The sequence below is a fragment of the Mycobacteroides sp. LB1 genome, from assembly GCF_013449725.1.
In the GTDB taxonomy this organism is placed as follows: Bacteria; Actinomycetota; Actinomycetes; order Mycobacteriales; family Mycobacteriaceae; genus Mycobacterium.
Genome location: NZ_JACCFF010000006.1, coordinates 230,686 through 287,347, shown reverse-complemented (window position 1 = coordinate 287,347; position 56,662 = coordinate 230,686). Strand labels below are relative to the sequence as shown.

General features: G+C 64.9%; 56 protein-coding genes, 1 tRNA gene and 1 pseudogene (1 of these 58 cut by a window edge). 9 read left to right on the top strand and 49 right to left on the bottom strand.

The annotated features are described in order from the left end of the window. The 3 genes from MLB1_RS21445 to MLB1_RS21435 all read right to left on the bottom strand — a co-directional run. A protein-coding gene (locus MLB1_RS21445) for an energy-coupling factor transporter transmembrane protein EcfT (RefSeq protein ID WP_180751847.1) crosses the window boundary here: on the bottom strand, positions 1–793 show its 5' portion. 11 nt of this gene lie to the left of the window's left edge; the window shows 793 of its 804 coding nt (coding positions 1–793); it begins with the start codon at positions 791–793; its stop codon lies off the left edge, out of view. Next, a complete protein-coding gene (locus MLB1_RS21440) occupies positions 790–2,790 on the bottom strand; it encodes an ATP-binding cassette domain-containing protein (RefSeq protein WP_180751933.1) in 2,001 nt (666 codons plus the stop codon). The genes MLB1_RS21445 and MLB1_RS21440 overlap by 4 nt, the downstream gene beginning before the upstream one ends. Positions 2,791–2,874: 84 nt before the next feature. Continuing rightward, positions 2,875–3,606, bottom strand: coding sequence for a VIT1/CCC1 transporter family protein (locus tag MLB1_RS21435; protein ID WP_180751846.1), 732 nt, complete (start codon positions 3,604–3,606; stop codon positions 2,875–2,877). A 59-nt stretch (positions 3,607–3,665) separates the two neighbouring features. Between MLB1_RS21435 and MLB1_RS21430 the strand changes: the two genes are divergently transcribed. The 4 genes from MLB1_RS21430 to MLB1_RS21415 all read left to right on the top strand — a co-directional run bounded on the left by MLB1_RS21430 (position 3,666) and on the right by MLB1_RS21415 (position 6,713). Then, complete coding sequence (locus tag MLB1_RS21430; RefSeq protein ID WP_180751845.1) at positions 3,666–4,385, top strand: DUF5642 family protein; 720 nt, start codon at positions 3,666–3,668, stop codon at positions 4,383–4,385. Between the two features lie 330 nt (positions 4,386–4,715). Beyond that, positions 4,716–5,144, top strand: coding sequence for an HIT family protein (locus MLB1_RS21425; protein ID WP_180751932.1), 429 nt, complete (start codon positions 4,716–4,718; stop codon positions 5,142–5,144). Between the two features lie 397 nt (positions 5,145–5,541). Then, a complete protein-coding gene (locus MLB1_RS21420; protein WP_255486068.1) occupies positions 5,542–5,934 on the top strand; it encodes a hypothetical protein in 393 nt (130 codons plus the stop codon). A 56-nt stretch (positions 5,935–5,990) separates the two neighbouring features. After that, on the top strand, positions 5,991–6,713 hold the full coding sequence (locus MLB1_RS21415; protein WP_180751844.1) for an SMI1/KNR4 family protein: 723 nt from the start codon (positions 5,991–5,993) through the stop codon (positions 6,711–6,713). 132 nt (positions 6,714–6,845) lie between these two features. On the opposite strand, the pseudogene MLB1_RS21410 reads toward MLB1_RS21415, so the two are convergent. From MLB1_RS21410 to MLB1_RS21375, 8 genes and pseudogenes are all read right to left on the bottom strand, one after another. Beyond that, positions 6,846–7,207, bottom strand: a pseudogene (locus MLB1_RS21410) (hypothetical protein). A 110-nt stretch (positions 7,208–7,317) separates the two neighbouring features. Then, positions 7,318–8,103: a hypothetical protein gene (locus MLB1_RS21405; RefSeq protein ID WP_180751843.1), complete on the bottom strand. Its 786-nt coding sequence runs from the start codon at positions 8,101–8,103 to the stop codon at positions 7,318–7,320. Next, a complete protein-coding gene (locus MLB1_RS21400; protein ID WP_180751842.1) occupies positions 8,091–9,299 on the bottom strand; it encodes a hypothetical protein in 1,209 nt (402 codons plus the stop codon). The genes MLB1_RS21405 and MLB1_RS21400 overlap by 13 nt, the downstream gene beginning before the upstream one ends. Before the next feature lie 128 nt (positions 9,300–9,427). After that, complete coding sequence (locus MLB1_RS21395) at positions 9,428–9,739, bottom strand: hypothetical protein (RefSeq protein WP_255486067.1); 312 nt, start codon at positions 9,737–9,739, stop codon at positions 9,428–9,430. A gap of 58 nt (positions 9,740–9,797) precedes the next feature. Further along, positions 9,798–11,006, bottom strand: coding sequence for a hypothetical protein (locus MLB1_RS21390; RefSeq protein WP_180751841.1), 1,209 nt, complete (start codon positions 11,004–11,006; stop codon positions 9,798–9,800). 15 nt (positions 11,007–11,021) lie between these two features. After that, positions 11,022–11,627 carry a DUF3558 domain-containing protein gene (locus tag MLB1_RS21385; protein ID WP_255486081.1) on the bottom strand — a complete coding sequence of 202 codons (606 nt, stop codon included), beginning with the start codon at positions 11,625–11,627 and terminating at the stop codon, positions 11,022–11,024. An 8-nt stretch (positions 11,628–11,635) separates the two neighbouring features. Then, entirely contained in the window at positions 11,636–12,031 is a 396-nt protein-coding gene (locus MLB1_RS21380) for a hypothetical protein (protein WP_180751839.1), read from the bottom strand. A 271-nt stretch (positions 12,032–12,302) separates the two neighbouring features. After that, a tRNA-Asn gene (locus MLB1_RS21375) sits at positions 12,303–12,378 on the bottom strand. A 180-nt stretch (positions 12,379–12,558) separates the two neighbouring features. Here MLB1_RS21375 and MLB1_RS21370 point away from each other — a divergent pair. Next, positions 12,559–12,807 (top strand): hypothetical protein, encoded by a 249-nt coding sequence (locus tag MLB1_RS21370; RefSeq protein WP_180751838.1) that lies wholly within the window; start codon positions 12,559–12,561, stop codon positions 12,805–12,807. Between the two features lie 10 nt (positions 12,808–12,817). Here the strand turns inward: MLB1_RS21370 and dnaG are convergent, their stop codons facing one another. Together dnaG and MLB1_RS21360 are read right to left on the bottom strand one after the other, a co-directional pair. Then, complete coding sequence (gene dnaG, locus MLB1_RS21365; protein ID WP_180751837.1) at positions 12,818–14,719, bottom strand: DNA primase; 1,902 nt, start codon at positions 14,717–14,719, stop codon at positions 12,818–12,820. 25 nt (positions 14,720–14,744) lie between these two features. Beyond that, positions 14,745–16,034, bottom strand: coding sequence for a deoxyguanosinetriphosphate triphosphohydrolase (locus MLB1_RS21360; protein WP_180751929.1), 1,290 nt, complete (start codon positions 16,032–16,034; stop codon positions 14,745–14,747). Between the two features lie 56 nt (positions 16,035–16,090). On the opposite strand from MLB1_RS21360, the gene MLB1_RS21355 reads away from it, so the two are divergent. Beyond that, entirely contained in the window at positions 16,091–18,133 is a 2,043-nt protein-coding gene (locus MLB1_RS21355; protein ID WP_180751836.1) for a TPM domain-containing protein, read from the top strand. Here the strand turns inward: MLB1_RS21355 and MLB1_RS21350 are convergent. The 24 genes from MLB1_RS21350 to MLB1_RS21235 all read right to left on the bottom strand — a co-directional run bounded on the left by MLB1_RS21350 (position 18,130) and on the right by MLB1_RS21235 (position 43,473). Beyond that, positions 18,130–19,512, bottom strand: coding sequence for an aspartate aminotransferase family protein (locus MLB1_RS21350; protein WP_180751835.1), 1,383 nt, complete (start codon positions 19,510–19,512; stop codon positions 18,130–18,132). The two genes, MLB1_RS21355 and MLB1_RS21350, sit on opposite strands and share 4 nt — an antisense overlap. A gap of 14 nt (positions 19,513–19,526) precedes the next feature. Continuing rightward, a complete protein-coding gene (locus MLB1_RS21345) occupies positions 19,527–20,933 on the bottom strand; it encodes a glycine--tRNA ligase (RefSeq protein WP_180751834.1) in 1,407 nt (468 codons plus the stop codon). Between the two features lie 102 nt (positions 20,934–21,035). Further along, complete coding sequence (locus tag MLB1_RS21340) at positions 21,036–21,932, bottom strand: metal-dependent hydrolase (RefSeq protein WP_180751833.1); 897 nt, start codon at positions 21,930–21,932, stop codon at positions 21,036–21,038. A 3-nt stretch (positions 21,933–21,935) separates the two neighbouring features. Next, a complete protein-coding gene (locus MLB1_RS21335) occupies positions 21,936–23,135 on the bottom strand; it encodes an MlaD family protein (RefSeq protein ID WP_180751832.1) in 1,200 nt (399 codons plus the stop codon). Continuing rightward, positions 23,132–24,256: an MCE family protein gene (locus MLB1_RS21330; RefSeq protein ID WP_255486066.1), complete on the bottom strand. Its 1,125-nt coding sequence runs from the start codon at positions 24,254–24,256 to the stop codon at positions 23,132–23,134. Before MLB1_RS21330 ends, MLB1_RS21335 begins: the two co-directional genes overlap by 4 nt. Next, positions 24,253–25,347, bottom strand: coding sequence for an MCE family protein (locus MLB1_RS21325; RefSeq protein WP_180751927.1), 1,095 nt, complete (start codon positions 25,345–25,347; stop codon positions 24,253–24,255). The genes MLB1_RS21330 and MLB1_RS21325 overlap by 4 nt, the downstream gene beginning before the upstream one ends. A 14-nt stretch (positions 25,348–25,361) precedes the next feature. Further along, positions 25,362–26,417: an MCE family protein gene (locus tag MLB1_RS21320; protein ID WP_180751831.1), complete on the bottom strand. Its 1,056-nt coding sequence runs from the start codon at positions 26,415–26,417 to the stop codon at positions 25,362–25,364. After that, the gene (locus MLB1_RS21315; protein WP_180751830.1) at positions 26,407–27,474 is read right to left on the bottom strand and encodes an MCE family protein; all 1,068 of its coding nucleotides are present in this window, start codon (positions 27,472–27,474) and stop codon (positions 26,407–26,409) included. Before MLB1_RS21315 ends, MLB1_RS21320 begins: the two co-directional genes overlap by 11 nt. Then, complete coding sequence (locus tag MLB1_RS21310) at positions 27,471–28,913, bottom strand: MCE family protein (protein ID WP_255486080.1); 1,443 nt, start codon at positions 28,911–28,913, stop codon at positions 27,471–27,473. The genes MLB1_RS21315 and MLB1_RS21310 overlap by 4 nt, the downstream gene beginning before the upstream one ends. Positions 28,914–28,980: 67 nt before the next feature. Then, entirely contained in the window at positions 28,981–29,799 is an 819-nt protein-coding gene (locus MLB1_RS21305; RefSeq protein WP_180751828.1) for an ABC transporter permease, read from the bottom strand. A 38-nt stretch (positions 29,800–29,837) separates the two neighbouring features. After that, positions 29,838–30,566: an ABC transporter permease gene (locus MLB1_RS21300; RefSeq protein WP_180751926.1), complete on the bottom strand. Its 729-nt coding sequence runs from the start codon at positions 30,564–30,566 to the stop codon at positions 29,838–29,840. A gap of 137 nt (positions 30,567–30,703) precedes the next feature. Next, a complete protein-coding gene (locus MLB1_RS21295) occupies positions 30,704–32,389 on the bottom strand; it encodes a fatty acyl-AMP ligase (protein ID WP_180751827.1) in 1,686 nt (561 codons plus the stop codon). Then, on the bottom strand, positions 32,386–32,628 hold the full coding sequence (locus MLB1_RS21290; protein ID WP_030095215.1) for an acyl carrier protein: 243 nt from the start codon (positions 32,626–32,628) through the stop codon (positions 32,386–32,388). The genes MLB1_RS21295 and MLB1_RS21290 overlap by 4 nt, the downstream gene beginning before the upstream one ends. A gap of 16 nt (positions 32,629–32,644) precedes the next feature. Next, complete coding sequence (locus MLB1_RS21285) at positions 32,645–33,415, bottom strand: ABC transporter permease (RefSeq protein ID WP_180751826.1); 771 nt, start codon at positions 33,413–33,415, stop codon at positions 32,645–32,647. Continuing rightward, positions 33,412–34,350, bottom strand: a complete 939-nt coding sequence (locus MLB1_RS21280) for an ABC transporter ATP-binding protein (protein ID WP_180751825.1) — start codon at positions 34,348–34,350, stop codon at positions 33,412–33,414. The genes MLB1_RS21285 and MLB1_RS21280 overlap by 4 nt, the downstream gene beginning before the upstream one ends. Positions 34,351–34,353: 3 nt before the next feature. Next, complete coding sequence (locus MLB1_RS21275) at positions 34,354–35,106, bottom strand: hypothetical protein (RefSeq protein WP_180751824.1); 753 nt, start codon at positions 35,104–35,106, stop codon at positions 34,354–34,356. After that, complete coding sequence (locus tag MLB1_RS21270; RefSeq protein WP_180751823.1) at positions 35,103–35,621, bottom strand: hypothetical protein; 519 nt, start codon at positions 35,619–35,621, stop codon at positions 35,103–35,105. The genes MLB1_RS21275 and MLB1_RS21270 overlap by 4 nt, the downstream gene beginning before the upstream one ends. Beyond that, positions 35,618–36,334, bottom strand: a complete 717-nt coding sequence (locus MLB1_RS21265) for a hypothetical protein (RefSeq protein ID WP_180751822.1) — start codon at positions 36,332–36,334, stop codon at positions 35,618–35,620. The genes MLB1_RS21270 and MLB1_RS21265 overlap by 4 nt, the downstream gene beginning before the upstream one ends. Continuing rightward, positions 36,331–37,839, bottom strand: coding sequence for an aspartate aminotransferase family protein (locus MLB1_RS21260; protein ID WP_371750676.1), 1,509 nt, complete (start codon positions 37,837–37,839; stop codon positions 36,331–36,333). The genes MLB1_RS21265 and MLB1_RS21260 overlap by 4 nt, the downstream gene beginning before the upstream one ends. Next, positions 37,836–39,191: an aminotransferase class III-fold pyridoxal phosphate-dependent enzyme gene (locus MLB1_RS21255; protein ID WP_180751821.1), complete on the bottom strand. Its 1,356-nt coding sequence runs from the start codon at positions 39,189–39,191 to the stop codon at positions 37,836–37,838. Before MLB1_RS21255 ends, MLB1_RS21260 begins: the two co-directional genes overlap by 4 nt. Next, positions 39,188–40,246, bottom strand: coding sequence for a fatty acid desaturase (locus MLB1_RS21250; RefSeq protein ID WP_180751820.1), 1,059 nt, complete (start codon positions 40,244–40,246; stop codon positions 39,188–39,190). The genes MLB1_RS21255 and MLB1_RS21250 overlap by 4 nt, the downstream gene beginning before the upstream one ends. Then, on the bottom strand, positions 40,243–41,223 hold the full coding sequence (locus MLB1_RS21245; RefSeq protein WP_180751819.1) for an SDR family NAD(P)-dependent oxidoreductase: 981 nt from the start codon (positions 41,221–41,223) through the stop codon (positions 40,243–40,245). The genes MLB1_RS21250 and MLB1_RS21245 overlap by 4 nt, the downstream gene beginning before the upstream one ends. Continuing rightward, positions 41,223–42,419, bottom strand: a complete 1,197-nt coding sequence (locus tag MLB1_RS21240; protein WP_180751818.1) for an N-acetyltransferase — start codon at positions 42,417–42,419, stop codon at positions 41,223–41,225. Before MLB1_RS21240 ends, MLB1_RS21245 begins: the two co-directional genes overlap by 1 nt. After that, the gene (locus tag MLB1_RS21235; RefSeq protein WP_180751817.1) at positions 42,391–43,473 is read right to left on the bottom strand and encodes a hypothetical protein; all 1,083 of its coding nucleotides are present in this window, start codon (positions 43,471–43,473) and stop codon (positions 42,391–42,393) included. The genes MLB1_RS21240 and MLB1_RS21235 overlap by 29 nt, the downstream gene beginning before the upstream one ends. Before the next feature lie 491 nt (positions 43,474–43,964). Between MLB1_RS21235 and MLB1_RS21230 the strand changes: the two genes are divergently transcribed. Continuing rightward, complete coding sequence (locus tag MLB1_RS21230) at positions 43,965–44,324, top strand: metalloregulator ArsR/SmtB family transcription factor (protein WP_005060366.1); 360 nt, start codon at positions 43,965–43,967, stop codon at positions 44,322–44,324. Between the two features lie 38 nt (positions 44,325–44,362). After that, a complete protein-coding gene (locus MLB1_RS21225) occupies positions 44,363–44,755 on the top strand; it encodes a Fur family transcriptional regulator (RefSeq protein ID WP_358146691.1) in 393 nt (130 codons plus the stop codon). A 12-nt stretch (positions 44,756–44,767) separates the two neighbouring features. Here MLB1_RS21225 and MLB1_RS21220 read toward each other — a convergent pair whose 3' ends face one another. Genes MLB1_RS21220 through recO form a run of 3 tightly spaced genes read right to left on the bottom strand, consistent with a single transcriptional unit; the run spans position 44,768 to position 46,834 of the window. Then, the gene (locus MLB1_RS21220) at positions 44,768–45,178 is read right to left on the bottom strand and encodes a hypothetical protein (protein ID WP_180751815.1); all 411 of its coding nucleotides are present in this window, start codon (positions 45,176–45,178) and stop codon (positions 44,768–44,770) included. Next, complete coding sequence (locus tag MLB1_RS21215; RefSeq protein WP_180751814.1) at positions 45,178–46,086, bottom strand: isoprenyl transferase; 909 nt, start codon at positions 46,084–46,086, stop codon at positions 45,178–45,180. The genes MLB1_RS21220 and MLB1_RS21215 overlap by 1 nt, the downstream gene beginning before the upstream one ends. Next, entirely contained in the window at positions 46,049–46,834 is a 786-nt protein-coding gene (recO, locus tag MLB1_RS21210) for a DNA repair protein RecO (RefSeq protein ID WP_180751813.1), read from the bottom strand. Before recO ends, MLB1_RS21215 begins: the two co-directional genes overlap by 38 nt. Before the next feature lie 73 nt (positions 46,835–46,907). Between recO and MLB1_RS21205 the strand changes: the two genes are divergently transcribed. Continuing rightward, entirely contained in the window at positions 46,908–48,308 is a 1,401-nt protein-coding gene (locus tag MLB1_RS21205; protein ID WP_180751812.1) for an amidase, read from the top strand. Positions 48,309–48,428: 120 nt separating this feature from the next. Here MLB1_RS21205 and MLB1_RS21200 read toward each other — a convergent pair whose 3' ends face one another. From MLB1_RS21200 to hrcA, 9 genes are all read right to left on the bottom strand, one after another. Further along, on the bottom strand, positions 48,429–49,277 hold the full coding sequence (locus MLB1_RS21200) for a DUF559 domain-containing protein (RefSeq protein ID WP_180751811.1): 849 nt from the start codon (positions 49,275–49,277) through the stop codon (positions 48,429–48,431). Positions 49,278–49,406: 129 nt separating this feature from the next. After that, positions 49,407–50,327 carry a GTPase Era gene (gene era, locus MLB1_RS21195; RefSeq protein ID WP_180751810.1) on the bottom strand — a complete coding sequence of 307 codons (921 nt, stop codon included), beginning with the start codon at positions 50,325–50,327 and terminating at the stop codon, positions 49,407–49,409. Then, entirely contained in the window at positions 50,324–50,650 is a 327-nt protein-coding gene (locus MLB1_RS21190; RefSeq protein ID WP_180751809.1) for a cytidine deaminase, read from the bottom strand. The genes era and MLB1_RS21190 overlap by 4 nt, the downstream gene beginning before the upstream one ends. Then, on the bottom strand, positions 50,643–51,959 hold the full coding sequence (locus tag MLB1_RS21185; protein WP_180751808.1) for a hemolysin family protein: 1,317 nt from the start codon (positions 51,957–51,959) through the stop codon (positions 50,643–50,645). The genes MLB1_RS21190 and MLB1_RS21185 overlap by 8 nt, the downstream gene beginning before the upstream one ends. A gap of 34 nt (positions 51,960–51,993) precedes the next feature. After that, entirely contained in the window at positions 51,994–52,506 is a 513-nt protein-coding gene (gene ybeY / locus MLB1_RS21180) for an rRNA maturation RNase YbeY (protein WP_180751807.1), read from the bottom strand. After that, positions 52,503–53,549, bottom strand: a complete 1,047-nt coding sequence (locus MLB1_RS21175) for a PhoH family protein (protein WP_180751806.1) — start codon at positions 53,547–53,549, stop codon at positions 52,503–52,505. The genes ybeY and MLB1_RS21175 overlap by 4 nt, the downstream gene beginning before the upstream one ends. A gap of 46 nt (positions 53,550–53,595) precedes the next feature. Beyond that, a complete protein-coding gene (locus MLB1_RS21170) occupies positions 53,596–54,399 on the bottom strand; it encodes a 16S rRNA (uracil(1498)-N(3))-methyltransferase (RefSeq protein ID WP_180751805.1) in 804 nt (267 codons plus the stop codon). A 3-nt stretch (positions 54,400–54,402) separates the two neighbouring features. Further along, a complete protein-coding gene (gene dnaJ / locus MLB1_RS21165) occupies positions 54,403–55,554 on the bottom strand; it encodes a molecular chaperone DnaJ (protein ID WP_180751804.1) in 1,152 nt (383 codons plus the stop codon). A gap of 33 nt (positions 55,555–55,587) precedes the next feature. Then, on the bottom strand, positions 55,588–56,613 hold the full coding sequence (gene hrcA, locus MLB1_RS21160; protein WP_180751803.1) for a heat-inducible transcriptional repressor HrcA: 1,026 nt from the start codon (positions 56,611–56,613) through the stop codon (positions 55,588–55,590). Positions 56,614–56,662 lie beyond the last annotated feature (49 nt).

Below are 56,662 nucleotides of genomic sequence, written 5' to 3'. Positions count from 1 at the left end.
CGAAAAATACGACCGCGGTCCCGATCGCAATGACTACCAACAAGGCGACCGCATCCCGCAGACCGGGCCGCGCCGGATGTGCCGCGATCTGTCCGGTGCCACCGCGTGCCGTGATGGCATCCCCCATCTCCGAGGCACGCCGCAAGGCGACGGTGATTGCCGCAGTGATCAAGTCGACAACCTCGGCCACCCAGCTCAGCCCGCGTCGACCCTCGCGCACCTGAGGAGGACGCAATCTACGGGCTGCGATCAGCACCCGGAACTCGTCGAAAAGCATGGGGAATGATCGCAGCGACAATGCCAGCGTGGCTGCACGCTCGTCGACCGGAATCCCGAAGACCTTCAACGGTCGCCCCAGCACCGCGACGGCGGGTGCGATTTCGGAGACATTCGTCGTCCACGACACCATCGCTCCCGCACCGAGCAGCACCATCGCGACCGCGGTCGTCCGGGCCACCGCGAGCACACCGTGGAATCCGATGGTCAGCCCGCCGATATGCCAGAAGGGCGGCCCTCCGCTGAAGAACACCGTGAGGCTGCCACCGATCACCAAGGCCACCATCCAGAGCGGAATGGTGGGCACCGCTCCGCGAGGGATACGCGCCAACCACGCGGTAAGGACCACTATCCCGGCCACCGCGCCGATCGCCGTCCAGGTGGGGAACAACGTCAACAGCACCGAAATAAGGAATACCGCAATAAGTTTGGTACCCGCCCACAGCTCATGGATCGTCGAAGTACCGGGGACCGGGCGCAGCAATACCACCGGACGGCGCGGAGCACGCGTTGTCATGACCGATCCCCTGACGCCACTGACTCCGGCAATAGCACACCGGATTGCAGATGCACCGTCCGCGGACACAGGTCCTGCATGCCATCGAAGTCATGCGAGATCACCACGATGGTGAGCCTTTCACGCTCTCGCACCTCAATCAGCAGCCGCAGCAGGCCCGCCTGCGACTCGGCGTCCAGACCCGCCAGCGGCTCATCGAGAATCAGGGCACGCGGGGAACGGGCCAGCAGCCCGGCCAGCACCACCCGGCGCATCTGGCCACCGCTGAGCTGGTCGATGGGACGCTTGACGAGGTCGGCATCGAGTCCGACGCGGGCCAGAGCCTGCACGACGCGGTCGGTGTCACGGGCTGAAAACCCTGCCGCCGAAGCAATTTCATAATCGACGCGGCTGCGCAGCAGCTGCAACCGGGCGGCCTGAAAACAGATGGCCACCGACCCCACCTGATCCGATACCGGCTTGCCATCCAACAGGCACTGCCCCGACGTCGGTTTGGTGAGACCCGCTGCGATCCAGGCGAGCGTCGACTTTCCTGAACCGTTACCACCATGGATGAGCACACCGTCGCCCTCGTGCACGGTCAACGACACCTCGTGCAATGCCGTTTTCGTCCAGGGGGTTCCACTGGCGTACTGGTGACCGACGGCGTCGAACTCGAGAACGACAGGCGCTTCGACGTCGAGTCTCGCAGGCGTGGTGGTGGGCACCGGCACGGTCTGAATCGCGCTGATCGCCGTTTTTCCGTTAACCGCGCGCAGGGCGATCTCGCGGTCCGCGGCGGCGGCCTCGGACTGAAAATGCGTGATGTGCACCAGGGACATTCGGTGCTGATCGGTGAGCCGCGATAGCACTCCCAGCAGATCCTGGCGCCCCTGTGGATCGACCATGCTGGTGATCTCATCGGCCACCAGCAGTGCAGGGTCGCGCGCCAACGCCGACGCCACCGCCAGGCGTTGCAGCTCCCCACCCGAGAGGGATGAGGTGCTGTGTTGACCCATCCCCTCCAGGCCGACCTCGCGCAGCAGACCGTCGATATCGACCTCATGATCGGCGGGCAGACCCCACACCACATCGTCGGCAACCTTCGTGCCCAACACCTGACTTTCCGGGTGCTGCATGACGATTGCGGTGCCGCCAATGGCGCCGAGCCCCACCGATCCCGGCCGCTCGATCTCGCCGGAGGTGGGTTCACGCCCAGCCAGGATGCGCATCAAGGTGCTCTTACCCGAACCGTTGGGGCCGGTGATCGCGACATGCTCACCGACGTCGATGTTCATCGAGAGCGGCGCCAGCGCATCGGATTCACCGCGCGGATAGCGGAAACTCACCTCCCGCAGGCGGGCGGGCACCGGCCCCACCTCGCCGGTCAATACCGGCGGATCGAGTTGGTGCACATCGGGAATCACCGACAGTCGCCGAATCACCCGGGAGAGCACCCACCAGCCGAACATCGTCGACAAGAACGTGAACGCGAAGATGATGCCGCCGATGAACCACACCCAGTTGCGTATTGCGTAGTCGATGGCGCTCGTCGCGTGCACACCAACGGTTTCCAGATGCGGCAGGTGGCCGATCATCTTGAACAGGCCCTCCAGCGAGGCGCGCAGGGCATCGAAGATCAAGTTCCGCATCCGGTTCAGCAAGGCCAGCGCACCGACCGCCAGACCCGCGATGATCGCGCTGCAAATGACCCCGAGCACCGTCAGCACGGGCATCCCGTGACCACGACGGCGCACCACGCCGGTCAGGCCACCGATGTAGACGCAATTGCCCATGGCGATCAATCCGCCGAGCCCGGCGAGCAGAAACGCGATGACGCCACCGGCCACCGCCGCGGCCAACAGCACGCGGATGCGGTAGCGATAACCCAGCAGACCCATGGGAATGGCGCCGAGCAGTTGCAGTGCGCCGAAGATCGGCAGGGTGATCCCGACGATGACCATGGCAGCGGTGAGCGCGGCCATGACGGCCGCCTGAGCCAATTCATCGGGTTTCAGGGGCACCCTGGCGAAATTCACTTCACAATTCTGCCAGCCGACCAGCCCGTACTCAGCACATTCTCAGGTTCGCGGGGTGGCGCGCTAATTCACCGCGACGCCGATCAGATGCCCTATCACGTAGGTGGCCCCGATTGCGATGGCACCAAAAGCCAACTGCCGCAACGCACTCAGCCACGGAGATCGCGCCGTGAAACGCCCGGCGACCCATCCGGCGATCAACAGACCCACCCCTCCGCAGGCCAAACCGGCCAATAGTGACGCGAATCCCAACAGGAACGGGATCAGCGGCACCACCGCACCCACCGAGAACGTCAGGAACGAGGAAATTGCGGCCACCCATGGCGACGGGGTGTCGTTGGGGTTGATCCCGAGCTCTCGGGTGAGGTGAATCGTCACCGCCGTGTTCTCGTCCTGATGGATCTCGTCGACGGCCGCGGCGGCCGTCTGTGGCGAGAGCCCGATATCGCCGAGCATGGCCATCAGCTCCTGCTTCTCGGCCTCGGGATGCAGCTGGATGGCGCGACGTTCCACGCTCACCTCATGCTCGATCTGCGAATTGGACGTCGACACCGATGTGAACTCACCCAGCGCCATCGAGAACGCACCCGCCACCAGGCTGGCGGCACCGGTCAGCACGATCGCGTGGGTATCGAGCCCGCTGGCACCCACACCGGCGACCAGCGCCGTGTTGGTAACCAGACCGTCCATGGCGCCGAAGGTGGCCGCGCGCAACCATCCCCCGGACACATCCGGGTGCGTATGGTCAAATTCATGCGGTAGTTCGGCAGATCCCGTAGAGCCGTCGAGTGCCACGATGTTTGAATCTACGTCCAGGCTCCTGAATTCGCACTGCTCAGAGGGGAATTACCAACATGAATCGCTCACTCGCCGCTATCGGCACCGTCGTGCTGACCGGCGGACTGCTGCTGGCGTGTTCGAACAACGACAAGAAGGACGAGTCCGCGGGCTCCTCGGCAAGCAGCGCCACCAGCACCGCGGCGGCCGCTAGCGGCATCGATATCGCCAAGATCGACACCATCAAGGACCAGTTCCCCGCCGGGTACACCGCGACGGTGCAGCCCAAGACCACGGTGACCCAGCAGATGCTCGATCAGATGAAGGGCGTCTTCGAGCAGGCCACGTTCACGCCCCAGGCGTGCGCCGACAAGATGCTAGGCGCGATGCCGAAGGTCACCGGGACCTCGATGCAAGGCGTCACCGGCACCAAGGGCGGCGACCCCGCGAACCCGATGTCGAAGAACATGATCATCGCGGCGGCGATCGAGACGGTCAACGCGATTCCCGAAGACACCAGCGGCGGAGAGTGCGACAAGTTCACGCTGTCGCTCGCCGGCATGGCTGAGGGCACCGGCGAGAAGATCGAGGCGCCCGCCATCGACGGCGTAAAGACGACCGGTACCGCCACCTCCATCAAGGTCAGCGCTCCCGGTATGGAGCAATCGATGGAGCAGACGACCTACTCGGCGCAGCTCGACGACCACCACGCCGTGACGGTGTCGGGCATGGGTGACATCGACCGCAACGACCTGTCCGATGTGTTCGTGAAGGCCGTAAACGCCGTCAAGGGATAGGACGGATCGGGATGCCCGCCCCGGCCAGGGGCGGGTAGCCCGGCGCTCCCCAGTACGCACCGGGCGGGTAGTACCCATAGCCATACCCAGCCGAACTCGGTACGCCCTCGCATCTGGTGGTGAATCCGGCGGAGGCACAGACAGTCGCCTGGGCCGTGTCAGTTCCCCGATCGGGGAACACAAATGGCGCTGAAGCCAGAGCCCCGGCGATAAACACGGAGCAGAGAATTCGCGCCACATTTCGTGGTCGCTTCATGACTCCAGGATAGCGCCGCATTCGCCGGTTTCCGTGATCATGATCGGCTTCACACTGGTTAGGGTGAGGCCGTGATTGGCGATCAATGCGTGTTCTGCAGCATCCTCTCCGGCGGCCTCCCCAGCGTGAAGGTCGCCGAGGATGCGACGACCTACGCGTTCATGGATATCAACCCCGCCACCGAGGGGCATCTGCTCGTTATTCCCAAGCGGCACAGTAAGGATCTGCTCGAGATACCCGGTGACGATCTCACCGCGGTCACCCTGGCGGCACAACGGATTGCCAAGGCCGTAATCGGCGAACTGGGTGCGGACGGTGTGAACCTGCTCAACTGCTGCGGATCCGACGCATGGCAGACAGAGTTCCACTTTCATCTGCATGTGATTCCGCGGTACCGCGACAGGTCCAAGGATCGGCTCCAGCTGCCCTGGCAGCCCGGCATCCGAGGTGACGCGCACACCCTCAGCGCGCTGGGCGGACGTCTGGCCGCGGCTCTGAAGTAAGCCAGGCACACAAGTCAGCAACATGCTCTATCTCGTGAGCATGAAGAATGCGGCATCACCAAGACCACTGAGCCAGTCCTTCTGGCAGTGCTGAGCCCGTTTGTCTAGTCGGGCCGGATAGACAACGGGCCGCTGGTCGTGCGGTGAGCTGGATGGTGACGATGTCCTTCATCTTCGTGCTCATCGACGTCGGAAGATTAGAAAACGATAGATAGTGCAGATGCCTGATCAAGATCACCATGCTGTACTTAAGCAAACCTGGCGGACAGCGGGTTAAACATCACCGGGGACGGTCTTGGCCACAATGTATAGAACGACACTCGCTCTACTCATTCTCGCGACCGCAATACCTCTCGGCACCCCTGCCGCTAGTGCTGACTCCGGCTTGAAGGTATCCATGTCGCGCGAGGACTGCGACGCTTGGAAGGAGCCGCTGTTTTCAGGTAAAGCGAAGTTAGAGCTGCAAATGTCTAGCCATGACAAACGCCTACAGGCTCTCAAAGCGGCTATGGCCAGGCATAACAACACACAGATCGACACTACAAACCAGGCGGCGGTTGACGCATACAACAGAGAAGCCGATCAACTGAATGCGCAGAAGGACCAACTCAATGCCGAAGCTGATCGACTGAACGCCCGGGTAGACGAATACGAACAAGAGTTTGACCGGTTTCTCGCCCAGTGCGGGGACTATTACGAACCCTTCGCTCCACAGCAACCGGCCCGTCCGCTGAACAGTGCTGGCTTGACTGACCTCACAGCGAACCTGGTGCAGCCACCTGGTGAGTAAGACCAACGTCAGGCAAAGGAAATTCAGCGACTCGCCGGTGCCGGGGCGTTAATCAGATGACCCGAGATGAACTCGCAGCCGATGCCGCCACACGTTTTGACGGCACGGTGCTGGCCGTCTCCAACAACGGAGATGTTTCAGATGACGAAAAGCTCAAGACTCCGGCGTGGTGGCTTCAACTGATCGACTCCGAGAGTTCCGAATCGATTCAACTCGCACTCCGCGCATGGGAAGAGACACTGCCGGGAGCAATGAGGCGATTCCACGAGGTCATACAAGAACATGGCGTAGACGTCTCGCTGGTCCGGATGAGCACTGCCGAGCACGCCGGACTCGCGCTGCAGTACACCTTCGACGCACCCGAAGGACGTGAGTTCTTATTTGGCTACCCACCCGATTCCGATGCATCGCCCATTGTCGCCAGCCTGCCTACGAGCGTCCGGAATTTCTATACCGGCCTCCACAATGGCCTGCACAACGAACCTGTTTCTGAACCAGTCGGAATTTACAAGGCCGACAAGCTCATAGATTGGGAAACCTGGCTGGGCGAAGCTGAACTCCACTATCTCTCAGTGCCTCCCGAGGACCCACCGCTCGCCAAGAACCTAGTCATGTTCTACACCGACGGGGCGGGCGGATATATCGTTATCAACACCGACCCACACGGCACCGAAGCTTGGAACGTAGGAGCAGGACTTTTCGATGACCATCCGCCAGGACTGTGGGACATTGTCGACGATTGGCTAGCCCTCACACTCACAGGCGACTTCATCGAGTAGCGACAAAAGTCTTTCAGGCACTCGCCCTAGAGCGTTCACGTCGGCAGTCGGGGCTCTGCTGACATCTAATACGAAGCACCCGAGACTGCTTCGGTTCCAACAATTTTCAACTAAGTTGAGAGTTTCTGACCGTCACACCGACAGCGGCGGATAGCACCAAGAGTAAAAGGCGGCGGCCTGTTTGGCCGCATACGCTATCCCCGGTCCGAACCCTCGGGACAGAATCGCGTGCGACTCTCAAGCAGATTGCGCACAGATTGAAGCAAGCCGTAGTCCACAGTGTTGGCCCGTTCCGGGAACGGCGGGTGCCCAGGACGACTGATTGAGGCCTCGAACGCTGCGGCGGAGTTGGGCGCGATTATCTCACCCGCGAAATACGCGTCGACCATCTCAGCATCAGCGCGTGATTTCGCCGCGAACCGCCGGTACCCTTCGGCCTGCCACCGGATCAGGGCAGTGAGCACTTGAAGGCTGGCGGCACCCTGGGGTGAAATCCCTTATCCAACAACATCATCGAGAACAGCGTCAAGCTGCCAGGCCGCCATGTCGTACAGGCCCGCAGCCAGGTCCAGCCGGGGCGGGTCGAGTTGGGGCTGCGGCTTGATCATGGAACGGTGGTGTCAAATCGCTCGTCGCGCAGGCGATCAAGCGCGCGGCCGTCCGCCAGTTCGGCGCGATCCTCGGGGTGTTTCCAGTAGTGCCGAATCATCCAATACAGAGCGACTCCGCCTGGCGTGAACATACCGGTGGCGTTGAAGGACCGGGTGGTGTCATCGGCCAGGTTGAAGACGATCAGTCGACGGCCCTTGCTCTTGGGGGTACTGTCGGCGACCTTTTTGATGTCTGTCCAGCGGCTCTCGAAGGACGAATATCCGTCGTCCAGTTTGATCCCACTCACTGTCAGATGCACATAGCACATTCCTTCTCGCCGAAGAGATCTCACCAGCGGAATGAGTAACAGGACAGCAATTACACCGGCCCAGATCGGGTAGAAGGTGTAGCCCCCCTCGGAGAGGTGAAAACTCGTTTTCCTGAGTGGGACAAGGATCGCGAATAGGGCGGTGGACGTAACACCGGTCAGAAAGCTCGCGCGGTACAGGACCTGGACTTTTCTGTCGGGCAGCAACAGCGTCGCATCGTGTTCCTCTTTGATGAGGGGAGTGATCGACTGAGCAACGGCGACAAGGGCTAGGGTGCCCGCGAGCAAGACCAGAGCGGCGCCTGCGGCAAGAGCGATCGTGGCAGTTGGATAGTCAGCAGCAGTTACGGATTCGACACCTTTGATACCGCATGGCACAGCGGCACCAATGAACGCGAGGGAAACGGCGACGCTCAGCGCGGTTCGATCGCCTCGCCACGCCACGGGGCGTGGCAGTGCTACCCCCCGCATACGGCGCGACCTACCTTGTCGCCCACCCAGCCAAAAAGCTGTTCACCAGCTACAGAGCCAGCCCCCGCCACAGCGACATCAAGTGGACCTGACTCGATACCGAGCAGGCCCGTAACCGCTCCGCCGCCCCATGCTCCGGCGACGCCGAATCCTCCCGATATGCCGGCGACACACGCTTCGGTTGGATCTTGGGCGTTGGCCATGTCGTACAGTGTCATCCCGATTCCCAGTGCTGGCCCGGCGAAACGCGCTCCCACGCCAACCTTTTCGACGGCCTCCTGGCCAAGGAACGGAATTCCGGTTTCAGATGCCTTGTCGATGGCGGTGAGTGCGCCGCCGACAGATGATGCCACGGGGTGCGCCAAGAACTTGTACGGCGGGACTTCGGCGCTTTTGCCGTCCGCGGTGGTGACCCACGCGGTCTTAGTGCCGTCCTTGTACTCGCGCATGTTCACAAACGTTTGGTTAGGCCAGTCCACCTCGGTGTTCTTAGTGCCGTCCCAGTCTTTCCAGGATGTGGTCGTCGAGATGGCGCTGCCATCAGCCGCGAAATGCTGGATCTGCACCTTGTCAGCCTTCGACCTGTCGGCTTGAAACCCGAAATCGGTCTCCACTTGCTTACTTCCGTCTTGCATCGTCAACGTGATCGTTTTGGTTCCCTGAGCATCCGGCTCCGATTCCTGGCGATCCCGAACCGTGACCCCCATGTCTTCTTTGAGGATTGACTGCTGCTGGATTATCCCAAGCGGTGTAGACGGATTCGGTACCTCGTCGCTAGGTTTCGGAATAACCAGCCCTGTAAGGGGATTGGGCTCAAAGCCATGCTTTTTGGCGGCAGTTTGCATCGCATCCGCGGTCGCATCGTCGGCCTCGCCCACAGTCAAAAGGAGCTGATCAACTCTCAGCTGGTCAGCTTGCGCCTGCTGCTTGAGGGCGGCGGCTTGTTCTGCCGTCATTTGTGCGGGCTTGATCAGAACCACCCATTGGTCAGTGACATGGAACTGGCCCTGGTCGATCTCGTTCGCCTTGTCCAACAGAGCCGATCGTGCGTTTCCAATGCGAGTGCTTCCATCGCCCAGAGCGTGCCCAATATCGGTGGCGTAATCGGCCATATCAGCCGCGTAACGTCGAGTGCGACCGAACATCTCCACAGCAGCGTCATGCGATTGGCCCGCCCAAACCTTCAGATCGGGCATGTCTCCAACATCGCTTTCCAGACCGCGAGTGGCATTCTCAACCGACTCACCACCTGTGGTGATCGATGCGCCTGCTGGGGCCAGCGAAGCTGGATTCCAGCCGATCAATGTTGGTCGCGATGGGAGCATCAGCGCGGCCAGAGAGTCTTGAAAGTACCAGCCAGATCCTCGTCTTTGACCTGGAATGTGTCGCCTGTTCCCCGCACAGCAGCAGCCTCCCGCTTGAGACCATCGGCGATCTTGTCGAACGCCGTGGAGACATTCGCGCCGATCGTGCGGGCTGCCCACTGCGTGGCCGAACCGTTCAAACCGTCAGCGGCTGTAGTTACCTTCTTACCGACGTCCGCGTCATGCACCAACGACGACGCGTGATCAACACTGCCCGCGAACGCCCTGAGAATCTTGGGATCAACAAGCATTGCGCCCCCTGCCATATGCATCGGTATCAGCTTTTTGCGACATCAACGCCATCCACCTACTCGACCAAACCTGTTGCGTTCACTCGAACTTGACATCCCAGCCCATGGACTTGTAACGGCGGATCTCAGCCTCGCGCGCCTTCTTCTCGGCGGCCTCACTCTCGGTCCAGTCACCAATCACGCCGGGGGACGCCTTGATCTCCTCACCGAACAGTTCGTTGCCGTTGTCGACGTTGATCAAAAAGCTCGGGGTCTGGTGATCTTCGTCGTCTTCGCCCTTACCGCCCTTGCCATGTGCACCAGCGCCGCCCATCATGCCCATCGGCCCCATACCGCGCACACCCGTGGCACCCATAGCCGCCGGATTCACCCCGCCTGCACCACCTGCGGCACCACCGGGAAGCCCTGCGCCGCCACGCAACGCACCGAGGCCACCGCTCGCGATGCCGGAACCCGAACCTCCAACAGCGCCGGTCGCAGACGGCGAGAACCCAGCTGCAGTCGTACCACCCACCGGCAATCCCGACCCGGAATCCTTAGAGCCAGAACCAAACCCGGAACCCGCACCACCGGAGCCTGAGCCGCCACCCGATCCGGATCCTTGACCACCGCCGGAACCGCTGCCCTGCCCCTGACCTTGACCGGCACCACCCTGCTGACCATCACCGGACGCGAGTTGCGGTTTGGTGTCGCCCTTGGCCTTACCTTCGGACGGCGACGGAGTCTGCGTCCCACCACCGGAACCACCCGAATTATTGCCACCGCCGCCAGTGTTGCCGCCACCACCCTGGTCATTCGGCGTCGGCCCAAGCTGCTGCACGTCGGGGTCGGTGACCTGGGGCCGATTCGCCGACATCGGATTCGTGTACATACTCTGCGCCTCGTTGCGAATCGCGTTGAGCGCCTGCTGCTTTTCGTCCTTAGAAGCTTTCTCATCAGGGACGGGATAACTCTGCGGCACCCTGCTAGCCACAATGAGGGTTTCGGCGTCCTGGTCGGCGGCCTGGCTCAGCTTCCCCGCCTCGGCCGCCAATCCCGTATCCGGGTTCGCAATCTTCTTGTACGTGCGATCCACGCTGTCGTACGCCGAATTAGCCGCCTCGCCCGACCAAGACTCGGTATCGAGAAGCTTGCTGCGCACCTTCATCGCCGTATCCACCGATTCGGAAACGGCTCCGTAGACGGTGCTCCACCGGTCAGCTTCTGCACGCGCCGACTCCACCCCCAAACCCGACAGCTTGGAAATGATGTCCTGATGCGACATCCCCTGCCAACCATCATCAGCCATTACTGACACCCCATTTCACTTCGGAAGAGTCGGAGCCACCGCGGTGGCCACCTCGGTTGCTTTCGCGCACGGATCGGAAACACCCTTGGCCCGCTTCGGGTCGAAGATCAGGACTATGACGCCCACCGATGCGTTCTGCACGGGAAGTGACACCGTGCAGCCCGGAGCCGACGCGTTGCCGCCCTGGTAGATCACGCCATCAAGACCGGCGATCGTGATCGGCCGCGGGTTATCGAACAGCTCGGGATCGAGGTATGACGAAGCTTTCGTGTTGGCCACCGTGAGGCCAATCGACCAACCGTCTGCGGACCATCGACACCCACGAACCTGGCGATCCTCGACTCCCCGATCGTCGACCTGTGCGGGATCTACGCCCCATGACCGAATCTGCTCGGCCGTGTAAGTCAGGCATGGGTCATAGCTTGTCCCGTCGTTCCAGTGATTCGGCGGTGGATGCGGTTCGGTCAATGTGCTCGATACCTGCGGCTGCGACGTTGTCGCAGCGGACACGCTTGTCGATGCTGAGGCCGACCCGGATCCGCTGACATCTGCCGGCTTAGTGATACCCGTCGATGTCGAACAGCCGGCAGCCAACAGTGCCCCCACGCAAGCCAAGCCCATCCGCATCATCAGTAGTTCACCGTCGCCGTTCCATCCTTGTACGGATTTATCCGACCGGCGTTGCGCTCCTCGGTGTTGCGAAACAACATCTCCGTCGCGATGAAGTGATCCGCGTGAGCCTGGTAATGATCGCGAATCTTAGTCAACGCATCGAAGGCCTTCTTGCGCTGTTCGGCATAGTGCTTGGCCGCTGCGTGCCCGGACGGAAGATCCCCGAGAAGGAGATCGCGCGTGTCGGCCGCCAGCTTGAGCTGCTTGTCGATGATGTCGCGAGCCCGGAGCATGTCCCCCGCTAGCTCCACGCCATAGCCATCTTTGAAACGCAGGGTGGTGCGGGCGGCTTCCGAAGCCTCCTGCCGAGCATCAGGAGACATCCCGTTGATGTCGAACTTGTACTCCCCCATCGCCCACCTCACGTTTCGTCGTAACAACTGCCATTCATCTAGATAGGACGGCACGGGATTCGATCCGGTTCCATCAATCTTCAACAAAAATCAACCGAGTACGAAGACGCCGTCCGATGACCAAAGGATCAGCCTGGCAGCCACCCGGCGGGCTTCTTAACTGCTCGCACGCATGTGCTCGCATGTACGCCGGGCGTCTCGCATCGAAGGCACGAAAAAACCCGGGTAGCTACACCTCGCGCTACACCGGGTTTCTCAGAATATGTGCTGGTGGCTCCCCCGCTTGGACTCGAACCAAGAACCGTCCGATTAACAGTCGGAAGCTCTGCCAATTGAGCTACAGGGGACTATCTGGTTCGCATTGGTTGTGCCGCGAACCGGCATGACTTTAGCGTATGGGTGGGGGTGAAAGCCAAGTCGGTTCCCCCTCGGTGCGCCCGGTCACGTCGCCGTGTGAGTCCTGGCTCAGCCACTCACAGGTGCGTCAGGCAGGATAGGGAGAACTTCGTTCGTTGGTGGAGGGTTCCGTGATTCGGGTTTTGTTAGTGCTGGCGGCTGGCTACGTGCTGGGCGCGAAGGCCGGACGCCGCCGATACGAGCAGATCGTCAAGGGGTACGAGGCTGTCACCGGCAGCCCCGCCACCAAGAAGATGATCGAGCTCAGTCGTCGTCGGCTCGCCGACAAGCTCTCCCCCGACCCGCACATGGTGGAGCTCACATCGATCGATGAGACGACGATGATCTTGGAGCCCGAGCCTCAGCTCGACAACAAGTAGCGCGACGGCTCTACACCGACAGATCGTCCCCGCTGACCTGCTCCAGCAGGCTGCGTCGATACGCCTCCAGCGCCACCAAATCGCCGAACAAGGCGTGGTACTCGTCGGCGTGCTCCACCGGTGACATCCGCTGCAGCTTGGACTTGACCTCGGCGACCTGCCGCCCGACCCACACCTCTTGCAGCCTGGCCAGCACCGACCCGATGTACCGCGGTAGCCGCTCGTCGCTGTCCACCTGGATCGCGTCGACGGTCAGCGCATTGATCAACGTCACCTGGTTCTGGGACGACGCGCTCTGGCGCACCTTGTCGGTCCACTCCGCGCCGACGACTCCCGCGGCGGTACCCCCGGCAGCCTCGATCGCGGCGTGCACCGCCACATACCCGGGATGAGTGAAGCTCTCGGCGGGCAGTGAATCGAACACCGGTCCGGCCAAGGCGGGGAACTGCAGTGCGGCCTTGAGGGCTTCCCGCTGTGGAGACAGCGTGGGGTCCTTGGGGTCCGGCATGGTGACCTTCGGCGCCGTGGTTTCGGAGCTGCGGGCCCGACGATCGGGCGATACGGAACCGCCCTTCGCCGCCTTACCGGCCTCCTCACGCACTCGCGCCAGCAGCTGGGCCACATCGTCCCAACCGACCCATCCGGCCAGCTGCCGGGCGTACTCGTCGCGTAGCGTCGGGTCCTTGATCTTGGCCACCATCGGCACACACCGTCGCAGCGCGTCGACACGCCCCTCGGCGATCTCCAGGTCCGACTCCGCCAGCGCCGACCGGATCGCGAAGGCGAAAAGCGGGATTCGCCGCGCGACCAGATCGCTCAGCGCCCCATCCCCCGACTTCAGCCGCAGATCGCAGGGATCCATTCCGTCCGGGGCGACCGCCACAAACGACTGACCTGCCAGGTTTTGTTCTCCCTCAAAGGCTTTCAAGGCAGCTGCCTGACCGGCGGCATCCCCGTCGAACACGTAGATGAGCTCACCGCGGAAGTACGAGTCGTCCATCATCAGCCGCCGCAGCATCGACAGGTGCTCATCACCGAACGCGGTACCGCAGGACGCCACGGCAGTAGTCACTCCGGCCAGGTGCATGGCCATCACGTCGGTGTAGCCCTCGACGACCACCGCCTGGTGCCCCTTGGCGATATCGCGCTTGGCCAGATCCAAACCGAACAACACCGAAGACTTCTTGTACAGCATGGTTTCCGGGGTGTTGACGTACTTGCCCGGCATGGTGTCGTCATCGAAGATCTTGCGAGCCCCGAAGCCGATCACCTCTCCACTGCTGGCGTGAATCGGCCACAGCAGCCGCCGGTGGAACCGATCCATCGGACCGCGGCGCCCCTCCCGGGACAGGCCTGCCGCTTCGAGCTCCTTGAACTCGAACCCCTTGCGCATCAAATGCTTTGTCAGGGTGTCCCACCCAGCGGGCGCGAATCCACAGCCGTACTGCTTGGCCGCGGCGGCGTCGAAATTGCGTTCGGTCAGATACTGGCGCGCCGGTGCCGCCTCGGGCGAATCCAGTGCCGCGGCGTAGAACTCCTGTGCGGCCGCATTGGCGGCGACGAGCCGGGCCCGAGTGCCACGGTCGCGTTGCACCGCGGTGCCGCCACCCTCGTAGTTGATGGTGTAGCTGATGCGGTCGGCCAGCCGCTCGACAGCCTCCACGAAGCTGACGTGCTCGATCTTCTGAATGAAGGTGTACGCGTCGCCGCCCTCACCACAACCAAAGCAGTGAAAGTGGCCGTGATTGGGCCGCACATGAAAGGACGGCGACTTCTCGTCGTGGAACGGGCACAGCCCTTTGAGTGAGTCGGCACCCGCGCGTTTGAGCTGAACGTAGTCGCCGACGATGTCTTCGATCCGGGTGCGCTCACGGATCGCCGCGATATCGCGATCAGGAATCCGGCCGGCCATCGGGCCAGCTTAACCAACCGCGCCGTCACGCCCAGCTTGCTTGCACACCCTGGCTATCGCGGTCCACCCGCTCAAGCCGGCTTTCGGTGTACGAGGCGATCTGATCCACCACCACTCGGGTGCGGGCCGCGTCGTCTGCGGCGGCCTCGAACGCGGGCAGGAACACCGGATCCAGCGTGGCCGGAGCCCCCGCGGCCAGCCACTGCGCCACCCGGTGGATGCGCTCACGCTGACGTGCCTGCACCGCGATATGCCTGGGATCGGACATGATGAATTGCAGCGCAAGCATTTTCAGCACCGCCACCTCGGCGGCCACCACATCGGGCACGGTCAGCTCGGCCGCGAACCGGATCAGCGATCCGCCGCCGGCCACCTCCCGGGTGGCCCCGATCGCGGCCGAGGCGAACCGGCCCACCAATTCGCTGGTCAGCCGCTTGAGGTTCGTCGACGCGGTCAGGGTGCCGTCATACGGGCCGATGGCCGCGACCACCGGCATGGTGGCCAATCGTGCCGCCGCCTCTTCCAGCGGTCCCTGCTCGAGGCCGCCGAAGGACTTCACACCGAGCTCAGCCAGTATCTGCGCCTCGCCGGGTGATGCCAGTACCCGCAGATCGATGCGCCCGGAAATCACCCCGTCCTCGACGTCATGCACCGAGTAGGCGACGTCGTCGGACCAGTCCATGATCTGTGCCTCCAGGCAGCGACGCCGTGGCGGCGCCCCGGCACGCACCCAATCCAGGGCCGTCGCGTCCTGGTCATAGGCCCCGAACTTTCCGCCGCCCGGCGGGCGCAGCCACGGGTACTTCGTCGCGGCATCCAGGGACGCCCGGGTGAGATTGAGGCCTGCGCTGTTGCCTTCACCGTCAACAATTTTGGGCTCCAGCCGGGTGAGGATGCGCAGGTTCTGGGCATTGCCCTCGAACCCACCGCAGTCCACGGCCACCTCGTCGAGCGCGCGCTCGCCGTTATGCCCGTACGGCGGATGGCCGATGTCGTGCGCCAGCCCGGCCAGGTCCACCAGGTCCGGGTCGGCACCCAGCCCGGTGGCGATACCGCGCCCGATCTGCGCCACCTCCACGGAATGCGTCAGCCGGGTTCGTGGCGTGTCACCCTCGCGCGGGCCCACCACCTGCGTCTTGTCGGCGAGACGGCGGAGCGCGGCACTGTGCAGCACCCGCGCGCGGTCGCGCGCGAAATCGGTCCGGTAGTCCTGGGACTGCGCGGTGGGGATGGCTGGGTATCCAGCGACGGCCGCCGTCTTGGGTGCTTCGGTGACGACGCGTTCACGGTCGGAATCGTTATAGGTGCCCACTATCCGCCTAGTCTGCCAGGACGGGTCGGCGCGCCTCGCGAGGCACTAGATTGGCGACCATGCGTCTGCTCGGTCTCAAAGGGAGCCTGCTGGGATCTCTGATCGCGGTGTTCATGGTGTTTGCCCCGGCCCTGCTGATGGCACCGGCGGCGACCGCCGATCCACCCTTCCGGATACCCGGCTACGTCACCGACCGTGCCGGGGCGCTCAAAAGCCCGGCCAAGGTGCGAGCCGCCGTCGACCAGCTCTATGAGAAGCAGAAGGTGCGGCTCTGGGTGGTCTACGTCAAGGACTTCGGCGGCATCGATGCCGCTGACTGGGCCAACCAGACGATGAAGAAGAGCAGTTTCGGGGACCGGGACGCCTTGCTCGCGGTCGCGACCGAAGACCAGGCCTACACCTTTATGGTCCCCGCGAGTATCAGCAACGTCACTGACTCCGAAGTTGCGAACCTGCGCTCCAACACGATCGAACCCGCACTGCGCACATCAGATTGGGACGGCGCCGCCATCGGTGCTGCCAACGGCCTCGACTCCGCCGTCTCCTCGTCGTTCTCGGTTCCGTGGAAGCCAATCCTGGGCGCACTCGCCTTCGGCGCCCTCATCGTCGGGGCGTTCATGCTGTACTCCTGGTTCAGAACCCGAGCACGCCGCAAGGCGGAGCTCGAGGCGGCCAAGGGCATCGATCCCTCCGACCCCGAAGCCCTCGCAAGACAATCGGTCGATGCACTCGATGGCCTGTCCAAATCGATTGTGGTGAATGTCGACAACGCCGTGCGCACCAGCGAGGCCGAGCTCGCGTTGGCGGTCGAGGAGTTCGGCACCGAGCAGACCACGCCCTTCAATAAGGCCGTCGAAACCGCGAAAGCAACATTGGCGCAGTCACTCTCCGTACGTAAGCAGCTCGACGACGCAATCCCGGAAACACCCACCGAACAACGCCGCCTGCTCATAGACGTCATCACATCCGCCGCACGCGCGGACCGCACGCTCGATGAACAGTCCACCGCCTTCGACGCGTTGCGGAACCTGGTCATCAACGCGCCCACAAAGCTCGACGGCCTCACCCAGCAGGTGGTGTCGGTGACTGCCCGTGCACCGGAGTCGGAGCGGGTTCTCGCACAACTGCATACCGAGTTCGACGGCACGGCGCTGGCGTCCATCACCGACAACATCACGGAGGCCCGCGAGCGGGTCAGCTTCGCAGATTCACGTATTACCCACGGGCGCGAACTCGCCTCCCGCGCCATTGAAGGCCAGCAGATGGCCCTGGTCGACGCCATCCGTGGCGCGGAATCCGCACTGACACAGGCCGGCGCCCTGCTGGATGCCGTCGATAACGCCGCCACCGACATCCGCCGCGCCACCGACACGCTGCCCGCCGCGATCGCCGATACCAAATCCGGTATCGCCAAAGCTGAGGAACTTCAGAAGCAGGGCTCCGTGCCCAGCGGCGAGACCCTCGCCGAACTGACCCAAGCGCATGACGCCGCAGTGGCCGCCACCGCGGACGCCGAACGGATCGGGTCGTCGGATCCGCTCACCGCCTATACCCATCTGGCACAGGCCGATGCCGAGCTGGACAAACTGTTGGCAGCCGTGCAGGAGGAGACCGAGGCCGCCGCACGCCGGGCTCGTGCCCTCGATCAGGCGATCGCCACCGCGCGACAACGGCTGAGCTCGGCCGGTGGGTACATCGGCTTGCATCGCGGAGCCGTCGGTTCGGTCGCTCGCGGAGAGGTCGCGGAGGCGGAGCGCCAGATTGCAGCTGCCGAGTCCGCGCGCGGCTCGAATCCCTCGCAAGCCATCCTGCTCGCCAACCGCGCCGCCGAACTAGCCGCCCAGGCAGAGCGCCGCGCGATACAGGAAGCGCAGAATGCACGCTCGTATTACGGAAACGGGTACGGCAATTCCGGCGGATACAGCGTCGCAGGCGACGTGGCCGGCAATGTCGCCGGCGCGGTGATCGGCGGGATCCTTCGCGGCATGCTCAGCGGCGGATCAGGCCATCACAGCTCATGGTCGGGATCGGGGTCCTCGTCCTACGGCGGCTCGTCCCGGTCCTCCGGTATGAGCTACCGCGGCGGTAGCGGCCGCTTCTAGTCGGCGTATCCGTCGGCGACGTTCAGCGCCTCGTCGAGGATCGACAACCCACGCCGCAGATCCTCTTCGCTGATGATCAGCGGAGGCGCCACATGCGTGCGGTTGAAGTGCGTGAACGGCCACAGGCCGCTCTTCTTGCACGCCGCGGCGAAGGCATTCATCGGTCCCGCCGCCTCGCCGCTGGCATTGAACGGCACCAGCGGCTCGCGGGTTTCCTTGTTACGCACCAGCTCCACGGCCCAGAACAGGCCACGGCCGCGGATCTCGCCGACGCTCGGGTGGGTGTCCACCCAGCGCTCCAGCTCCGGGCGCACCACGCGCTCACCCAGATCGCGGACACGTTCGAGGATCTTCTCGTCCTCAAACACCTTGATGGTCTCGACGCCGACCGCGCACGCCAGCGGGTGACCGGAGTACGTGAGGCCACCCGGGTACGGGGTGTGATCGAAGCTGGTGGCGATGGCATCGGAGATCACCACGCCGCCCAGCGGCACATAACCCGAGTTGATGCCCTTGGCGAAGGTGATGAGGTCAGGGGCGACGTCAAAGGCGTTGATGGCGAACCATTCCCCGAACCGGCCGAACCCGACCATCACCTCGTCGGCGATGAACACCAGGCCGTACCGGTCGCAGATCTCCCGCACACCGGCCAGGTAACCCGGCGGCGGCACCAGCACACCATTGGTGCCGACCACCGATTCCAGGATGATCGCGGCAATGGTGGGCGGGCCCTCCAGCGCGATCACCTGCTCCAGATGCTCCAGCGCCCTTTGAGTTTCCTCCTCGGGCGTGGTGGCGTGGAACACCGAACGGTAGGCGTAGGGGCCGAAGAAGCGCACCACCGAGTTATCGCCGGGATCATTGGCCCAACGGCGCGGCTCACCGGTCAGCGACATCGAGGTGGTGGTGCCGCCGTGGTAGCTGCGGTATGCGGCAAGCACTTTGCGACGGCCGGTGTGGTGGCGTGCCATGCGCACCGCGTGCTCCACGGCCTCGGTGCCGCCGTTGGTGAAGAAAACCTTGTTGAGGGTGCCGGGGGCACGCTCGGCGACCAGCCGGGCGAGCTCACCGCGCACGTCGTTGGCGAAGGCGGGCGCGATGGTGGCCAGCCGGCCGGCCTGACGCTGGATGGCCTCGACCAGGCGCGGATGCTGGTGTCCCAGATTGAGATTGACCAACTGCGAGGCGAAGTCGAGGTATTCCTTGCCGGTGTAATCCCAGAACGTCGCACCCGACCCGCCGGCGATCGGCAGCGGGTCGATCGCTGCCTGCGCCGACCAGGAGTGGAACACGTGTCCACGATCGTTAGCGCGGACCTCGGCCTCGGCAGCGGGGTCGGCGATCGGGGCCAGGGCGGGATCGGTGGCGATATCGGTCATGTGAGTCTCCTCGGCTAACAGCCCTTGAGTGTCTTGGCGAGATGATCGGCCACGCCGCCGATCGGAATGCGTTGTTGGGTCATCTCGTCGCGGTCGCGGACGGTAACCGAGTCGTCTTCGAGCGAGTCGAAATCGACTGTGACGCAGAACGGGGTGCCGATCTCGTCCTGTCGACGATACCTCCGGCCGATGGCACCGGCATCGTCGAAGTCGACGTTCCAGTACTGGCGCAGCTCGGCGGCCAGCGCCTTGGCGCGCGGGCTCAGATCGGCATTACGCGACAGCGGCAGCACCGCGGCCTTGACCGGCGCCAGGCGCGGATCCAGACGCAGCACCGTGCGCTTATCCACGCCGCCCTTGGCGTTCGGGGCCTCATCCTCGTGATACGCATCGACCAGGAAGGCCATGAAAGAGCGGGTGAGGCCGGCCGCGGGCTCGATCACGTAAGGGGTGTAGCGGCGATCCTCGGCTTGGTCGTAGTACGACAGGTCTTCACCGGAATGCTTTGAATGCGTGGACAAGTCGAAGTCGGTACGGTTCGCCACACCTTCCAGCTCACCCCACGGGTTGCCGCTGAAACCGAACTTGTACTCGATATCGACGGTGCCGTCCGAGTAGTGCGACAGCTTCTCCTTGGGATGGTCGTACAGTCGCAGGTTCTCCGGGTCGATGCCCAGGTCGACGTACCACTGCAGCCGGGTGTCTATCCAGTACTTGTGCCACTCGGGCGCAGAAGACGGCTCGACGAAGAACTCCATCTCCATCTGCTCGAACTCGCGCGTGCGGAAGATGAAGTTGCCGGGCGTGATCTCGTTGCGGAAGCTCTTGCCGATCTGGCCGATACCGAACGGCGGCTTCTGGCGCGAGGTGGTGACGACGTTCTTGAAGTTCACGAAGATGCCCTGCGCCGTCTCGGGACGCAGGTAGTGCAGACCCTCTTCGGTCTCGATGGGGCCGAGGTACGTCTTGAGCATCATGTTGAAGTCGCGCGGCTCGGTCCACTGACCCTTGTTGCCGCAGTCGGGGCACACGATGTCGGTCATCTGCACCGACTCGGGATCGTCGATCCCCTTTTTCTCGGCGTACGCCTCCTGCAGGTGATCCTGCCGGTGACGCTTATGACAGTTCAGGCATTCGACCAGCGGGTCGTTGAACACCTCGACGTGACCGGAGGCGACCCAGACCTGGCGGGGCAGGATCACCGAGGAATCGAGGCCCACGACATCGTCGCGGCTGGTGACGATGGAACGCCACCACTGCTTCTTGATGTTCTCCTTGAGCTCCACACCGAGCGGGCCGTAATCCCATGCCGACTTGGTACCGCCGTAGATCTCGCCGCAGGGGTACACCAGTCCCCGGCGCTTGGCGAGGTTGACGACGGCCTCGATCTTCTTACCGGCGGCGTTCGGCTTGGCGGCCACGATCTGCTCAGGCTCCTCTTGAGGTCCACAAGACTGCAAGTAATTGACCTGAACAGCCTAAGGGCCGCGCAAAGCGCCTTTTACCTCGGTGGCTTCTAGCAGCTACTTCAGATGGTCCAACAGAATGCCCTCGGGGCCGAAGTACTCGTCGCGCCACTTCTCCAGCAGGGGGCCGTGGTCGATGTCGTCGGGATGGAAGCCGGAGCGCAGGTAGCACCGGATCTTGGCCCCGAGCCCGGCGAACAGCGGTGTGCGCGGCAGCGTGACGATGCTGCGCAGGGTCGCCGCGGGATGGCGCCACGCCCACGGATCGGTGAGGATCGAGGCCAGCAGGATCAGCGTTCGGCTCAGGAAAAGGGCCAGCGTAACGGCCATCGCCCCGATCCTCATGCGCTCGGTGCCCCCTACGTGGCGATACACATCGAAGGCGACGGACTTGTGTTCCATCTCCTCGATGGCATGCCAGTTGAGCATCGCGCGCACCTCGGGATCGGTCAGCTGCTGCTGTATCCACGGGATGCTGAGCACCTGCTCCCCGAGTACCGCCGTGAGGTGTTCGACCGCCGCCGTCACCGCGAGTGCGGACCGGGCCACCCGATCCGGTAGCCGGTCTCTGTTCTGCTTCATCCGCGTGACCAGCCGCGTGCCCACCCTGTCCATCAACCCGGTGGCCCAGTAGCCGCGCTGAACCAGCTGCGTGTTGAGCTCGCGGTGCTGGATCCCGTGCGTCATCTCCTGCCCGATGAATCCGGCGACCTGCTTCCTGAGCACGGGGTCGACGATCTGGCTGTCATAGCGCCGTACCGACTGGATGAAGAACTCCTCCCCCGAGGGAAAGAAGCCGGACAGCAAGGCAACCAGGTGGCTCATCGCGATATCGCCCGCGACGAAATGCCGTCGCGAAGGAGACGCCCCGTCGAAGGTGAACGCGATCCGGCGGATGTTCACCGCCTGTCCTGCAGCAGAAGGAGGACGCGAGTGTGGATTGTTCGCCGGCATCTACTACCTCGGTGGCTCGATAGGCAGCGCCGGGCCGCCGTAGGGCGTCGGGATCGTGTACCGGCCGCGGGGCGTCGGGTCGGCGGTGGCACCCAGGTCCGCACCGGCCGGTGGGCCAGCCGTGTCGTCCCCCGCCGGGCGCGGGGCGTTCTTGGCACCCCGGACTAATACGGCGGGATCGTCATCGCGGCAGTGGGTGTGCAAGAACGGCTCCGGGTAGTCGGCCGAGGAGGGTGGGTGCCGCGGGGTGCCGTAATCGCAGGCGTACCGCGGATACAAATCGGCGGTCACCCACAGCCCGTGGTCGTGCATGGTGCTGATGAACGCCTCCAGTGCCGAGCCGCGATAGTCGGGGAACAGTGCGTTCAGCGCCGGTACCCGTACATAGGACAGCCGCGCGTTGGCGGCAAGGTTCGCCAGCAGCTGCACCATGGTGTCGGAGTTATCGGTGAAGAGATTGTCCGCCGCCCCCAGCACCCGCGGGGATTGGTCAATGAGTTTCCGGTAGCCGCCGTCCATCGCATTGATGCCCGCGAGAGTGCCGCGCAGGTTACGAGAGGTGGCCGCGATACCGCCGTTGACATCGACCGCCGCCGATAGCACCGTCCGGCTGTCCCGAATTGCGCTCACCGTCTCGGGTAGCACCGAATCGAGGGTGGCGAGCAAGAACACCCCGCCGTCGACGATCGCCGTGAGCTTGCGCGGCCCCTCGGCGCTCAGGCTCAGTTCCTTCTTGATGCGTTCGATCGTGGCCGGGTCCACTTGGGCGAGAACACCGTCGGCGTGGGCCAGCAGCTGTGCCGGCGTGACCGGGATGGCGGTGCGGTCCGAAGTGATCACATCCCCGGCAGAGAGAAATGGGCCGGCATCGGATCCGGCGGAGAAATCGAGGTATTGCTCACCAGCCGGGGACAGCCCGGACACCCGCACCGAGCTGGAGGCGGGGACACGGACGCCGCCGTCAACGCTCACCGTCGCGTTCACCCCCCGGCCGGTGAAGGTGAGGGAGTCGACCGAGCCGATGCGCACCCCGTGCAGCGTCACGTCCTGATTGGGCAGCAGGCCACCGGATTCGGCGAGCTGGATGGTCACCGGGTAGGTCGATGCCAGCGGCCTGATGTGCAGCACCCCGACAAGCAAGTAGGTGACGGAGACCGCCAGCGTGAACACCAACGACAAGCCACTCACCCAGGCCCGGCTCATCGCGGGGCCTCCTGCGCCGCAGGCCCTTGACCCACCACGCGTTCCTGCAACCGCCACAGTGAGTACTTGAGGGTCCCGACGAGCTTGCCCCAGTCGTACCGCTTGGGGCCGTGGAAGCCCGGGTCGCCCCCGAAGCCCGCATCCGGTATCGCGCCCAGCACGAGGCGATCGATACCGGCACTGCCGGAGATGGCCGAACCCGCGGTGATCTTGATGAACGGCGCGTACAGATGGTTGAGCGAGAGCAGGCTGGTCTCCGGATCCAGCACCACGTCATTCCAGACCCGGGAGATGGCATTCGCGTCGGCGACAACGCTGCGACCGCTGGTATCGGCACCCGCGATGGACGGGAACCTGCTCAACTCCTGCGCCATGTCACCCAGCAGCAGAACCAGATTGGAGATTTGGCCGGCGTTATCCCGCAAAGTCGACGTCGCCGGGGCCGCCGCCTGCAGTACCTGCGCAAGCTCCTCGTTCTTTCCGTCGAGCGCCTCGGCCAGCCGGACCGTCTCGGTCATCGCGGCGTCCAGCTGCCCAGTGCGGGCATTCAGCTTGCCCAGCAGCTCATTCGATTTGCCGATGATCTGCCCGAAGGCCTCCCCGTTCGGGCCCGCGGCCCGGCCCATACCGTTAGCGACGTTGGTGAGGTTGTGCACCGCGCCGCCATTTACGAGGATCGCCGCCGAGCTGAGGACCGACTCCACCGTCGCGGCCGCCCCAGTCCGGTCAATCGTGATGGTGTCGCCGTCCGAGAGAATGCCGCCGCCGGTTTGTTCCGGCGGGGTGACGGCAATGAACACATCGCCGAGGGGTGTGGCGGTGCGCAATTGCGCGGTGCTGCCCGCCGGGAGCGTGACGCCATCCCGGATCCGCAGGGTTGTCACCGCACGGAAATCGCGGGCCGCCATGGACTCCACCTCGCCGATATCGGCACCGGCCAGTTTCACCTTGGCACGCTCGGGGAGATTGAGCGCATTCGCGAAGACGGCCGTCAACCGGTATCCCCCGGACCCCAACCCTGGGGCCGGCAGCGGCAGGTCGGCCAGGCCGCTGGTGGAACACCCTGCGCCGACCAACACCACCGCCAGGGCACACAGCACGCGGCAGGAGGCGGCCATCATTTCTGCCCCATCGCCGCGAGACCGTCGAGCATGTAGGTCAACCCGAAGTCGGGGCCGTAGTCCTGCAATGTCCCTGTGCTGCAACCAAGTTGACGCAATCCCAGCATATTGCAGATCTCCTTGGCCATCTGCCCGTCGAAGACCATGCGGTCGGCCAGGAAGTGGGCACGTATCGCGCCGTTGCGTTGGTCGATGGCGTTGTAGAGGTTATCGGCCATCAGCGGCAGCACGTCGAAGAACTCGGCGACCTCCCGCTGCCGGTCGTATACCGTCTGGATGCTCTTGTTGCCGTTGACGATACCGTTGTGGATGGCATCCCGATTGGACTCCAAGAGCTTCCCCGTCTGCTCGATCACATCGTTAAACTGTCGACCGGTGCTACCCGAGCCGAAGTTCTCGCGCGCCAGGATGTCGCTGAGCTGGCGCACCGTGGTTCCGAACTGCCGCAGACCGGCATCGTTGCGGGCCGCCGCATCCAGCAGGCCGCTGACATTCTTGACGATCGCGGTCATCTGCTCGCGGGTATGAGCCCCGCCGTCGGCGCCGAGCCGCAATGCCCGGGACAGCTCGTCCAGCGCCGTCTTGATCCGGTCACCGTTCCCGGCCGCGACACCGTCACCGGCGTTGAGCACCGCGGCGATGGGCCCGTCGCCCGCACCATCACCGTGCAGTGAACCGGAGAGTTTGTCGAGCATGCCGAGCACCCTGTCGAATTCGACCGGGGTCTTGGTCCGGTTCAGGCCGATGGTGTCGTTGTCGCGCAGCACCGGCCCGCCGCGGTATGGCGGCGACAGCTCGATCTGACGATCGGTCAGGATGGATGTCGAGAGCGTGACTGCCTGGACATCGGCGGGGATCTTGACCTGCCTGTCGACGGTGAACTCCACTTCTGCGTACCCGCCCCGGGCGGTGATCTTGGCGACCTGCCCCACGGGCATGCCGAGAACCGCCACCACATTGCCCGGGTACAGTCCGGCGGCGCTGTCGAATTGGGCTGTGACAGTGATGGTTCCATCGACTCGCGCGACGGACCACGCCGCACACACGGTCGTCGCGGTGACGGCGAGCAGCCCCAGCCCGAGCAGCAGCATTGTGCGAATCTTGGTCACTGGCAGTCCTTGAAGTACTCGATCATCCCGAATTGCTTGGCTCGGCCGCTGATCGCACACATCCACGAGTCGATGAGAGCGCCCCCCGGCGGGTTGGCCTCGATCGAGTTGCCGAATCCGGTGGCGTTGGCAATCTCCCTGATGGGCACGGGAGCGATCTGGAGCATGTTGCGCAACAAGGCATCCTGCTCGGCGAGCTTGCCGCTGAGCTCTTCCATGGTGCGGATGACACCGTCGAGCGCACGGTGGTCGCCCACCACGATGCTGCGCAGTGAGCCCACGATGCTCTGCAGCGAGCGCATCATCGCGTGGAAGGCGGCCGCGCGTGCCACGAACTCCCCCACCAACTCCTGCCCCTGGCGGATGAAGGTGCCGATATCGGACTGCTGGCGACGCAGCATGCTGGTGACGTGCTCGGTGCTGGTCAGCAGCGTGCCCAGCTGTTCGCGCCGCTGTGCGATGACCGAGGACAGGGCGCGCACGTTCTCCATGGCCTGCGGGACCACGTGCGGCAGGCCATCGAGCTGGGTGCCCAATACGTTCAGCGAGGAAGCGATGCGGTCGGCATCCACCTGTTCGAAGGTGCGGGTGGAATCGGCGAGTGCCGCCTGGAGATCGTAGGGAACCTCGGTGTGCTGCAGGTTGATCCGTCGACCCACCGGCATACCCGTACCCGCGGGCCGCAGATCGACATACCGGGAACCGAATAACGTGGTGATCTTGATGGCCGCCCGTGCCTCGTCGCCCACCGGGATGTGGTCGCGGACCCGCAGAGTGGCCTCCACACGGTCACCGGCCAGCCGCACGCCGGTCACCGAACCGACCTGCACACCCGCGATGGTGACGATGTTCCCCGGCCGCAGCGCGGCGGCCTGGAGGAATTCGGCGGTGAACTGCTTGTACCCGATTCCCAGTTCCTTCACCAGCAGCAGCGCACCGATGAGCACCACAATGACGGTCACTGCGCCGACGCCGAGCCAGGTCTTGCTGTAGGAGTCCAGCGGCCTACGAATAGAGGAGAGCCAGCGTGGCCTAATCATCTCAGCCGCCATCGCCGGCGTTCCTACAGCGTGCCGTGTGCTTCGCCTTGCCGCCCGGGGTGGCCGCGTTGACGATGATCGGGACGACGTCGTTGAGCCCAGGGAAGAATCCGTAGATATTCACATCGCACGCATAGGCATTCATATACGAGCCCTCTCCGAACATGCGCGCCAGACCCTTCAAGAACAGTGGCGTGTTGAGCCCCGTGTAGGCAAGCTGCGGCTCGATGTCCAGCATGTGCTGGGTGTAACCGGGCTCGCGCGTGAGCAATTCGTGCAGGGGTGGGTCGACGTCCCTGGCGATCCGGGACAGATTCCTGACCACTTCGGTCATCTTGCCGACTGAGGACACCAGTTCCGGCCTGCGGCTGTCGAACTGGCCGACCACCTGACGGGTCGCGGCGATGGCGCCCTCGAAATCTCGGTTCTGCGCCGCGAGGCTGCCCACCACACGGTCCAGGCTCGCGATCGCATGGTCCAGGGCATCGTCACGACCCGTGAATGTCTTTGTCAGCGTCGATGTCTGGTCCACCAGGGTCGCAAAGGCGGCGGTATCTCCCTGCAGCGACCCGATGACTGCCTGGGTGAGGTTGTTCACCTGCGCGGAGTCCAGCACCGCGAACAACGGCTCGTACCCGTTGAGGAGGGTGCCGATATCGAAGGAGGGCTCAGTGCGCTCGACGGGGATGACACCACCCGGTGCGAGCAGGCCTGCCGGGCCGGTGTTTCCCTGTGCCAGTGCGAGATACCGCTGCCCGACGATGTTCTGGTACGTCACCGACGCGGTGGCGCCTCCGGGGAGTCGCTGGCTGTCCTGGACGGCGAAACTCACCTTCGCGAGCGTGCCGTTGAGCTCGATACGCTGGACCCGGCCGACGCGGACTCCCGCGATACGCACGTCATCGCCCTCGCGCAAACCGAAGACATCGGTGAACATTGCCGCGTAGGACACCGTGGAGCCCTTGACGTCCCGACGAAGGGTCACGTACACCAACCACGTGAGCACCGTGGCGATCACCAGGAAGACGGCGAGCCCAATCACGGGGCCGCGCGTTGTCGTGCGCCTCATCGGGCACCTCCCTCGTTATGCGGGACCTGGGTTCGGGTCACGGTGGTGCCGCGGGCGATGGGCCCGAGCACGAGCTGGTCTGCCGCCGTTGCCGGCTGCCCTAACAGACGACCCAGCTGGCCGCGTTCCTGAGCGCTGCCGACGGGGCCCACATTCCCGCCGAAGGATGCCGGCGCGGCGGTGGGTTGGCCCGGATCGGCGCTGCCGGGTACCGGCGGGGCGGGCGTCAGCCACGACGGCACCGGCGGGTTGGGGTCACGCAGGTCCGGGTTGGGATTGACCAGTGGCGGAGCGACGGCGACGAGATTGCCGTCGGGGCCGACCACCGTGCCGCGCGGCGGCGCCAGGTTGGCCGGCGGGTGGTAGTTCTGCGGCAGCAATACTTCGGGGAGATCGGGCCGCACCGCGATCTGTGGCGCGGTGAAACAGCTGGGCCCCTTCAATTCCCCGTAGCGCGGGCAGTCGGCCCGCGTGTAGGTATAGGACGGGGTGAACGACAGGTTGACCCGTCCCCGGGCAGTGGTCAGCGCGGGATCCCACACTTCCTGGAAGAAGGTGTCCGAGAACTTGGTGATGCGCTGCGTAATCGGCACGAAATGCTGGGCGTTATCGGCCAGCACGCCCAACACCGGGGTCAGGTCTGTGGTGATCTGGATGAGCTGGTCGGTGTGATTGCGCAGCGACTCCGCGGTGGTACCGGTGGTGTGTACCCCGGCACCGATGAAGGTGCGGAACTGGTCCCGTTTCTCGGCGAGGGTGCGCATGGGCCCGACGGCCTGGTGCAGCGCGTCCACCAGATCCGGTGCGGTCTGGGAGAGCCCGCGTGCCGCGTCCACCAACGCCGATACCGTGGAGGGCCCCTGGTCGGTCGCCACGATGGCATTGAGCTGATCCAGGATGCGGTCGAGTTGTGCTGCACTGGTGAGTAGTTCGGTGCGCCGGTGGTTAGTGGCCGCCCCGACCGCCGCCAGAATACCGACTGTGTTGTCACCCCGGCCGCGGCCAGCGGCGGTGAGGATCTCACGCAGCTTGTTGACCGTGGTCTGGAACAGCACCGTCGGGAGCCTGGTGTCCTCACCAATATGCCCACCCTCACGAATGGGCGCACCGGGTCCCCGGTCGACGAGCTGCAGCGCGGAGACGGCGAAGACGTTACTGGGCACCACGCGTGCGGTAACGGTCGCGGGGATCGAGTTGGCGTACATGGGTTTCAGCCGCACATGCACCCGGTTGGGCTGGGCACCGGCTGCCCGGGTGACGGCCTCGACGGCACCGACGAGCACACCCCGGTACTTCACGTCGGATCGTGGCGGCAAGCCGTCACCCACGTTATGGAGTTCGGCGACGATGTTCACGTACCGGTCGAGAACACCGGTGGACTTGACCAGGAGAGCCGAGGTCATCACGGCGACGACGGCCAGCGCGGCGCCCCCGCGCATCAGCAGCTGGCGGCGCGAGAAGAGCGCGCCATCCAGGTCATAGTGACTATCAAGGTGATTCGTCACGTCATCCCCCGAACCGGGCGCCGGAGTCGACACTCCACAGCGCCATAGTGAGCAGCATGTTGACGACGATCACCGCGGTGATGCTGGCGCGCATCGCGTGCCCTGCCGCGATACCGACACCCTCCGGTCCGCCGTCGGCGCAGAAGCCGTAGTAGCACTGCACCGCCGAGGCTATCCAGACGAAGACAATGGCCTTGAACACCGAGTAGGCGATATCCGTGCCGCTGGACAACAGCGTGAAGTAGTGCAGGTATGGCCCCGTCGAGCCGCCGCTGACGATGCCCACCATGACCTGGCAGGACAGATAACTGATGGTCAGGCAGGCCACGTAGAGCGGGATGATGGCGACCACCGACGCCAGCAGGCGGGTGGTGACGAGGTACGGGATCGGCCGGATGGCAAGGGAATCCATCGCATCCACCTCCTCGGAGATACGCATCGAGCCGAGCTGGGTGGTGAAACGGCATCCCGCCTGCACCGCGAAGGCCAGTGCCGCCATGATCGGGGCGAGTTCGCGCGTGGTCACCAACGAGGAGATGACACCGGTGGCCGGGCCCAGACCCATCAACTCCAGGAAGTTGTAGCCCTCGATGGCCACCAGGGCGCCCGTCGTGATGCCGAGCACCAGCACCACACCGGCCGTTCCCCCGCCGACGACGATCGACCCGTTGCCCCAGGTGATATCGGAGAGGAGGCGCAGGAATTCACGGCGGTACCGGCGCAGCGCGATGGGGATCGCCAGGAAGGCATGCACGAAAAAGGTGACCATATGGCCGAACCGCGCCAGCGGCCTCATTGCGGCATCTGCGCCGAATGCCATGGGCTGCAGAGAGGCTCGGCGGACCGGTAGCGTGGCCGTCACAGCATGGCCCTGGGGAACAGCATGGTGTAGACCTGACTCACCACGACGTTGACGATCATGAGCAACAGGACCGATTCCACGACGGCCGCATTCACCGAATTCGCCACCCCGGTCGGGCCACCGTGCGAAGCCAATCCCTTCTGGCAGGCGATCACCGCCACGATGGCCCCGTACACCGCGGCCTTCAGCAGCGCCAACACCAGATCACCCGTGGTCGCGAACGATGCGAACGTGGTGACGAAACTTCCTGGGGCACCACCCTGTACGTACACGTTGAATAGATAACTGGCCAGGAAGCCGACGAAGCAGACCACACCGGTGAGCGCCACACCGACGACGATGGCCGCCGCGAAGCGCGGCACCACCAGCCGCCGCACCACCGACACGCCCATGACCTCCATGGCCGCGGTCTCCTCTCGCATGGTGCGGCACCCGAGGTCGGCAGTCATTGCCGAGCCCACCGCCGAGGCCAGCAGCATCGCCGCCACCAATGAAGCGGCCTGCCGCACCACCGCCAGACCACTGGCCGCACCGGCCAGCGAGGTCGCCCCGACTTGCCCTGCCAGCAACGCGAATTGAATGGACAGCGTGACCCCGATGGGCAGTGCCACCAGCACCGTCGGCACCACGGCCGTGCCCGCCATGAATGCGGCCTGCCGCACGAACTCTGCCCACGGGAAGCGGCCGGTCACCAGGTCGGCGACGAAGTACCGCAGGGTGTGCACACCGAGGACGAATTGTTCGCCGACGGTGGTGAGCGCGGCGATCGGATGGTGCCGCAGATATCGCGCGCCGCGATCACCAAGTGTGCGAAGCCCTTCGGGCATCCAGGTGCGGACACGGAGGAATTGATCCCGTGTCGTCATCGGGCCGGTTCACACCTCTTCAGCCGTTCGGAGGTCTCCCGTCGCCGCAGCTTCCCCGAGGACGTCTTGGGAATCCATCCCGCCGGGACCACGTGGACATCACGCGGGCTCACCCCCAAGGTGCGGTACACACGGTCGGCCACCTCGGCGCGGATGCGCGCGCTCTCGGCGGTATCGGCATGCAGTGCCGATTCGGCCACCAACGCGAACCCCTCCCCGGCCGCCGCCGTGGACAGGCGGACCGCGGCGATACCGCCGGAACGGACTCCCGACACCCCGGCGACGGATCTCTCGATGTCCTCCGGGTGCACATTGCGGCCCGAGATGATCAGGATGTCCTTCTTGCGCCCGCAGATCACGGGTTGCCCGTCCTCGGTGAGATATCCGATATCGCCGGTGGGTAGCCAGCCCTGCGCGTCGAGCATTGACTCGAACCCGGCCGCCGTGCGGTACCCGGCGGTCACGTTCTCACCGCGGATCTCGAGCTCACCGATTGCCTCCGCGGGCAGCACCGAGCGGTCCCCGTCCACCACCCGTACTTCGCAGCCGGGCAGCGGAAGACCCAGCGCAACACGCGCACTCGCCTCGTCGCCCTGGGCTGCGACGAGATCGGGATGCGGCGGACACACCCGGTAGCGCTCGCCGCGGCGCACAAAGGACACCGCCAAGGTGGCCTCCGCCATGCCATAGGCGGGGACGATGGCGTCCGCCCGCATGCCGAACCGGGCGCCCTCGGTGGTGAAGCGTTCCAGGGTCGCGACATCGATGGCCTCGGCACCGCTGAGCGCAAACCGCAGCGAGGACAGGTCGTATGCGCCGTCGGGTGCCTTGCGCAGCCGACGGGCCAGCAGTGAGTACGCGAAGTTGGGCCCGGCCGTCATGCTGCCGCGGTACGTACTGATCAGCTCGGCCCACAGCAGCGGGTCACCGAGGAAGTCCATGGGGGTCACGCTGACGGTGCTCAGCCCCTGACACATTGGGACGATCAGGTAACCCATCATGCCCATGTCGTGGAAGAGCGGCAGCCAGCTCACCACCACATCAGATTCGGGGTCGGCGCCCGAGGCACTGACCATCGCCCGCAGGTTGGCCTCGATATTGCGGTAGGTGATGCTGACAGCCTTTGGCGTGCCCGTGGACCCGGAGGTCAACTGTAAGAAGGCAACAGCGTCCTGGTCGACATTGGTGATCTCCCCCGGCGTGCCTGCCAGCAGGCCCGGCAGCTCCAGCGCACGGGCACCGACGGCCCCGAATTGACCGGCAGCCGCCAGGAACGGGTCACCCACCACCACAGTCGCGGAGCCCACCGCGGCCAGCGCCAGGCCGGTGTCCTCGATCCACAGCTGCATATCGGACCGGTGGGTCGGCTGGTGCAGCATCGTCACGGAGGCGCCGGACATCCAGATGCCCTGCACCAACGGTGCGATTTCACCAGGGGCACCGGCTAATACGGCCACGGCGTCGCCGGGGCGCACCCCCGCCGCCTGCAGTGAGCCCGCGATGCGCAGTCCCCTCTGATGCACGTCGGCCCAGGGCACGGTGCGCAGCTCGCCCAAAAGCGATGTCCCGTCGGCCGCGCTGGGCGCCGAGGTGAGACCGCGCTGGGTTACAGCCGCGCTGGCGCGCAGCCTGTCGATAACCGGGTTCGAAGTCGGACGTTCTTCCCGCGAGCGGCTCATCACAGGCGGCTCTCCACCAGTTCGATCAATGCCCCGAGCGTCTTGCATTCGAAGACATCGTCCTTGGTCAGCTGGATACCGAAGCGGCCCTTGATCTCCGAGACCCCCACCGCGAACGACAACGAGTCGAACCCGAGGTCGCCGACCAGTTCGGAGAAGTCGTTGACATCACCCGTGGGCATCTCGAGTTCCTCGGCGATGAACTCGATGAGGAACTCGCGGACTTCTGAAGTAGTTTCCATTTTCTTTCTAAGCCTTCTACTTACCTATTTTTCGGCGGATCACCAGATGGATGGGGATTTGCAGCAGGGCGAACATGCCGAGGGCCACCAGGGAACCCTTCACAACGGCCATCGCGTCGAAACCGCCGTACATGATGGTCGACGCGGCGGACACGATGTGCGAGAAGGGGTTCGCGTTGATGCTGATTCTGAGCCAGTCGGACAGGAACACCGAGGGCATGAGCGCCTGACTGACGAATAGCACCGGCAGTGCCAACGGCAGCATCGCCACCGGAGCCTGCGGGTTGAGGGTGCGCAGTGCCACCAGGTAGAACAGCGAGCTGTATGCCGCCGACCACAGGAACATCACCAGGACAAGGAAAATCCCGGTCAGCAGGCCCGCCCGCAGTGGTGCGTCCAGGAAGGCCAGCAGGGCAATGACAATGACCGCTGCCGGCAGGATACGGAACATCTCGAAGCCGATCTTGGCCGCCATGATCTGGCCGGTCGACACACCGTAGAGCCGCAGCCGGTCGGTGAACCCCGATCTGATCTCGTCGATGAGCGTTCCGGCCCCGTACCCGGCACCGAGCATCGGGATGAGCATGATGAGCCCGGGCGCGATATACGCGGTGTACGAGGACAGCGGGAAACCCGGGAGGTCGGCAACACGCTGGAACATCGATCGCACGAAGATCACCAGCACAACCGGGAAGACGATCGGGAAGATGAATCCGAACACCGGCTGCCGCAGTCCCACTACGACATAACGGCGGAAAAGCCTTGCGGTATTGGACAAGGCGCTCACTGGGTCACCTCCAGGAATGCGTCGCGCAGCGAGGTGGACCGCACTTCGATATTGGCCGCACCCAGGCCGATACGGTCGAGTTGGGCGCTCAAAGCCCCCAACTCCGAGGCCGAGGCGGAATCCAAGGTTCCCGACAGCGCGCCGGAATCATTCCGCTGCACGGCGTAACCCGCGGCCGCCAACTCAATGGCCGTATCTTCGGATATGCCACCATCCGCGGAGATCTCGACCGCATAGCCGTGACTGCGGGTGAACTCCTGAGTGGATCCCGAGGCCACCAGCCGACCGCTCTTGACGATGCCCACCTCGTCGGCCAGGGACACCGCCTCATCCATATCGTGCGTCGTCAGCACGACGGTGCGCCCTTCGGAGCGCAGCAGCCGGATAGCATTCCAAACCTCCTGTTTGCCTTCGATATCCAGCCCGCTGGACGGTTCGTCGAGGAACAGCATCTGCGGGTTATGGGCTACCGCCAGCGCGACATCGACGCGGCGACGCATACCGCCCGAGAGCGCCCCAACCTTCCGGTTGAGGTAGCTGCCCAGGCCGAACTGCTCGATGAGTTCTTCCTCGCGGGCCTTCCGCTGTGCCTTGGGCCAGCCGGCGATCGCCAGGCTCATCCGGATCTGCTCGACCGGCGACATCCACAGGTCCAGCGCCACCTCTTGCAATGCCACGCCGATCAGGGGGCGCAGCTCCTTGGTCTTGTCGACGGGAATGCCGAGCACCTCGAGCTCCCCGCTGGTGGGTGCCAACAGTGTGGTCGCCATGCGGATGGTGGTGGTCTTACCGGCGCCGTTCCTGCCGAGCAAGCAGTAGACGATCCCGCGCGGGATGGTCAGGTTCAGGCCATCGACGGCACGGGCTTCCGACCCGGGGTAGGCCTTGACAAGATCGGCCGCGCGCAGCGCGGGAGTCTGTGTTTCCGTTGTCATGAATCAGTCCCTCACTTTCGGGAGGACATGGCGTTCCAGCTTTTCGGTGAGACCGATGCCCTGCGCTGTCATGCTCACGTCGATCGACGTGAAAAGCGGGAAGCTGCCGACTGTGCTGTCCTTGGGCACCTCGTTCACCTGGTGGATCTGGCCGCTACTCGCGCCGGAGATGGTGAGATCCACAACGGTGCGGACGAGCTCGACGGGTTTGTCGCGCCATATCGCCTTGCGGCTGCCATCGGCCCTGACGTGGCCGTGCACCTTCGCTCCCCCGCCGCATGTGCCGGTCAGCTCACGTTCACCGTCGTTGTGCACCAAGGCGATTCCGCCGTCAATGACGCATTGCAGGGTCACCCGCGAATCCAGCGGGTTGACGATGGTGATGGCGTCCAAAGTGCTGGGCTTGCCCTCACCGCCGGTGACGATCCCGGTCTCGTACGGGAAACGGTCGCCCTGGTAGTACTGCTCGATCTTCAGCTCGCCGCGCCGCGGCCCCGGCCCGACGGTCATCACACCGGCGCCGGGCAGCGCGGTGGTCTCGCCGAGATAGGTCACCGAGCCGGACACCTCCAGCGCATAGTCGCCGAAGGGCGACCTGCCCTGCGGTTCAGCCGCCGGGTCCCCTTGTACCGCTGGGTACTTCAACAATTGGAAGGCGTGGCCGACGGGTTTACCGGCCTCCTCGTTCACCGGTGCGCATGCGGTGGCCACCGCTACCGACAGCACCGCGGCAGCACCTGCGGCGAGCCGTCTCACCGCGGAACCCCGGTGACTGACAGGGTCCGACTCAGCCGGCGGTGCCGGTGCGCGAAAAAGGCCGCCAGTACCTTGCTCATCAGCTTGCCCCACCCGGGAATCAGGCCCATTGGCGCCTGCGGGGCCAGGGTGATCTCATCGGTCACCCTGGTCTTTTCGCCCGTCTCAGACGCCACCGGTTCCAGGGTCCGGTGGTGCACCCAGACCCGCATGCCGGTCATGAGGGACTCCTCGCGGAACATCCGTCCGGGCTCGAGCCGCGCCACGGTGATGTCGTCGAACCCGAACGGGAGGACCCCGAACAGCAGCAGAAAACTCTTGCCGATCCGGGTACCCGGGCTGACATCGCCAATCGACTTCCCCCGGAACTCCTTGGGCATGGTCATCTTCATGTACGGGCCCATCTCGTCATTGATGCCCTCTTGGGTGGTTACCCGTTCCCACACTTTGTCTACGGGACAGTCGATCTCGCTGACCTTGCGGAATACATGCTCTTCGGTGTGAATCGATCTCATCTCGTTCTTTCCTTATCGGGTGACGGGTATGCAGCACGGGCGGTGGCGGTCAACAACGAGCCGTCGCGGACCGCCTCGGCGGCGTCGGGTACGAAAGACCCGCTGATGTCGACGACGGCCGGCACGCTGTCGGCGCCGATGTAGTTGGGCAGGATGTCACCGATCTGGTGCAACCGGTCCGGCAGCAGGTGGTGGTACCAGTCGAACAGCGGCACCACCAGTGCCACCGTTACGAACCGAACGCCCTCGGTGGCGAGGCTGCCGAAGAACTCCTGCCAGATCTGTTCGATCATCCCGGCGCGGCGCTGCTTCTTGCATACTCCTTGTGTGGCGAGCTCGGCGATGCACTCCGCCGCGATGCCGTCGAAGAACGAATCCCATTGCGGATACAGGTAGTTGCGCGCCACCTTGCCGCCGTCCCGGTAATTCCGGGCGTCACGCAGGGTGCTGAAGCTGTCGAGCCCGAGCTCGGGATCATGGCGCAGTGAACGCAATACGCCTACGGGGTGCTCGGGCGACTGCGCGGAGAAGCCCACGTAAATCTCCGAGGACCGCTCCCAGGTGCGGTAGTGCACCATCTCGCCCGCGGCAAGATCGGCGTCGTCGGCGAAATCGTTCTCCAGGCCGAATATCGAGTACTCGACGTTCTTCGCCCACGGGAAGCGGGCATCTGATGCCCGGATCCGCTCGACACGCACCAACGGATTGCTCATACGGTGCTCACCTCCAGGGCGCGGGCACGCCAGATCCGGTTGCCGTGCGCGGCAATCTCGGAGACCATTGCGGCCGCCATCGACGCGGTGATCAACGGGTTGACGAATGTCAGCTTGATCGCCTGACCTCCGGCAGCGCTGGACCGGCCCACGATCGCTCTGCCGGTGCGGGCCAGCTCCGCACGGATCGCGTCGTTGATGCCATCACGTTTCTCGGGCACCACATCCGGCTGCCGCCAGCGCAACACCACGGTGTTGGTACACACGGGCGCGGCCAGTTCCAGGTCCGGGTGTTCGGCCGCCGCGTGTGCAGCGGATGACGCCGCCGCACAGGTGGCGTCGATCATCGCGGCGATATGCCGCTGGCCCACCGCCCGCAGTGTGACCAGCACCTTGAGCGCGTCGAAGCGGCGGGTGGTCTGCAGTGACTTGCTTACCAGATTGAGCACATCATGCTCGGAGTCGCTGGCAGGGTTCAGGTAATCGGCATGTGCGACAAGCGCATCGAAGCTCGAGCGGCTGCGTACCAGCAGGGCACTGCAACTTATCGCCTGGAACAGCAGCTTGTGGAAGTCGATGGCGACCGAGTCGGCCTGTTCGATTCCGCGCAGTAGGTGCCGGTACTTCTCGCTGAAGATCAGGCACCCGCCCGCGCAGGCGTCCACATGGGTCCAGATCCCGCGCGCACGAGCGACGGCGGCGGGTGCTTCCAGCGGGTCGATCGCACCGAAATCGGTTGTCCCGGCGGTGAGCACGAGCGCAAACACGGGGGTCCCCGCACGGTCCGCCCCCTCCAGGATCCCGGTGAGGGCCTCGGCCCGCATCCGCCCGGCATCATCCGTAGGCACCTCGATAATGGCGGCGGTCCCTAGCCCCAGCAGCCGGAGTGCCTGCTGTACCGAGAAATGTGTCTGCCGGGTGCACAGCACTCGCCACGAACCGGCCTCTGGCGGCAGTCCCCGTGCCGCGATATCCCAGCCGTAGGTGTTGCGGGCGAACAGGTCCCGGGCCAGCAGCAATGCCTGCAGATTCGACTGAGTACCCCCACTGGTGAATGTCCCGTCCGACCCGGGCGCGTACCCCATTCTGGTGCAGAGATATTCGATGACCTGCTGCTCGATCGCGGTGGCGGCGGGAGCCTGGTCAAAAGAATCCATCGACTGATTGAACGCACTGACCAGCACCTCAGCGGCCAACGAGGGCAGCGCGGGCGGGCAGTGCAGGTGCGCCAAATACGCAGGGTGGGTCACCACCACGGACTTCTCGGCGAGCAACCCCGCCGCCTCATCCAATGCCCGGCTCAGCCCGACCCCGTGGGGATCGTCGAGGTCGAGTCGCCCGGCATCACTTTTCAGCGCCGCGTAACCGTCCACCAGCCCTGGCTTCGTGGCGCCGCCCAGCGCGCCGCTCGCCCGATCGGCCGCCAGCGCGATGGCTTCGCGGTACGTGGTTTCGCTATCGCCCGTGAGGAAATCACTCACGAAGGGGCTCGGGTTGGGCGTCACCGTGACACCACCAATGCGGGCTCGCCGGCCGATCGAGTGCGCGCTACCGCACCGAGAGCGGAATCGAATGCGTTCAGTGCCGCGGCGATATCGGCTTCCTCGATGGTCAGCGGCGGCAGAAATCGCACCACGTTGCCGTATTGGCCACCGGTCTCGACGATGAGGCCGTGCTGCAGGCAGGCACTCTGGATCTGTCCGGCAAGTTCGGGCGCCGGCGCCGCGGCATCGCCAGGCCACGGCTGGTCCGGGTCCACAATCTCCACACCTAGCATGAGCCCTGCCCCACGCACCTCGCCCACCAGTTCCGACTGGGCCGCAATGGCATTCAACCCATCCAGGAAAAGACGGCCACGGACGGCGACCTGCCCGGGTAGGTCGTTCTCCCGTGCGAAGCGGATCACCGCGCTCGCGGCGGCGAACGCCATGGCGTTTCCGCGGAATGTCCCGGTGAAGGCGCCGGGTTCCCACACGTCGAACTCCTTGCGTACCACCAAAACCGCAATCGGGATACCGGAACCAAGGCCCTTGGAGATCACGACCATATCGGGTTCGATACCGCAGTGCTGGAACGCCCACGCCGGTCCGGTGCGGTACACGCCCGCCTGTACCTCGTCGGCGATCAGCGGTACCCCGAGCGTCGATGCGGCCCTACGCAATGCCTGTCCCCACCGCGGCGGGGCAGGAATCACGCCACCCTCACCCAGCATAAACTCGGCGATGAGCGATGCCGGTGCCGTCACGCCGCTGTGCGGGCGCGCAAGAGCGTCGGCCGCCGCGACCGCCAGCTCGACACCCTGTTCCCCCGCCACCCCGAATGGGCTGCGGTAGTCCTGCGGGTACGGCAGGAAGCTCGTGTGCGGTGACAGCACCACCGGCTGCTGACGCAACCCGCCCCCGGAGCTCGCGGCACGTGCGGCCCGCGTGCAACCGTGGAAACCGCCTTGTACACCAACGTGTTCGCGGCCGCCGGTGGCGACCTCGGCGAGCATCAGGGCAGCCTCGACCGCGCTCGCTCCACTGGGCGAGCACAAATGGATGCTCGCGTCGGCGGCCAGCCCGACCGGCAGTATGGACAGCAGATCCTCGACGAATCGTTCCCGGGCCGGGGTATGAAAGTCGAGTGACAGCAACGGCTCCCCGGAGGAGACCGTCTTCATGACGGCCTCACTGATGACGGGGTGGTTCCAGCCCAGCGACATGGCCCCGGCAGCGGCCAGGCAGTCGACATACCAGCGGCCGTCGTCGGCACGAACCCGGGAGCCCCGCGCCTCGACGGGGCGTATCGGCAGCCGCCGCGAATACGTGGATGCCGCGGATTCTCTTGCTGTGGAAGATAATTGGCTGGCAGTCATAGCGCCTCCTTACGCGGGTGGGCGAGCAGCCGCCGCAGCGATGAGGCGAGTGAACGGTCTTCGGTCGACCAGTACCCGGCATCGGGCGGGGTCGCCGCCGCGAGCCGGCGGCGCGCCTCACCCAGCTGGTGGTAAGGCAACTGGGGGAAGAGGTGGTGCACCGCATGAAAACGCAACCCCACCGGCGCCCACAGTGGGCCCAGTACGGGTACCGACGGGTGATCGATGGAATCGAGAACCTGCTCGGGAAAGGTCATGCGCTCGGTGCTGCCCTCATATCGGTGCGCCGCCAGCACCCGCAGCCAGTTCACGAACAACGCCAGGGCGATCACCAGATACGCCTCCAGCAGCCGCCTCGGCGAGTACGCGCCCAGAAGCAGCAGCACCAACAGGGCCGATGTGTATGCGAAACAGGAGATTTCCTGCACCAGCCAGGGTCGGGGTGCGCCTGCCGGCGGCAACGGGCGCTCGAAATCTGCATCGATCATCAGCGACGATGCCCGTGTCAGGACAATGGGCCTGATCGCGGGAACCAGCCAGCTCAGCGGCGCCAGCACCAGAAACCGGAAGACGAACGCCAACGGCCCGGCCAGCGCGCTGAACGGCAACAGGATGACGCGCCAGCGCGGCTCGCTGGCGTAGGCCACGTACTCCCCGTCCTCGGCAGTGCCGTAGGTGCGTGATGCATGGTGCTCATGATGGAACTCGAATGTGAATTTCGGTGTCAGCAGCGGGATTCCGCACACCAGATGCCAGACCACCGAGAACCAGCGCAGCTCGCGCTCGGCGTGCACGATCTCGTGGACAAACAACACGCCGCGGTAGAACGCGAAGGCCGCCAGCACAATACACGCCGCCGCCCGGAGTGACAGCAGGTCGTCGACCGGACACAGCAGGAATGCCGTGTACCCGACCACCATGCAGGCGGCCAAGTCCAGCCAATAGATCCACTGACGGCGCGCGGCGAGGTCTGCTACCAGCGCACGCGCATCGGCCATCGATATGCCGAGCGCCTCCTTGGAGCCGCCCTGCGCCTGCCGCGCTTCGACCGTCATCGCACAAACTCCGCTATCAACTCGTCGGTAGACACCAGGGGAATTCCCAGCTCTCGCACTGCCCTGTCGGGCGCGTAGTACAGCTCGCGGGCCATCAGTTCGACGTTCTCGGGAACCAGCGCGTCGTCGGGGTCGAAGCGCGCGGAGACATCACGCAGCAGCCGGTTCCCCTTGCCCAACGTCCGGAACAGCCCCATAGGCGCGGACCGCACCGGGTGCTCGCGCCCCACTGCGGCCACGAGCAGCTCGCCGAGCTGCCGGTAGGACAGGTTCGCCGAGCTCAGGATGTAGCGGCGCCCCTTGTCCCCCTTGGCCATCGCCGCCGTAATGCCGACAACGAAATCTCGCGCCGAGCACACCGCGGTACCGCCGGGCGGTACGACGCGCAACAACCCCTTGCGTGCGGCGACCAGCAGCCCCTGCCAGGACCGGGCCGGGCCAGATCCCGGCGCGAACACGGCGGCGGGGTTCACCACGACCACATCCAGGCCACGATCGGCGAAGTCCAGCACCAGCCGCTCACCCGCACGCTTAGTCGCCGCGTACACGTTGTCGAGCACCGAGTCCTGTGGGTCGAAGTCCTCGTCGGCCACCACGCCATTGGCCGGGTACCCGATGGCAGCAGTGGAGGACACATGCACCACCCGCTGTACACCGTGCCTAAGCGCGGAGTGCGCCACGTGGTAGGTGCCCAGCACATTGGTCTGCCAAATCCTGTGGCCAAGGCGAGAATTCGGCGATGCGATACCGGCCAGGTGGTAGACGTGGGACACACCCCGCATCGCGTTGTCGATGCTCTGCGCATCGGTGATATCGGCGCAAGCCGTATCGACATTCCGGCCTAGCTCGTCGCGAAGTACGGCAGGGTCGTGCGGGTTCGTCAGGACGGTGACGCGCTCACCGGCCTCCACCAGGGACGCGACGAGCGTGGAACCCAGGTACCCGGTGGCGCCGGTGACCAATGTGCGGCCGGCCATCACAGCGCCTTCTGGTAGACCCGGTGAATTTTCTCCGGATCTGTTTTCATCTGGGCAGTAAGCGAATTCGACCACACGTTGTCCTCGTGTACCCATGTGGTAGCAACCGAGGAGTACCCGCTGCCGGTAATCGTCCGGACGATCTCCCCCGCCAGGATCCTGCCGATGCCCGCGCCGAACTGGGTCTGCACCGCGCCGATGAGCACCACGACAGCGGTGCCGATCCCGCGGATGCGCCCGTCGCGCCGGGCCGCTAGCCGGGCCAGCAGCGCCGGGGTGAGACGGCCGGAGCGTCCGGCGATCTCGTTGACGTCGGGCAGCATGAGCAGGAATCCCACCGGGTTGCCCCCGGATTCGACAATCCGGACGATATTCGGGTCGATCAGCGGCCGCATCTCCGCCGCCATCCCCGAGAACACCTCGCGACTGAGCGGGACATTCTCGGGATGGTGGGCGAAGGAGTCGTTGTAAAGCCCGCGCAGCACCTCCAGCTCGGCAGCGTAATCGCGCATCCGCACCGAACGCACCGTCACTCCCTGGTCGCGCATCACCGCGTCGGCCCGCTTGAGCAGGCGCTGCCGCACCTCCTGGCTGCCGTCAAGTTGCCAACGGTAGGAGGCGGTATCGAACTTCTTGCGGTATCCGGCCGCCTCCAGCAGCCGTGGGTAATACCGCGGGTTGTAAGGCTGCATAACGGCCGGCGGCCTGTCGTACCCGGAAATCAGCAAGCCGACCTCCTCGCGGGAGGTGTAACTGAAGGGGCCGACGATCTTGGTGATGTCCCGGCGCGCGGCCCATTGCTCGGCCGCCCCGAGCAGAGCGCCCGCGACCTCCTCGTCGTCATCACTCTCGAAGAACCCAAAGAATGCGCAGTCGCCGTAGCGCTGCACGTATGCCGAGTCGATACTGGCGGAGATGCGGCCAACCGGGCTGCCACCGCGGTAGGCGACGAAGTTCTCGATCTGCACCTCCCGGTGCAGCGGGTTGTGCTTCGAGTCCATCTTCGCGCGCATGACGCGGCGCAGCGTGGGCCGCCAGCAGGGATCGTCACCGTAGATCTGCCACGGCACCGCGATGAATTGCTTGGCCTCACAGTGCGATTCCACTCGGCGTACCGTCACCGGCGATCCGGCGAGCCGCTGCCCGGCCGAATTCTCGATCAGACCTCTATCCAGCACGAACGATTCCCAGATCATGGGCCAGTTCGGGGTTGCCCTTGCTCTTCCACAGTGCGCCGTCCATGTAGAAGTGGTGCAGCACAAAGGTCAGCGGAACCGCGAAGATGACCGTGTCGAGCTGCCCTGCGAGGACCCCCAACCCCGCGAAGAATGCGATGTACAGCGGCAGTGCCTTGCGGGTCGACAACCGCGCCAGCAGCAGCTTCTTCTCGCCCGGATCCTCGGTGCGCGCGAAGCGGGTGTTGTTCCGCGTCCAGTTGATCAGGTGGTACTGCAGGCTGTGTGTGGTCGTCGCGATCAGAATGAGCGCGAAAAGGTCTGAGACCAGCAGGTAGGACAGGTTGTAGGACAGCGCCGCAATAACGAAGGTCGCCACCGACATGGCCGGAAGCGCACGCTGCCCGGCCCGCTTGAGCTGGAATTGCTCCCAGACGGCCATACCCAACAGGACTGCGGCGCAGACGAATCCACCGATTACCACGAATCCGGGGATGGGCGGCACCGGCACGCTCAGACTCGAGAAGGGCAGCCGGTGACCTAAGACCACGTACTCGGAGAAGTTCAGGCCATGGCTCGCCCGGTACAGCACCGGGGCCAGGCAGACCGCGTACAACGCGTACTTGATCCGGTCGCGCGGACCCTTGTAGCCGTTCTTCGCGGCGTAGATGTTGATGATGCCGAAGTGCTGTTTGACGACGTGGAACACCTGCCAATAGGCCCAGATGGCCAGCAGTGGTACGAGCCAGCCGCCGAACCACAGCGTGCCGACGATCGCGCCGACCACGATGAAGCTGATCACGTAGTGCGCCCAGAACCGCGACCGTTCCCGCGGATCCATCCAGACCCGGGCCGTCGTCGTCAGCACATGCGGCAGGTCGGACAGCAGTGAAAAGGCCACCGCACCGACGAGGAATACCCCCTTGTGTCCGTCGGCCGCGAAGAGCACCGCCGACAACAACGCGCCCAGCCCGAAGACAAAGAGGATGTCGACGCGTCTGCTGACGAACCACCCCGGCCGATTTCCACTGTCGGTGTTCTTCAGCTCATTGGTGTCGGTAGCAAAGGTAGCCATCGCGATCATCCTCGGGTAGGCGTCATGGTCTCAATTGGAAATGATTATCGTTTTCATAACGTAGAGACTGCGCCGTCTCATGTCAACGCAGCAGCCTGTGAGCGCGCTGTGACTCTGCTCACCCACAATTGGCCAGGTTGAGAACATAATTTTGATCGGAGGGAGCCGAGGGGCACGACGGCACAGACCCGGGAGTGAACGCGGCGCCGACGCGGCACGAATCATCGATTACCGCGACGCTTGCAGGCCCGCCGTGCCGAACACCGCCGGGCACGGTGGCAGATCGAGGCGATTCAGCAAACATCCAAGGAGCTCGGCACTCGACCCGGCCACAGCAGGGGTCTGCACCGGGCACCAACCGCCACGGTCACACCCTTACCACCAGAACGGCAATAGGCCACTACCCTCAATAGATGGGTCCGGTTTGCCGCCGGACCGAATGTTGGGTCTCCGGACAGGCCGGGGCGTGATTCAGGTTGAGGTGAAGCGCCGTGGTGAACACCGTGCTTAGTTCCGCACATGACGAACCACCGCATGCTCCGCTCACGCCGCCCGGGCCGCTGCCCCCGCGCGAGATCCTCGAACAGTCCGGTGAGCTGCTCCGTGCACTCGCCGCACCGGTACGTATCGCGATCGTGCTGCAGCTGCGCGAATCGCAACGCTGCGTCCACGAGTTAGTCGACGCCGTCGGTGTCGCGCAGCCGCTCATCAGCCAGCACCTGCGGGTGCTCAAGGCGGCCGGCGTGGTCTCCGGGGAACGCCAGGGACGAGAGGTGATGTACCGCCTCGTCGACGATCACCTCTCCCATATCGTCGTCGACGCGGTAGCGCACACCGAGGAACAGCGATGAGCCCCGTGCGCGAGGAACGGCCCGCTCTGCCGGGCGCCGTGCGTTCGACCCGTCAACGCGCGGCCATTACCGCCTTGCTGAAGCGGACCGACGAATTCAAGTCGGCTCAGGAGCTGCATGACGATCTCAAGCGCATGGGCGAAGGCATCGGCCTGACCACCGTCTACCGGACCCTGCAGTCGATGTCTACATCAGGTGAGGTCGACGTCCTGCGCAACGACACCGGCGAATCGGTCTACCGTCGCTGTTCGGACGGGCACCATCACCACTTGGTCTGCCACAGTTGCGGTTTCGCGGTCGAGGTGCAGGCTGGTGCGGTCGAAGCGTGGGCCACCGATATCGCCGAGGAGCACGGCTTCACCGACGTCCACCACACGGTGGAGGTCTTCGGCTTCTGCCGGCGCTGCAGCGCCGCTCGCCCGGCCTCCTAGTTACCCGTTTCTTTAGTTACCCAACGCCTTTCGGGCGTCGGCACCGGTGGCGAACACCATCAACAACAACGTCACCAGCGCCTCGTCGGAAATGCCCGTGGCGGGAAAGTTGTAGCGCAGCAATACATCTGCCTTGCGCCCCTTGGCGATCAGCAGGATGTTCCCGAACAGAGACTTCTGCACGAGCCCGTCGACCAGATGCCGCGATTTCGCGTTGACGGCCACATCCCAGGCCAGCACCTGCGATAACGACACCACCTCCAGGCCCGGCGCGATGGTGACCGCGCGGATGGAGGCCAGCGTGCCCTCGTAGTCGGCGGTCAGCGCGCCGTCGGGTTCCTTGGTTACCGGCAGCACCGGGTGCAGCACTCGGTACACGCGGTCAAGAACGGCCTGAGCGTCTCCGTTTTCGAGGTCGCTCATTACGCAGATCCGAATCGACGGTCCCGCTGCGCAAATTCCAGGCAGGCCGCCCATAGGTCGCGGCGGTCGAAATCGGGGTAGAGCTTCTCCTGGAACACAAACTCGGCATACGCCGCCTGCCACATCATGAAATTGCTTGAGCGCAGCTCGCCGGACGGCCGCAGGAACAGGTCAACATCGGGCATATCCGGCTCGTCGAGGTACTTTGCGACGGTCTCCTCGGTGATGCGGTCCGGCTTGAGCTGACCGGATTCCACCAGACGCGCGATCCTCCTTGTCGCCTCGGCGATTTCGGCCCGGCCGCCATAGTTGATGCAGGTGGTCAACGTCAGTGTGCTGTTGTTCTTGGTGAGCTCCTCGGTGATCTCCAGCTCTTTGTAAACGCTGCTCCACAACCGCGTCTTCTGGCCTGCCCAACGGAACCGCACTCCCATGTTGTTCAGATCGTGTCGGCGCCGCTTGACCACATCGCGGTTGAAGCCCATCAGAAAACGCACCTCGTCCGCGGGGCGGCGCCAGTTCTCCGTCGAGAAGGCGTACGTGGTGAGCCACGGGATGCCCATCTCGATGGCACCACAGACCATGTCCATCATCGTGGCCTCGCCCATCTTGTGGCCCTCGGTACGCGGCAACCCGCGGGCCCGCGCCCAGCGCCCGTTACCGTCCATCACCACCGCGACGTGCCGGGGAACCAGCTCCTTGGGAATGACCGGCGGGATGGCGCCCGACGGATGCTTCGGCGCAGGATGCGGCCGGGTACCGCCAGTGCCCGCACCGGGCAGCAGCTTGGGGAACACCGCAGGGAACACCGTCTTATCCGGGAACGTCGGGGCGTAGCCGGGCGGGACGTCGGCCCAGTCGGTGTAGTACTTATCCTGCTGCGGATCGGGCTGGCTGTTCTTCACCATGAGTGATATTTAACCTGGTCCCGCGTTCGACGAGCGGCAGTGTCCGTAGCTTGCGTTCCAGATGCCACTGCAGATGCGCCGCGATCAATCCGCTGGCTTGGGTGCGCTGCGTCTGCGGCACCTCGTCGGTGGCCGCCCAGTCACCGTCGTGCAGTGCCGCCATCAGCTCCAGCACACCCTGTGGCGGGGTCGCCGCCCCCGCGGGACGGCAGTGCACGCAGACGCTGCCACCCGCCCCCACGTGGAAAGCACGGTGCGGACCGGGAGCGGCGCAGCGCGCGCACTCGCTGATGGCGGGCGCCCACCCGGCGATACTCATGGCACGCAGCAGATATGCATCGAGGACCAGCTCGCGGGAACGCTGCTGATCGGCGATCGCTCTCAAGGCGCCGACCGTCAGCCGGTGCAGGGCGAGAGCCGGGGCCCGCTCTTCACCGGCGATCCGCTCGGCGGTCTCCAGGACGGCGCAGGCGGTGGTGTACCGGCCGTAGTCACTGACGATGTCCGCGGCGAAGGCATCGATGGCCTGTACCTGGGTGACGATGTCGAGATTGCGTCCCGGATACAGCTGCACATCGATATGCGCGAATGGTTCCAGCCGTGACCCAAACTTACTGCGGGTGCGGCGCACTCCCTTGGCGACTGCACGCACCAGGCCATGTTGGCGGGTCAGCAGGGTCACAATGCGGTCGGCCTCGCCGAGCTTGTGCTGCCGCAGCACGACAGCACGATCCCGATAAAGCCGCATTCAAGCAGTTTCCCATCTGGTACCGACGAATCCCCGCATTGACGCACTATTCCGACGGCTTACCCTTCTGGTCATGTCGGGCTTTCCCACGCTGACGTCCCAGGCAGCGGCGCTAGCATCCGGGTCGGTGAGTTCGATCTCGCTGACCCTCACCGCGCTCAACGCGATCAAATCCAGCCAGTCCACCCTCAACGCGTTCCGGGTGGTGTGCACCAAGAGCGCCCTTGCCGACGCCACCGAGGCCGATAAGCGGTTGGCCAAGGGCGAACGGCTGCCGTTGCTCGGAGTGCCCATTGCCATCAAAGACGACACCGACTTGGCAGGCACCCCAACCGCATTCGGTACCGCCGGGGCCGTCGGCTCGGAGTCCCAGGATGCCGAGCTGGTGCGACGGCTGCGCGCGGCGGGCGCGGTGATCGTCGGCAAGACCAATACCTGCGAGCTCGGCCAATGGGCCTTCACCAGCGGGCCCGGCTTCGGGCATACCCGCAATCCGTGGAGCCGCGGTCACACACCCGGCGGGTCCTCGGGCGGTAGCGCGGCGGCCGTTTCGGCCGGGCTCGTCGCCGGGGCAATCGGTTCAGATGGGGCCGGGAGCGTCCGAATTCCGGCTGCTTGGACGCATCTGATCGGCATCAAGCCGCAGCGTGGCCGGATCTCCACGTGGCCACTTGCCGAGGCGTTCAACGGGATAACGGTGCACGGGCCCTTGGCGCGCACCGTTGCCGATGCCGCACTGCTGTTGGATGCGGCATCGGGCAACGTGTCCGGAGATCTACACAAGCCGCCGCACGTTCGGGTCCTCGACGCGGTCCACGAGGACCCGGGCCAGCTTCGTATTGCGCTGTCGTTCAAGGTTCCGTTCTCGGGGTTCCCGGCGCACATCCATCCGACGATCGAAACCGCCACCCGCTATGTGGGTCACCAGCTGCGTTCGCTCGGGCACATGGTGTCCGAGGGCGATCCGGATTACGGAATCGGTCTCGGCCTGAACTTCCTGCCACGAGCGACCGCCGGGCTGCTGCCATGGCGGGAGCGGCTGGACGCCGGGGCACATTGGGACCAGCGCACATTGGCGAACACGCGAACGGGTCGGCAACTCGCCGGCTGGGCCTTGCGACGGGCACGAGCGGCGGAGCCGCGGCTGCAGGCTCGCGTCGGCAAGATCTTCGGCAGCTTCAACGTCGTGCTGGCACCGACGACCGCGCAACCACCCACGGGTATCTACGATTTCGACGGTATCGGCAGTGTCGCAACGGATCGCGGGCAGATCGGCGCCTGTCCCATGACGTGGCCGTGGAACGTGCTCGGGTGGCCGTCGATCAATGTGCCCGCCGGGTTCACCGAGGACGGGCTGCCGATCGGCGTCCAGCTGATGGGGCCGGCGAACAGCGAACCGTTGCTGATTTCCCTTGCCGCACAGCTGGAGTCGATTAACAACTGGGCGTCGGAGACCCCCGACCCCTGGTGGTGACCTGCGCCGGGCCCCTCACCGCCCGCTCACCTCGCCGCCCTCACCTCACCTCGCCGCCGACACGCCGTGTTGTGGCGGTTTCGTATCGCATGTTCTCGCCATAAGCGGGCGTGTCGGCGGTCATGCGGCCCGCGCCCTAGCGCGGTAGGCCGCCCTGACCCGCGCCACAACCGCACCAGGGTCGTTGGCCAGCTGGTCACGGCTCACGCGGACGAGCTTCCAGCCCATCGCTGCGATGAACTCCTGCCGTTCAATGTCGCGACGATGCTGCGTCGAGTCCCCCCAGTGCTGGGACCCGTCGAACTCCGCTGCCAAACATTCTGCGCGCCAGCCCATGTCGAGGCGAACCACCCGACCGTTTGAACCCCGCAGCTCGATCTGCGTTTCGGGCCGCGGAAGCCCTGCGCCCACAAGACAAAGACGCAGCCGTGTTTCCTGCACCGATTCGGCCCCAGGATCCGCCAGGAAGAGCACATTCTGCAGGCGCCGAAGCCCGCGAGCGCCGCGATGCCGAGCGATCAGTGCGTCCACTTCGGTGGCATCACAATCACGGAGCAGCACATCAGTCAGCTCGACGGCTCGACTTGTCTGTACTCGTCGACCGATATCGAAGATGGTTCTCGCCGGCGTAGTCACTGCGACATCGCCGACCATCGTGCATTCGTCGGATGACAAACAGTCGCCGCGGATGACGATTCCCTTCGGCGCATTCCGCCGCTGCCGATTCAGCTCCACCACACGATCACCAGAGATGTACGAGTTGCCATGCAACGCAGCGGCCGACACCCCACAGATAACGCCCTGTCTGCCGGCCCACAGATATGCCGCCCTTGCGCGCACACCCGCAGTTAGTTCGGCCCCGGCAGGCAGATACACATCGCGGAAGACCGTGTCGTAGTGCTGACGAAGCTCATGCCGTGTGAGCACCCCCGCAGCGATGGCCTCGCTACCCACAATGAGTTTGTCCATGCGCGGACCCTGCCACGCACCACCGACAAAGCCAGCCGAGCCGCCGACACGCCCGTTAGTGGCGGAAACGTGCGATACGAATCCGCCACCACACGGCGTGTCGGCGGGAGCTGGGGTTCTGAGCGCAGCTCAGAACCCCAGCTTGCCGAGCTGTTTGGGATCGCGCTGCCAGTTCTTGGCGACCTTGACCCGCAGATCCAGATACACCTTGGTGCCGAGCAGCTTTTCGATCTGCTTGCGCGCGTTGGTCCCTACTTCGCGCAGCCGCGAACCGCCCTTGCCGATGACGATGCCCTTCTGGCTGTCCCGCTCGACGTAGAGGATGGCGTGTATGTCGATCAGCTCCGAGCCCTCGGGCCGGTCCTCGCGTTCGTTCACCTCGTCGATGACCACCGCCAACGAGTGCGGAAGCTCGTCGCGCACACCTTCGAGCGCCGCCTCGCGGATCAGCTCGGCCATGAGCACCTCTTCAGGCTCATCGGTCAGCTCACCGTCCGGGTAGAACGCCGGCCCGGGCCGCAGCTTCGACGCCAAAACACCTGTCAGCACATCGGTCTGAGAACCGGAAACCGCTGACACCGGCACGATGTCCACATCGGGGCCCACGAGCTTGGACACCGAGAGCAGCTGCTCGGCGACGCGCTCCTTGCTCACCTTGTCGATCTTGGTGACGATGGCGATCAGCGTGGTGCGCGGCGCGACCAGCTTGATCTGCTCGTGAATCCACTTGTCCCCCGGGCCAATTCCCTCATCCGCCGGGATGCACAGTCCGATGACATCGACCTCGGAATACGTGTCGCGGACCAGTTCGTTGAGCCGCTTACCCAGTAGCGTGCGGGGCCGGTGCAGACCCGGGGTGTCGACGAGCACGATCTGGAAGTTCTCGCGGTGCACGATCCCGCGAATCGTGTGCCGGGTCGTCTGCGGCCGGCTCGAGGTGATGGCCACCTTCTGCCCTACCAGGGCGTTGGTCAGCGTCGACTTGCCGGTGTTCGGTCGCCCGACGAAACAGACGAACCCGGATTTGAACGCCGCATCGGATCCACTCACAATTGCCCCGCAGGCACGCCGGTGCGATCGGTCACGATGACGGTCGCCGACGGTGACAGCTCCCGCACCGCCTCGATACCCGGGTCCTCGTGAGAACCACCGACCAGCACCGCCGCTTCAATGGCTGACGCTCCACTGGACACCGCCGCCGCCACGGCCGCCTGCAACGCCGTCAGCGACAGCTTCGAAAGCGTCACCGGCGCACCGGCATAGGTGCGGCCATCGCCATCGCGCACCGCCGCGCCCGATCTCGCCTCGGCGCGCCCCATCGCTCCACGAGCCAGCACCACAAGCTTGTTATCTTCAGCGTCCAACTCACTCATCTCTTACCTCCGCTTTATCGCCCGCTGCCACCGCACCGCAGTCGGGGTCGGGTTGCACCAGGATCGTGCCGATGCGTACCCGACCACGCGCATCCGGTCCGCCCTCGGCCTGTAACAAAAGTCCATGCGAGGTGGCCCCGGCGCCCGGGAGCGGAACGCGACCCAGCTCAAGTGCCAGCAACCCACCCACCGTCTCGACGTCCAGGTCCTCGTCGAATTCGATGTCGTACAGCTCCCCCAGGTCCTCGATCGGCAGCCGCGCCGACACCCGGAAGTTCTTGTCGCCCAGATCCTCCACCGGAGCGACCTCATCGTGGTCGTACTCGTCGGCGATCTCCCCGACAATCTCCTCCAGCACATCCTCGATGGTCACCAACCCGGCGATCGCCCCGTACTCGTCGACAAGCAACGCCATGTGCTTGCGGTGCTGCTGCATCTCCCGAAGCAGCGCATCCAACGGCTTGGAGTCCGGAACAAACACCGCGGGCTGCATCACTTGCGTCACCCTGACGTCCTGGCCACCGTTCACCGAGTAGTACGTCTGCTGCACAAGGTCTTTGAGGAATACCACGCCGATGACGTCGTCGACGTTCTCGCCGATCACCGGGATACGCGAATGCCCGCTGCGCACGGCTAAAGAGGTCGCTTGACCTGCCGTTTTGTCAGATTCGATCCACACCATCTCGGTGCGCGGCACCATCACCTCGCGAGCGGGGGTATCGCCCAGCTCGAACACCGACTGAATCATCCGGCGTTCGTCATCGGCCACCACACCGCGCTGCTGCGCCATATCGACCACCTCACGCAGCTCGATCTCGGAGGAGAACGGACCGTTACGGAAGCCACGTCCGGGGGTCACCGCGTTACCGAGCAGGATGAGCAGTCGCGAAATGGGCCCGAGCAGAACCGAAATAACCTGCAGCGGAACGGCGGCACCCAACGCGATCGAGTACGCATGCTGGCGCCCCAACGTACGCGGACCCACCCCGATCGCCACGAAGCTCGTCACCACCATGACGATCGCCGAAATCATCAGCGCAGCACCCAGACTCATCCGCGCGGTCAGGTATCCGACCAGAAACACCGTCGACAAGATCTCACACACGGTGCGCAGCAGCACGACCAGGTTTATGTATCGCGGGCGCTCCCGGATCACCACAGAAAGCCTTACCGCACCGGGCCTTTCCTCGCGAACAAGCTCATCGACGCGCGCCGAGGACACCGTGTTGATAGCCGCATCGATGGCCGCGAACGCACCGCCGAGGCCGACCAGCAGAATCGCCGACAGCAGCAGCCCTATACCGCTCATGCTCGGGCCTCAGGTTCTTCGCGCAAGACGCTCATCACTCGTCGAAGTTGCGGGATTTGTCGAGCAGCCGGCTATCGCGATACAGCTGGGCCTGCTGCTCGTACCAGTCCAGCAGCAGCTGGTTCTGGAGCGCGAACATCTCGCGCTCTTCCTCGGGTTCGGCGTGGTCGTACCCAAGCAGGTGCAGCACGCCGTGCACAGTCAGCAGCGCCAGCTCATGAGCCAACGAATGTCCCGCCGCCTCAGCCTGTTCCGCGGCGAACTGCGGGCACAACACGATGTCTCCGAGCATCGACGGCCCGGGCTCGGGAGCATCGGGGCGTCCGCCGGGCTCGAGCTCGTCCATCGGGAACGACATCACATCGGTGGGTCCGGGCAGATCCATCCACCGCATGTGCAGGTCGGCCATCGCCGCGAGATCGACGAGCATCATCGAAAGTTCCGCTGCCGGATGGACATCCATTGCCGCGATGGCAAACCGCGCGACGCTGACCAACTCGCCCTCGGCAACGTCGATACCCGACTCGTTGACAACCTCGATGCTCATCGGTGCCGGCTCCGATTCCCCGACGCACGTCGCTGCTCTCGATTGCCCGCCTGCACGTCGGAGTCTTCAAATCGCGCATAGGCGTCCACGATCTCCGCCACCAGCCGATGACGAACCACATCGGCACTCGTCAACTCCGAGAAGTGAATTCCCTCGATATTGTCAAGAATGTCGGCTGCGGCACGCAGCCCAGAACGGGCGCCACCCGGCAGGTCGACCTGTGTCACGTCACCGGTGACCACCACCTTGGAGCCGAAGCCGAGGCGGGTAAGGAACATCTTCATCTGCTCGGTGGTGGTGTTCTGCGCCTCGTCCAGAATGATGAACGCGTCGTTGAGTGTCCGACCCCGCATATATGCCAGTGGCGCAACCTCGATGACCCCGGCCGACATCAGCTTGGGGATGAGTTCGGGGTCCATCATGTCGTGCAGCGCGTCGTACAGCGGCCGCAGGTACGGGTCGATCTTCTCGCTCAGCGTGCCGGGCAGGAAGCCCAGCCGCTCCCCGGCCTCGACCGCCGGGCGGGTCAGGATGATCCGGGTCACCTGCTTGCTCTGTAACGCGTTGACCGCCTTGGCCATCGCCAAGTAGGTCTTGCCGGTACCGGCCGGGCCGATACCGAAAACCACCGTGTTGGCGTCGATGGCATCCACATAACGCTTCTGGTTCAGCGTCTTCGGGCGGATGGTCTTGCCGCGCCGCGACAGGATGTCCAGGCTCAGCACCTCGGCGGGTGACTCGCCGTGGTCGCCGGTGAGCATTGCCCCGGTATGGCGCACCGTCGAGGGCGTCAGCTGCTGGCCCCGACCGGCGATCACCATCAGCTCGGAGACCACACGCTCGGCCAACGCCACCTCGGCGGGTTCGCCGGTGAAGGTAATGGTGTTTCCGCGAGCGTGGACATCGGCCGCCAGCATGTCCTCAAGCTCGCGCAGGTTTTCATCAGCAGAACCCAGCAGGCCCATGATGAGATCGTTCGGAATCTCGACGCTGCTGCGTACATCCGAAGACGGCACAGCAGCACCTTGTTCTCGGCTCGTCACGTGGTTAAGGTCGCCTGCTTTCTTGGGTTGTGAAGTTGCCTCGAGTTTACCGCTGGCAACCGTCAGGCTCCACGCGTTTGTGTTCCAGCGGGGCAGCCGCCCACCGGGAGGTGAGTACCCCAAGCGCGCCGAGCGCGACGGCCGCGGCAGTCGACGTACGCAGCACCGTCGGCCCCAAGCGCACCGGAACCGCACCCGCGTCCGTCAAAACCCCCAGCTCCTCGTCCGCGACGCCGCCCTCGGGCCCCACGATCAGCACCACCGACGGTGCCGACGCGAGCCGGTCACCCTCCAGGCTCAGCGCAGTGGTTGCCGATTCGTGCAACACCAGAACCACAGCCCCCGTGGCGGCCCGTTCCCGAACAAGATGCGCCAACTCCGCCGTCGAGTATGGCGCCCCCACCACGGGCACAAAAGCCCGCCGGGATTGCCGCGATGCCGCACGGGCGACCGCCTCCCACCGCCGCTGCCCCTTCTCGGCCTTCTGCGCATCCCAGCGCGACACACAGCGCAGCGCCTGCCACGGGACTAGCTCGTCGACACCCGCCTCCACGGCCAATTCGACGGCCAACTCGGCACGATCGGATTTGGGAAGTGCCTGCACCACAGTCACTTTCGGCTGGGCCGCGGCAACACTCCAACGCTGCGTCACCTCGACCGACAGGCCCGCACGTTCGACGGACGCAACGACGCCGTCACCAACCTCGCCCGCGCCGTCGCACAACATCACCGGTTCACCGACCCGCATGCGCAACACCCGCGCCGCGTGGTGCCCCTCGTCCCCGTCAAGGGCCACCGTTTCTCCGGCCCGGGGGACCCGCTCGACGTAGAAGATCGTGGCAGCCGCCATTGATTACCGGCCCGTGAACGCCTCGCGCAGCCGCGAGAACACGCCGCCCGAGGCTGATTCCGCCCACACCACCTCGGCGGCCTCCTTGCTCCGGGTCTTCTTGAAGTCGCGCAGCAGTTCGCGTTCCTTGGCATCCAACCGGGTCGGCACCACCACATCGAGATGGGCGTGCAGATTTCCGCGGACGCCGGTGCGCAGATGCGGCATGCCCTTCCCGCGCAGCGTCACCACCGAACCCGGCTGCGATCCCGGATCGACCTTGATGACGGTCGGGCCGTCGACGATGGCGTCCACGGACACACTGGTGCCCAGTGCCGCCTCGACCATCGGCACCCGCACGGTGAAGTGCAGGTCGTCTCCGTCGCGAATGAAGATGTCGTGTGGCTTCTCATGCACCTCGACGTACAGGTCACCCGCCGGGCCGCCGCCGGGGCCGACCTCGCCCTGGGCCGCGAGCCGCACCCGCATCCCGTCGCCGACACCCGCCGGGATCTTGACGGTGATATCGCGCCGCGCGCGCACCCGGCCGTCGCCGCCGCACTTGTGGCAGGGATCGGTGATGACCTCACCGGCGCCCTGACATGTCGGGCAGGGACGCGAGGTCAACACCTGTCCGAGCAGGGAGCGCTGCACTGTCTGCACCTCACCACGACCATCACAGGTCTCACATGCGCTCGGCGCCGAGTTCCCGTGGGTGCCCTTGCCGGTACATCCATCACACAGGATCGCGGTATCGACGGTCACCTGCTTGCTGATGCCGGTCGCGCACTCGAGGAGGTCAAGCCGCATCCGCAACAGGGAGTCGGATCCGGGCTGCACGCGGCCACGCGGACCACGCGATCCGCCGGCCGATCCGCCGAAGAACGCCTCGAACACATCGCCAAGACCGCCGAAGCCCGAACCGAAGCCGCCGCCGAAGCCATTGCCCCCACCGCCGTTCTCCAGTGGGTCGCCGCCAAGGTCGACGATGCGTCGCTTCTCGGGATCGGTCAGCACCTCATAAGCGACGCTGACCTCCTTGAACCGCGCCTGCGCCTGTTCATCGGGGTTGATATCGGGGTGCAGCTCGCGGGCGAGCTTGCGGTACACCCGCTTGAGCTCGCTGTCGCTGGCACCCTTGCTCACCCCGAGGATGCCGTAGTAATCACGCGCCACTGTGTTCGTTCGTCCTCATCTGTTCACATACTGCTAGCGATTGGCTAGCACTTCGCCGATATACATGGCAACCGCCGCGACGTTCGCGATGGTTCCCGGATAGTCCATCCGTGTGGGTCCTAGCACACCCATGCCGCCGAATACCGCTCCGCCCGCACCATACGGGGTAGAGACAACGGAGGTGCCAATCATCTGCTCAGCCGCGGTTTCGTGACCGATGTGCACGGTGACGCGGCCGGCCTCCTGTTGCGCGGCGAGCAAGCGCAGCACCACCACCTGCTCCTCCAGCGCCTCCAGGACCGTGCGCAACTGACCGCCGAAATCGGCAGAGTTACGCGTCAGGTTGGCGGTGCCGCCAAGCAGTAGACGTTCCTCGTGATGCTCGACAAGCGTCTCCACCAGCACCGTTGCCGCCCGAGTGAGCGCATCGCGCAGGTCATCGGAGGCCTGCTCGGCCAATTCGGCGGCGGCCACCGAGGCCGCCGACAGCTTCTTCCCGTCCAACGCCGCACCCAACAGCAGCCGCAGCCTCGCCAGCTGTTCGTCGTTGATGACGTCACCGAGCTCGACAATCCGCTGATCGACCCGCCCGGAATCGGTGATGACGACCAGCAGCAGTCGGGCCGGGGTGAGCGACACCACCTCCAGGTGACGCACGCTGGACGAAGACAGCGTCGGGTACTGCACGATGGCAACCTGGCGGGTCATCTGTGCCAGCAGCCGCACCGCCCGGCGCAGCACGTCGTCGAGGTCGACGCCGCCTTCGAGGAAGTTGAGGATGGCCTTGCGCTCGGCACCCGAAAGCGGCTTGACGTCGTCGAGCCGGTTCACGAATTCGCGGTAGCCCTTTTCCGTCGGGACCCGCCCTGAGCTGGTGTGCGGCTGCGCGATGTAGCCCTCGGACTCCAGCACCGCCATATCGTTGCGGACGGTGGCGCTCGAAACTCCGAGGCTGTGCCGATCGACCAGGGCCTTGGACCCAATCGGCTCCTTAGTAGTGACATAGTCGGCGACGATGGCGCGCAGCACCTCGAATCGCCGATCGTCGGCACTAGCCATGGTCACCTCCCTCGGGCGCGATATGCCCTCATTTTACGGTGCCAGGCTG

What these genes read in the sequence shown, in the direction of transcription:
- MLB1_RS21430 (WP_180751845.1), top strand. Translation starts at nt 3,666, where the DNA reads ATGAATCGCTCACTCGCCGCTATCGGCACCGTCGTGCTGACCGGCGGA.
- MLB1_RS21420 (WP_255486068.1), top strand. Translation starts at nt 5,542, where the DNA reads ATGTCGCGCGAGGACTGCGACGCTTGGAAGGAGCCGCTGTTTTCAGGT.
- MLB1_RS21415 (WP_180751844.1), top strand. Translation starts at nt 5,991, where the DNA reads ATGACCCGAGATGAACTCGCAGCCGATGCCGCCACACGTTTTGACGGC.
- MLB1_RS21405 (WP_180751843.1), bottom strand. Translation starts at nt 8,103, where the DNA reads ATGCGGGGGGTAGCACTGCCACGCCCCGTGGCGTGGCGAGGCGATCGA.
- MLB1_RS21400 (WP_180751842.1), bottom strand. Translation starts at nt 9,299, where the DNA reads ATGCCCGATCTGAAGGTTTGGGCGGGCCAATCGCATGACGCTGCTGTG.
- MLB1_RS21395 (WP_255486067.1), bottom strand. Translation starts at nt 9,739, where the DNA reads ATGCATATGGCAGGGGGCGCAATGCTTGTTGATCCCAAGATTCTCAGG.
- MLB1_RS21390 (WP_180751841.1), bottom strand. Translation starts at nt 11,006, where the DNA reads ATGGCTGATGATGGTTGGCAGGGGATGTCGCATCAGGACATCATTTCC.
- MLB1_RS21385 (WP_255486081.1), bottom strand. Translation starts at nt 11,627, where the DNA reads ATGGGCTTGGCTTGCGTGGGGGCACTGTTGGCTGCCGGCTGTTCGACA.
- MLB1_RS21380 (WP_180751839.1), bottom strand. Translation starts at nt 12,031, where the DNA reads ATGGGGGAGTACAAGTTCGACATCAACGGGATGTCTCCTGATGCTCGG.
- dnaG (WP_180751837.1), bottom strand. Translation starts at nt 14,719, where the DNA reads ATGGCCGGCCGGATTCCTGATCGCGATATCGCGGCGATCCGTGAGCGC.
- MLB1_RS21355 (WP_180751836.1), top strand. Translation starts at nt 16,091, where the DNA reads ATGCGTCTGCTCGGTCTCAAAGGGAGCCTGCTGGGATCTCTGATCGCG.
- MLB1_RS21350 (WP_180751835.1), bottom strand. Translation starts at nt 19,512, where the DNA reads ATGACCGATATCGCCACCGATCCCGCCCTGGCCCCGATCGCCGACCCC.
- MLB1_RS21340 (WP_180751833.1), bottom strand. Translation starts at nt 21,932, where the DNA reads ATGCCGGCGAACAATCCACACTCGCGTCCTCCTTCTGCTGCAGGACAG.
- MLB1_RS21335 (WP_180751832.1), bottom strand. Translation starts at nt 23,135, where the DNA reads ATGAGCCGGGCCTGGGTGAGTGGCTTGTCGTTGGTGTTCACGCTGGCG.
- MLB1_RS21330 (WP_255486066.1), bottom strand. Translation starts at nt 24,256, where the DNA reads ATGATGGCCGCCTCCTGCCGCGTGCTGTGTGCCCTGGCGGTGGTGTTG.
- MLB1_RS21325 (WP_180751927.1), bottom strand. Translation starts at nt 25,347, where the DNA reads ATGCTGCTGCTCGGGCTGGGGCTGCTCGCCGTCACCGCGACGACCGTG.
- MLB1_RS21320 (WP_180751831.1), bottom strand. Translation starts at nt 26,417, where the DNA reads ATGGCGGCTGAGATGATTAGGCCACGCTGGCTCTCCTCTATTCGTAGG.
- MLB1_RS21315 (WP_180751830.1), bottom strand. Translation starts at nt 27,474, where the DNA reads ATGAGGCGCACGACAACGCGCGGCCCCGTGATTGGGCTCGCCGTCTTC.
- MLB1_RS21310 (WP_255486080.1), bottom strand. Translation starts at nt 28,913, where the DNA reads ATGCGCGGGGGCGCCGCGCTGGCCGTCGTCGCCGTGATGACCTCGGCT.
- MLB1_RS21305 (WP_180751828.1), bottom strand. Translation starts at nt 29,799, where the DNA reads ATGGCATTCGGCGCAGATGCCGCAATGAGGCCGCTGGCGCGGTTCGGC.
- MLB1_RS21290 (WP_030095215.1), bottom strand. Translation starts at nt 32,628, where the DNA reads ATGGAAACTACTTCAGAAGTCCGCGAGTTCCTCATCGAGTTCATCGCC.
- MLB1_RS21280 (WP_180751825.1), bottom strand. Translation starts at nt 34,350, where the DNA reads ATGACAACGGAAACACAGACTCCCGCGCTGCGCGCGGCCGATCTTGTC.
- MLB1_RS21270 (WP_180751823.1), bottom strand. Translation starts at nt 35,621, where the DNA reads ATGAGATCGATTCACACCGAAGAGCATGTATTCCGCAAGGTCAGCGAG.
- MLB1_RS21265 (WP_180751822.1), bottom strand. Translation starts at nt 36,334, where the DNA reads ATGAGCAATCCGTTGGTGCGTGTCGAGCGGATCCGGGCATCAGATGCC.
- MLB1_RS21255 (WP_180751821.1), bottom strand. Translation starts at nt 39,191, where the DNA reads ATGACTGCCAGCCAATTATCTTCCACAGCAAGAGAATCCGCGGCATCC.
- MLB1_RS21250 (WP_180751820.1), bottom strand. Translation starts at nt 40,246, where the DNA reads ATGACGGTCGAAGCGCGGCAGGCGCAGGGCGGCTCCAAGGAGGCGCTC.
- MLB1_RS21245 (WP_180751819.1), bottom strand. Translation starts at nt 41,223, where the DNA reads ATGGCCGGCCGCACATTGGTCACCGGCGCCACCGGGTACCTGGGTTCC.
- MLB1_RS21240 (WP_180751818.1), bottom strand. Translation starts at nt 42,419, where the DNA reads ATGATCTGGGAATCGTTCGTGCTGGATAGAGGTCTGATCGAGAATTCG.
- MLB1_RS21235 (WP_180751817.1), bottom strand. Translation starts at nt 43,473, where the DNA reads ATGGCTACCTTTGCTACCGACACCAATGAGCTGAAGAACACCGACAGT.
- MLB1_RS21220 (WP_180751815.1), bottom strand. Translation starts at nt 45,178, where the DNA reads ATGAGCGACCTCGAAAACGGAGACGCTCAGGCCGTTCTTGACCGCGTG.
- MLB1_RS21215 (WP_180751814.1), bottom strand. Translation starts at nt 46,086, where the DNA reads ATGGTGAAGAACAGCCAGCCCGATCCGCAGCAGGATAAGTACTACACC.
- recO (WP_180751813.1), bottom strand. Translation starts at nt 46,834, where the DNA reads ATGCGGCTTTATCGGGATCGTGCTGTCGTGCTGCGGCAGCACAAGCTC.
- MLB1_RS21205 (WP_180751812.1), top strand. Translation starts at nt 46,908, where the DNA reads ATGTCGGGCTTTCCCACGCTGACGTCCCAGGCAGCGGCGCTAGCATCC.
- MLB1_RS21200 (WP_180751811.1), bottom strand. Translation starts at nt 49,277, where the DNA reads ATGGACAAACTCATTGTGGGTAGCGAGGCCATCGCTGCGGGGGTGCTC.
- MLB1_RS21190 (WP_180751809.1), bottom strand. Translation starts at nt 50,650, where the DNA reads ATGAGTGAGTTGGACGCTGAAGATAACAAGCTTGTGGTGCTGGCTCGT.
- MLB1_RS21185 (WP_180751808.1), bottom strand. Translation starts at nt 51,959, where the DNA reads ATGAGCGGTATAGGGCTGCTGCTGTCGGCGATTCTGCTGGTCGGCCTC.
- ybeY (WP_180751807.1), bottom strand. Translation starts at nt 52,506, where the DNA reads ATGAGCATCGAGGTTGTCAACGAGTCGGGTATCGACGTTGCCGAGGGC.
- MLB1_RS21170 (WP_180751805.1), bottom strand. Translation starts at nt 54,399, where the DNA reads ATGGCGGCTGCCACGATCTTCTACGTCGAGCGGGTCCCCCGGGCCGGA.
- hrcA (WP_180751803.1), bottom strand. Translation starts at nt 56,613, where the DNA reads ATGGCTAGTGCCGACGATCGGCGATTCGAGGTGCTGCGCGCCATCGTC.